The sequence below is a fragment of the Thauera sp. AutoDN2 genome, assembly GCF_051280715.1.
Lineage (GTDB): Bacteria > Pseudomonadota > Gammaproteobacteria > Burkholderiales > Rhodocyclaceae > Thauera.
The window spans coordinates 1-52,788 of the sequence record NZ_JBNCAR010000027.1; the positions used below are offsets into that span (position 1 = coordinate 1).

General features: G+C 63.1%; 50 protein-coding genes. 15 read left to right on the forward strand and 35 right to left on the reverse strand.

Features of this window, described 5'->3' with window-relative positions; genetic code table 11:
- Positions 1–191 precede the first annotated feature (191 nt).
- The gene (locus ACPT9U_RS13435) at positions 192–1,355 is read left to right on the forward strand and encodes a UbiH/UbiF family hydroxylase (RefSeq protein WP_435751311.1); all 1,164 of its coding nucleotides are present in this window, start codon (positions 192–194) and stop codon (positions 1,353–1,355) included.
- A 50-nt stretch (positions 1,356–1,405) separates the two neighbouring features.
- A complete protein-coding gene (locus tag ACPT9U_RS13440; RefSeq protein ID WP_435751335.1) occupies positions 1,406–2,110 on the forward strand; it encodes a DsbC family protein in 705 nt (234 codons plus the stop codon).
- Positions 2,111–2,184: 74 nt separating this feature from the next.
- On the opposite strand, the gene mltA is transcribed toward ACPT9U_RS13440, so the two are convergent.
- The gene (gene mltA, locus ACPT9U_RS13445) at positions 2,185–3,210 is read right to left on the reverse strand and encodes a murein transglycosylase A (protein ID WP_435751336.1); all 1,026 of its coding nucleotides are present in this window, start codon (positions 3,208–3,210) and stop codon (positions 2,185–2,187) included.
- A 367-nt stretch (positions 3,211–3,577) separates the two neighbouring features.
- On the opposite strand from mltA, the gene ACPT9U_RS13450 reads away from it, so the two are divergent.
- Both ACPT9U_RS13450 and ACPT9U_RS13455 read left to right on the forward strand, forming a co-directional pair.
- Complete coding sequence (locus ACPT9U_RS13450) at positions 3,578–4,450, forward strand: ATP-binding protein (protein ID WP_435751312.1); 873 nt, start codon at positions 3,578–3,580, stop codon at positions 4,448–4,450.
- A complete protein-coding gene (locus tag ACPT9U_RS13455; protein WP_435751313.1) occupies positions 4,450–5,430 on the forward strand; it encodes a Nudix family hydrolase in 981 nt (326 codons plus the stop codon). The genes ACPT9U_RS13450 and ACPT9U_RS13455 overlap by 1 nt, the downstream gene beginning before the upstream one ends.
- 13 nt (positions 5,431–5,443) lie before the next feature.
- On the opposite strand, the gene ACPT9U_RS13460 is transcribed toward ACPT9U_RS13455, so the two are convergent.
- From ACPT9U_RS13460 to ACPT9U_RS13515, 12 genes are all read right to left on the reverse strand, one after another.
- On the reverse strand, positions 5,444–5,665 hold the full coding sequence (locus ACPT9U_RS13460; protein WP_418365454.1) for a DNA gyrase inhibitor YacG: 222 nt from the start codon (positions 5,663–5,665) through the stop codon (positions 5,444–5,446).
- 7 nt (positions 5,666–5,672) lie between these two features.
- On the reverse strand, positions 5,673–6,428 hold the full coding sequence (gene zapD / locus ACPT9U_RS13465) for a cell division protein ZapD (RefSeq protein WP_418365453.1): 756 nt from the start codon (positions 6,426–6,428) through the stop codon (positions 5,673–5,675).
- Positions 6,429–6,524: 96 nt separating this feature from the next.
- Positions 6,525–7,142: a dephospho-CoA kinase gene (gene coaE, locus ACPT9U_RS13470; protein WP_435751314.1), complete on the reverse strand. Its 618-nt coding sequence runs from the start codon at positions 7,140–7,142 to the stop codon at positions 6,525–6,527.
- A gap of 10 nt (positions 7,143–7,152) precedes the next feature.
- Entirely contained in the window at positions 7,153–8,088 is a 936-nt protein-coding gene (locus ACPT9U_RS13475; protein ID WP_418365451.1) for an SPOR domain-containing protein, read from the reverse strand.
- A gap of 60 nt (positions 8,089–8,148) precedes the next feature.
- Positions 8,149–9,513, reverse strand: coding sequence for a TrpB-like pyridoxal phosphate-dependent enzyme (locus tag ACPT9U_RS13480; protein WP_418365450.1), 1,365 nt, complete (start codon positions 9,511–9,513; stop codon positions 8,149–8,151).
- Between the two features lie 23 nt (positions 9,514–9,536).
- Complete coding sequence (locus tag ACPT9U_RS13485) at positions 9,537–10,289, reverse strand: type III pantothenate kinase (RefSeq protein ID WP_418365449.1); 753 nt, start codon at positions 10,287–10,289, stop codon at positions 9,537–9,539.
- Positions 10,286–11,050 (reverse strand): biotin--[acetyl-CoA-carboxylase] ligase, encoded by a 765-nt coding sequence (locus ACPT9U_RS13490; protein WP_418365448.1) that lies wholly within the window; start codon positions 11,048–11,050, stop codon positions 10,286–10,288. Before ACPT9U_RS13490 ends, ACPT9U_RS13485 begins: the two co-directional genes overlap by 4 nt.
- Positions 11,051–11,235: 185 nt before the next feature.
- Positions 11,236–12,654: a nitrogen regulation protein NR(I) gene (gene ntrC, locus ACPT9U_RS13495; protein ID WP_418365447.1), complete on the reverse strand. Its 1,419-nt coding sequence runs from the start codon at positions 12,652–12,654 to the stop codon at positions 11,236–11,238.
- Between the two features lie 66 nt (positions 12,655–12,720).
- Complete coding sequence (gene glnL / locus ACPT9U_RS13500; protein WP_418365446.1) at positions 12,721–13,788, reverse strand: nitrogen regulation protein NR(II); 1,068 nt, start codon at positions 13,786–13,788, stop codon at positions 12,721–12,723.
- A 54-nt stretch (positions 13,789–13,842) separates the two neighbouring features.
- Entirely contained in the window at positions 13,843–14,337 is a 495-nt protein-coding gene (locus ACPT9U_RS13505) for a DUF4124 domain-containing protein (RefSeq protein WP_435751315.1), read from the reverse strand.
- Between the two features lie 137 nt (positions 14,338–14,474).
- The gene (gene glnA, locus ACPT9U_RS13510) at positions 14,475–15,884 is read right to left on the reverse strand and encodes a type I glutamate--ammonia ligase (RefSeq protein ID WP_418365444.1); all 1,410 of its coding nucleotides are present in this window, start codon (positions 15,882–15,884) and stop codon (positions 14,475–14,477) included.
- A 227-nt stretch (positions 15,885–16,111) separates the two neighbouring features.
- Positions 16,112–17,311, reverse strand: a complete 1,200-nt coding sequence (locus ACPT9U_RS13515) for a cation diffusion facilitator family transporter (RefSeq protein WP_435751316.1) — start codon at positions 17,309–17,311, stop codon at positions 16,112–16,114.
- A 60-nt stretch (positions 17,312–17,371) separates the two neighbouring features.
- Here ACPT9U_RS13515 and ACPT9U_RS13520 point away from each other — a divergent pair, with 60 nt between their 5' ends.
- The 4 genes from ACPT9U_RS13520 to clsB all read left to right on the forward strand — a co-directional run bounded on the left by ACPT9U_RS13520 (position 17,372) and on the right by clsB (position 20,966).
- Entirely contained in the window at positions 17,372–17,824 is a 453-nt protein-coding gene (locus tag ACPT9U_RS13520; RefSeq protein ID WP_435751317.1) for a rhodanese-like domain-containing protein, read from the forward strand.
- A gap of 112 nt (positions 17,825–17,936) precedes the next feature.
- A complete protein-coding gene (nadA, locus tag ACPT9U_RS13525) occupies positions 17,937–19,037 on the forward strand; it encodes a quinolinate synthase NadA (RefSeq protein WP_418365441.1) in 1,101 nt (366 codons plus the stop codon).
- Positions 19,038–19,062: 25 nt separating this feature from the next.
- Positions 19,063–19,812, forward strand: a complete 750-nt coding sequence (locus ACPT9U_RS13530; RefSeq protein ID WP_418365440.1) for an endonuclease/exonuclease/phosphatase family protein — start codon at positions 19,063–19,065, stop codon at positions 19,810–19,812.
- Positions 19,812–20,966 (forward strand): cardiolipin synthase ClsB, encoded by a 1,155-nt coding sequence (gene clsB, locus ACPT9U_RS13535; protein ID WP_418365439.1) that lies wholly within the window; start codon positions 19,812–19,814, stop codon positions 20,964–20,966. The genes ACPT9U_RS13530 and clsB overlap by 1 nt, the downstream gene beginning before the upstream one ends.
- 33 nt (positions 20,967–20,999) lie before the next feature.
- On the opposite strand, the gene ACPT9U_RS13540 is transcribed toward clsB, so the two are convergent.
- Complete coding sequence (locus tag ACPT9U_RS13540; protein ID WP_418365438.1) at positions 21,000–21,425, reverse strand: CoA-binding protein; 426 nt, start codon at positions 21,423–21,425, stop codon at positions 21,000–21,002.
- 9 nt (positions 21,426–21,434) lie between these two features.
- The gene (gene gluQRS / locus ACPT9U_RS13545; protein WP_435751318.1) at positions 21,435–22,367 is read right to left on the reverse strand and encodes a tRNA glutamyl-Q(34) synthetase GluQRS; all 933 of its coding nucleotides are present in this window, start codon (positions 22,365–22,367) and stop codon (positions 21,435–21,437) included.
- Positions 22,368–22,521: 154 nt separating this feature from the next.
- Between gluQRS and ACPT9U_RS13550 the strand changes: the two genes are divergently transcribed.
- Positions 22,522–23,430 carry a DMT family transporter gene (locus ACPT9U_RS13550; protein WP_435751319.1) on the forward strand — a complete coding sequence of 303 codons (909 nt, stop codon included), beginning with the start codon at positions 22,522–22,524 and terminating at the stop codon, positions 23,428–23,430.
- 54 nt (positions 23,431–23,484) lie between these two features.
- On the opposite strand, the gene ACPT9U_RS13555 is transcribed toward ACPT9U_RS13550, so the two are convergent.
- From ACPT9U_RS13555 to ACPT9U_RS13575, 5 genes are all read right to left on the reverse strand, one after another.
- Positions 23,485–24,420: a mechanosensitive ion channel family protein gene (locus ACPT9U_RS13555; protein ID WP_435751320.1), complete on the reverse strand. Its 936-nt coding sequence runs from the start codon at positions 24,418–24,420 to the stop codon at positions 23,485–23,487.
- Positions 24,421–24,664: 244 nt separating this feature from the next.
- Positions 24,665–25,537, reverse strand: coding sequence for a hypothetical protein (locus ACPT9U_RS13560; protein ID WP_418365434.1), 873 nt, complete (start codon positions 25,535–25,537; stop codon positions 24,665–24,667).
- Between the two features lie 671 nt (positions 25,538–26,208).
- On the reverse strand, positions 26,209–27,432 hold the full coding sequence (locus ACPT9U_RS13565; protein ID WP_435751321.1) for a type II toxin-antitoxin system HipA family toxin: 1,224 nt from the start codon (positions 27,430–27,432) through the stop codon (positions 26,209–26,211).
- Entirely contained in the window at positions 27,429–27,740 is a 312-nt protein-coding gene (locus tag ACPT9U_RS13570) for a helix-turn-helix domain-containing protein (protein ID WP_017936956.1), read from the reverse strand. Before ACPT9U_RS13570 ends, ACPT9U_RS13565 begins: the two co-directional genes overlap by 4 nt.
- A 144-nt stretch (positions 27,741–27,884) precedes the next feature.
- Positions 27,885–28,124: a helix-turn-helix domain-containing protein gene (locus ACPT9U_RS13575; RefSeq protein WP_031298413.1), complete on the reverse strand. Its 240-nt coding sequence runs from the start codon at positions 28,122–28,124 to the stop codon at positions 27,885–27,887.
- A 144-nt stretch (positions 28,125–28,268) separates the two neighbouring features.
- Here ACPT9U_RS13575 and ACPT9U_RS13580 point away from each other — a divergent pair, with 144 nt between their 5' ends.
- From ACPT9U_RS13580 to ACPT9U_RS13600, 5 genes are read left to right on the forward strand one after another with little or no spacing between them, the layout of a single operon-like run.
- Positions 28,269–28,925: a hypothetical protein gene (locus ACPT9U_RS13580; RefSeq protein ID WP_435751322.1), complete on the forward strand. Its 657-nt coding sequence runs from the start codon at positions 28,269–28,271 to the stop codon at positions 28,923–28,925.
- Positions 28,926–28,942: 17 nt separating this feature from the next.
- On the forward strand, positions 28,943–29,587 hold the full coding sequence (locus ACPT9U_RS13585) for a hypothetical protein (protein WP_279645041.1): 645 nt from the start codon (positions 28,943–28,945) through the stop codon (positions 29,585–29,587).
- Positions 29,584–30,000: a hypothetical protein gene (locus ACPT9U_RS13590; protein ID WP_435751324.1), complete on the forward strand. Its 417-nt coding sequence runs from the start codon at positions 29,584–29,586 to the stop codon at positions 29,998–30,000. Before ACPT9U_RS13585 ends, ACPT9U_RS13590 begins: the two co-directional genes overlap by 4 nt.
- A complete protein-coding gene (locus tag ACPT9U_RS13595; protein WP_200632286.1) occupies positions 29,997–30,473 on the forward strand; it encodes a putative molybdenum carrier protein in 477 nt (158 codons plus the stop codon). The genes ACPT9U_RS13590 and ACPT9U_RS13595 overlap by 4 nt, the downstream gene beginning before the upstream one ends.
- Positions 30,460–30,729 (forward strand): hypothetical protein, encoded by a 270-nt coding sequence (locus ACPT9U_RS13600; protein WP_079384645.1) that lies wholly within the window; start codon positions 30,460–30,462, stop codon positions 30,727–30,729. Before ACPT9U_RS13595 ends, ACPT9U_RS13600 begins: the two co-directional genes overlap by 14 nt.
- 6 nt (positions 30,730–30,735) lie before the next feature.
- On the opposite strand, the gene ACPT9U_RS13605 is transcribed toward ACPT9U_RS13600, so the two are convergent.
- Positions 30,736–32,310, reverse strand: a complete 1,575-nt coding sequence (locus ACPT9U_RS13605; protein ID WP_435751326.1) for an AAA family ATPase — start codon at positions 32,308–32,310, stop codon at positions 30,736–30,738.
- 129 nt (positions 32,311–32,439) lie between these two features.
- On the opposite strand from ACPT9U_RS13605, the gene ACPT9U_RS13610 reads away from it, so the two are divergent.
- Positions 32,440–33,150, forward strand: a complete 711-nt coding sequence (locus ACPT9U_RS13610) for a hypothetical protein (RefSeq protein WP_435751327.1) — start codon at positions 32,440–32,442, stop codon at positions 33,148–33,150.
- Here the strand turns inward: ACPT9U_RS13610 and ACPT9U_RS13615 are convergent.
- The 14 genes from ACPT9U_RS13615 to ACPT9U_RS13680 all read right to left on the reverse strand — a co-directional run bounded on the left by ACPT9U_RS13615 (position 33,136) and on the right by ACPT9U_RS13680 (position 52,594).
- Positions 33,136–33,999 carry a DUF7281 domain-containing protein gene (locus tag ACPT9U_RS13615; protein WP_200632283.1) on the reverse strand — a complete coding sequence of 288 codons (864 nt, stop codon included), beginning with the start codon at positions 33,997–33,999 and terminating at the stop codon, positions 33,136–33,138. The two genes, ACPT9U_RS13610 and ACPT9U_RS13615, sit on opposite strands and share 15 nt — an antisense overlap.
- A 2-nt stretch (positions 34,000–34,001) precedes the next feature.
- Entirely contained in the window at positions 34,002–36,755 is a 2,754-nt protein-coding gene (locus ACPT9U_RS13620; RefSeq protein WP_435751328.1) for a hypothetical protein, read from the reverse strand.
- The gene (locus tag ACPT9U_RS13625) at positions 36,755–37,369 is read right to left on the reverse strand and encodes a condensin complex protein MksE (RefSeq protein WP_435751329.1); all 615 of its coding nucleotides are present in this window, start codon (positions 37,367–37,369) and stop codon (positions 36,755–36,757) included. Before ACPT9U_RS13625 ends, ACPT9U_RS13620 begins: the two co-directional genes overlap by 1 nt.
- On the reverse strand, positions 37,366–38,625 hold the full coding sequence (locus tag ACPT9U_RS13630; protein ID WP_021250004.1) for a hypothetical protein: 1,260 nt from the start codon (positions 38,623–38,625) through the stop codon (positions 37,366–37,368). Before ACPT9U_RS13630 ends, ACPT9U_RS13625 begins: the two co-directional genes overlap by 4 nt.
- Before the next feature lie 413 nt (positions 38,626–39,038).
- Positions 39,039–40,751, reverse strand: a complete 1,713-nt coding sequence (locus ACPT9U_RS13635) for a GmrSD restriction endonuclease domain-containing protein (protein ID WP_011806699.1) — start codon at positions 40,749–40,751, stop codon at positions 39,039–39,041.
- Positions 40,752–40,774: 23 nt separating this feature from the next.
- On the reverse strand, positions 40,775–42,043 hold the full coding sequence (locus ACPT9U_RS13640) for an ATP-binding protein (protein WP_435751330.1): 1,269 nt from the start codon (positions 42,041–42,043) through the stop codon (positions 40,775–40,777).
- 1 nt (position 42,044) lies between these two features.
- A complete protein-coding gene (locus tag ACPT9U_RS13645) occupies positions 42,045–44,891 on the reverse strand; it encodes a TrlF family AAA-like ATPase (protein WP_435751331.1) in 2,847 nt (948 codons plus the stop codon).
- Positions 44,892–44,913: 22 nt separating this feature from the next.
- Positions 44,914–45,630, reverse strand: a complete 717-nt coding sequence (locus ACPT9U_RS13650) for a hypothetical protein (RefSeq protein WP_086248004.1) — start codon at positions 45,628–45,630, stop codon at positions 44,914–44,916.
- A 2-nt stretch (positions 45,631–45,632) separates the two neighbouring features.
- On the reverse strand, positions 45,633–47,564 hold the full coding sequence (locus ACPT9U_RS13655; protein WP_279643218.1) for an N-6 DNA methylase: 1,932 nt from the start codon (positions 47,562–47,564) through the stop codon (positions 45,633–45,635).
- A 45-nt stretch (positions 47,565–47,609) separates the two neighbouring features.
- Positions 47,610–50,156: a DEAD/DEAH box helicase family protein gene (locus ACPT9U_RS13660; RefSeq protein ID WP_435751332.1), complete on the reverse strand. Its 2,547-nt coding sequence runs from the start codon at positions 50,154–50,156 to the stop codon at positions 47,610–47,612.
- A 2-nt stretch (positions 50,157–50,158) separates the two neighbouring features.
- The gene (locus tag ACPT9U_RS13665) at positions 50,159–50,347 is read right to left on the reverse strand and encodes a hypothetical protein (RefSeq protein ID WP_086248007.1); all 189 of its coding nucleotides are present in this window, start codon (positions 50,345–50,347) and stop codon (positions 50,159–50,161) included.
- Between the two features lie 66 nt (positions 50,348–50,413).
- On the reverse strand, positions 50,414–51,475 hold the full coding sequence (locus ACPT9U_RS13670; RefSeq protein WP_435751333.1) for a hypothetical protein: 1,062 nt from the start codon (positions 51,473–51,475) through the stop codon (positions 50,414–50,416).
- Entirely contained in the window at positions 51,459–52,376 is a 918-nt protein-coding gene (locus ACPT9U_RS13675; RefSeq protein WP_086248009.1) for a hypothetical protein, read from the reverse strand. Before ACPT9U_RS13675 ends, ACPT9U_RS13670 begins: the two co-directional genes overlap by 17 nt.
- On the reverse strand, positions 52,373–52,594 hold the full coding sequence (locus ACPT9U_RS13680) for a helix-turn-helix transcriptional regulator (protein ID WP_086248010.1): 222 nt from the start codon (positions 52,592–52,594) through the stop codon (positions 52,373–52,375). Before ACPT9U_RS13680 ends, ACPT9U_RS13675 begins: the two co-directional genes overlap by 4 nt.
- Positions 52,595–52,788: the final 194 nt, after the last annotated feature.

Here is a 52,788-nt window from a genome sequence, read left to right on the forward strand (position 1 = left end):
AGTGAGGTCCGCCCTCGTGAAAGTAGGTCATCGTCAGACTAACCCAACTACACAACGCCCTGATGAAAATTAAATCATCAGGGCGTTCGTGCGTCTACACGGCGCCAACTGCAGCTGACGTCTCGGTAGCGGTGTGACGCGCCCAGAACCATCAGGCACAATCCGGGGCTTGAGAGATTTCGGAGATCACGATGAAGTTCGATCTCATCATCGTCGGTGGTGGCCTTGCGGGTGCTGCGCTTGCCGTCGCGCTTCGGCGAAGCGCGTTGAGAATCGCACTCGTGGAGCATGCAGCCCCGAAGCGCAGTGACGGGTGGGATACGCGGATCTATGCGTACAGTCCTGCAAGTGCGGCTTTTCTGGAATCGCTCGGTGTCTGGGAGCATCTCGATAGAAGTCGTCTTTGTCCCGTGGCCGAGATGCTTATCGAGGGCGACGCAGGTGGGAAGCTGAACTTTTCGGCCTACGAGAGCGGCTTGGCGCAGCTTGCATGGATTGCTGAATCCAGTCTCGTGCATGTGGAACTGTGGGAGAGCGTGAAGCGTCAACACAACGTGACGCTGTTCTGCCCTGGTGCACCTGATGCCATGGAAAGGCACGACGGTGGTGTTTCGCTCGTGCTCCAGGATGGAGGACGCCTGTCTGCAAGGCTGGTGGTAGGGGCGGATGGAAGGGACTCTTGGGTACGCCGGCAGGCAGGTATACGGGCATCTGTCACGCCATATCACGAGAAGGGTGTGGTCGCGAATTTGCATTGTGAGCGCTCGCACCATGGCACCGCATTCCAATGGTTTCGCGAGGACGGCGTGCTGGCGTGGCTACCGCTTGCAGGGGACGCGGTGTCCATCGTCTGGTCTGCACCGGATGAGATCGCCGATGCGCTCCTCGCGCTGGACGACGCTGCGTTCTGCGCGCATGTGGCCGAAGCGGGCGCGCATCGGCTTGGGGCGTTCTCGCTGCTTGCGCCGCGCGCGGCGTTTCCTTTGCGGCTGATGCGGGTGGCCGAAACGGTGCAGACTCGGGTTGCGCTCATCGGTGATGCTGCACACGCGATTCATCCGCTTTCGGGGCATGGCATCAATCTCGGCTTCCAGGATGCAAGGGTGCTTGCCGAAGAGCTGGCGGGGCTCGCCTCCTGGGAGGACCCGGGCGATCTGAGGGTCCTGCGCCGCTATGCGCGTCGTCGGGCGGAGGAGCCCTTCTTGTTGCAGTACGCCACGCACGGCCTGAATCGCCTCTTTGGAACCCGGGATCCCGTCCTTTCTCTACTGCGCAATGCTGGGCTGAACCTCACGACCCGCTTGCCGGTCTTAAAGGACGTGCTTGTCCGTTACGCTGCGAACGGTCGCCTTTGAATGCATTGGAGAATCAGATGAATCGAACAATGGGTACGTTCACACGTACCATGGCCACGCCCCTTGCCTTTGCCTGCACCGTTCTCGTTACGGGCACAGTCCAAGCGAGTGAGGACGATGTCCGGAAGCAGATGGAGGCCTTCATCGGTGCGCCTGCGGTCGAATCAGTGACGAAAACTGGATACGGCGGCCTGTATGAGGTGGTGCTGAAGAACGGGCAGCTGGTGTACACGGATGCCACGAACAGCTTCATCCTTGATGGAAGCATTATTGAAACTTCGTCGCGACAGAACATCACCCAGGCTCGACTCAATGAGCTCTCCGCGATCGACTTCTCTTCGCTCCCGCTCGATCAGGCCGTGAAACTTGTCAGAGGTAAGGGGACGCGGGTCATCGCGACTTTTGAGGACCCGAACTGTGGATACTGCAAGCGTCTGGGTAAGGAGCTTGCCGAGATGGACGATGTGACGGTGTACACCTTTCTCTACCCCATCCTGAGTGAAGACTCGGCGAAGAAATCCGACAACATCTGGTGCGCCAATGATGCCGCACAGGCGTGGACGGATTGGGTGGTCAGCGGCAAGGTGCCGACTGACGCGAAGTGCGATACCAGTGCGATCGCGCGCAATATCGAGCTTGGCCAGAGCTTGCGCGTCACGGGAACGCCGACCATCTTCCTCGCCGATGGCACGCGTATCGGCGGCTACATGCCGCGTGTGCAACTGGAGCAGGCGATCGAGGACGCCGAGCGCTGAGCCGGGAGCTTCCCGGGCGGCGTGTAGCCGCTCGAGAAATCGGTTTCGCATGCAAGCACCAACGGGGGCTGCGTTCAGCGCAGGGCGGGAGGCGTCATGCCGTTGGGCAGGATCGCCCACATCTGCCCTTGCTGGCGCATGCGTCCGGCTTCTCGTCCAGCCTCAGCGCCGAAGCCCCAGAAGAAGTCTGCCCGCACCGTTCCCTTGATCGCGCCGCCGGTGTCCTGGGCAAGCACGAGACGGTTGAGCGGTCGGCTGCTGTTCGGGAAGCTCGTCGAGAGGAACACGGGCGCGCCAAGCGGGACGAAGCGGGGATCGACCGCGATGCTACGCCCTTCCGTTAGCGGGACACCGAGCGCTCCGATGGGGCCCTCATTCGAACTCGGCAGCTCGCGGAAGAAGACGTAGCTCGGGTTTGCGTGCAGCAGTTCCTTGAGCCGTTGCGGGTTGTCCTGCGCCCAACGCTTGATGCCGTCCATGGACGCCCTGTCGAGGGTGAGCTCGCCCTGCGCCACCAGCCAGCGACCGATGGATTGGTAAGGGTGTCCGTTCTGGTCTGCATAGCCAACCCGAACCATGCTGCCATCTGGCAGGCGTACCCGCCCGGAGCCCTGGACCTGAAGGAAGAACAGATCGATCGGGTCATCCGCCCAGAGCAGCACGGGTGCAGGAAGCTGCCCGCCGCGGTCGTCGATCTGCTGGCGGCTCCAGTACGGTACCACCTTGTTACCGACGATGCGCCCCCGCAAGCGTAGATGCTTTAGCTCCGGATGCACGTCGCCGAGTTCCACGGTCAGCATGTCGGCCGGCACGCCGTGAATCGGCCAGCGGCTGCGGGTGTTGCGCTGGCGGCTGCCCTGGATCAGCGGTTCGTAATAGCCCGTCACCAGTCCCTCTGTGCTGCTGTCCGGGTTGACGAGTTGCCAGGGGGTGAAGCGGCTCTCGAAGAACTGCCGTACGATCGCTTCGGTCGGCCTGTCACCGATCCGTTCGGCGGCGTCGCACGTGGCTTGCCAAGCGGGCTGGCGCGCCAAGGTGGAGCACGAAGTGCGCAAGGCTGGCCAAGCCGACGCCGGGTCATCGAGCCGCCACCCCGGTATATCGGCCCAACTGACCGCGCGCAAGGGGCGCGTGGAGGGTGCCGCTGGCGCTGCGGGGCCAGGACCTGCGCATGGGGGGCAGGCTTGGCACGGCGCCGGCGGTGGGCAGGTGCTGCCTGCGGCCGATTCCTGTGGGGCCGGTGCATGGCTACAGGCGCCCAGCAACATCGCGACCAGGGCGGGTGTAACGATTTGACGGGCACGGGTGTTCAGGCGGCGTTGCGCAGCGTCCTTGAGGAGCGCGGGCCTGCGGAGGTGCATGGGTGATATCCTGAGCATTCGCTTGAATTGTTGGCGTGGCTGCGAGTATACCGGGCACGGGCCCGGTGCCGATGGCCCTGCGCACTGACCACCTTCGACACTCCTGATGACGACTGAACTCGCCGATCTGCTCCGCCGCGCCGAGCGTGTGCTCGAGCGCCTGGAAACTCTCTTGCCCGGTCCGGCAAGCGCGCCCGACTGGGACGCGGCCCGCGCTTTTCGCTGGCAGCGCCGCCGTGGGCACGCGATGCTGCACGCGGTGAAATCTCCGCACGGCATCCGGCTTGCGGACATCCAGGACGTAGACGAGCAAAAGGAACGCGTCGACCGTAACACCCGCCAATTCCTTGCCGGGCGGCGGGCGAACAACGTTCTCCTGACGGGCGCCCGTGGCACGGGAAAATCTTCCCTGGTCAAGGCCTTGCTGAACGAATATGCGGAGCGTGGGCTGCGTCTGATCGAGGTTGACAAGGGCGATCTGATGGATCTCCCCGAGATTGTCGAACTCCTCGAGGGGCGCCCTGAGCGCTTCATTCTGTTCTGCGACGATCTCTCATTCGAGGAGGGAGAGGACGCCTACAAGGCGCTCAAAAGCGTGCTCGATGGATCGGTTTCGGCGATGTCCGACAACGTGCTGATCTACGCGACCTCCAACCGGCGCCATCTCATGCCTGAATACCATGATGAGAACCTCCAGGCACGGCACGTGGATGGGGAACTGCACCCAGGCGAGGCGGTGGAGGAGAAGATCTCGCTTTCGGAGCGCTTCGGCCTCTGGGTTTCCTTCTACCCGTTCAGCCAGGATGAATACCTGGACATCGTCGCCCACTGGCTGGGTAGCTTCGGCGTTGCTCCGGCCGAGATCGAAGCCGCACGCCAGGAGGCCCTGCAGTGGGCACTGATGCGCGGATCGCGCTCCGGGCGCGTGGCCTGGCAGTTTGCGCGTGACCACGCCGGGCGCCTCCAAGAGGCAGTGTGATGGTACGCAAACGGGTCGATGTCGCCGCTGGCGTTCTGTTGCGTCCGGACGGGCGCTATCTGCTTGGCCAGCGCGGAGCGGACACCGTGTATGCCGGCTATTGGGAATTCCCGGGTGGAAAGGTCGAAGCCGGCGAGAGCGTCGCGGAGGCTTTGTGCAGGGAACTGCAGGAGGAACTTGGCATTCGCGTGACGAAGCTGCGGCCATGGCTACGGCGCGAGCACCTATACGAACATGCCCATGTACGTCTGCATTTTTTCGAGGTCGCTGCATGGGAGGGCGAACTCGTGGAGCATGTTCACGCCGCGCTTGCCTGGGTCTTGCCCGAGGAAGCCGCGTGCGAGCCCATGCTTCCAGCGAACGGTCCGATCCTGAAGGCGTTACGTCTGCCGCGCACGATGGGCATCACCCACGCTGCTGAGATCGGTGCTGATGCGCAGCTCGATGCGCTGGAACGTGCGCTTGCAGGGGGGCTGCGCTTGGTGCAAGTGCGCGAAGGCGGCTTGTCTGGCGCAGTGCGTGCGCGTTTTGCGCGTGCAGCGCTTGCACGCGTGCGCAAGCATGGGGGGGTGCTGCTGCTCAATGCCGACGCGTGCCTGGCGCGCGAAATCGGTGCTGACGGGCTGCATTTGCCGGCTGCGGATCTTCTTCAGGCTGAGGCCCGGCCGGACTTCGAGTGGGTAGGCGCCTCCTGCCATACGCGTGCGGAGCTCGAGCATGCGGCGGCGCTTGGGCTCGACTACGCGCTGCTGGGGCCGGTGCTCCCCACACGTAGTCACCCGGGGCGTGCCGGACTGGGTTGGCCTGCCTTTGCCGAGCAGGTGGCGGGTTTGCCGATACCGGTATTCGCGCTGGGTGGCCTGCGGCCCGATGACATGGAGACGGCCCGCGATGCTGGCGCCCACGGCATCGCCGCGATCCGCGGGCTGTGGCATGGGGGGCAGTCGGATGCCGTGGTTCCGGTGAAAGCGGTGGGCTAGGCGGGCTGTGCTTTCAGCGCTTGCGTCCCTCCCCGAGGCCCGGAGGCTGGAAGTCGATGTCGTCCAGCGGGGCGTCGGGCGGAGAGGTGGGTACGCGATAGGCTTCGGACGCCCAGGCGCCGAGATCGATCTGGCGACAGCGTGCGGAACAGAAGGGGCGATGCCGGCTCTCCGGCGTCCAAGGTACCGCCTTCCCGCAGGTCGGACAGTTGACGGTGCGGACGCGCTCGGTCATTGCGTGTTCACAGCGAGCAAAAGGTCAGCTCGAAGGCCACGTCGCGCTCGGCCAAGCGGGGGCGAGCGACCGTTTCCGGGAGCATGAAGCGTACGTTCAGCGCATACTTGTTGGCGCTGATTTCGGGGACGACCGTTTCTGCCCGGGCGAGCCGAACACGTACCATCTGCGCCGTGCGCCCCGCCATGGTGAGCTGGAACGCTCCGCCGCGGGCGAGTTGCGGCTCGGGACGACCGCTGCTGCGTAGCAGCCGCAGTACGATTTCGATGCCGTCACGAATCGGCGACATTGGATGAATCCACACCTCCATGTCGCGGCGGCGGACCTCCGGATCTCGATTGAGCCAGAAGTGGTAGGAGGGCAGGTCGAACTGGCAGACACCGCCGGGAATAGCGGCCCGGCTGCGGATGCTCATCAACCATTCGTTCTCACGCAGGTACTGGCCGATCTTTCCGGCCATTGCGAGCAGGCTGCTTGATGCCTGCTCGATCTCGTAGAGCGCGCCGGAGAGCGCTTCCTCGGAGATCTCGGGGTTGTTGCGGAAGGACATCAGGATCTGGCGCTGACGCTCGAGTTCCTGGACCAGGTCGACCTTGAGGTCCGCCCGGCCCGCCACTTCCAGTGTCTCGAAGATCGTGAGCAGTGCGACGTGGTGATCCTGCGGGGTGTCGCCGGCCGTGAAGTGTGCGATCTTCACGAACAGATCCTCCAGACGCAACAGCGTGCGGATGCGCTCGTTGAGAGGATATTCGTAGCTGATCACCGCAATCTTTCCGCCTGTCTTGCGCCCTTTTCAATCGCGACGATGATAGCACAGGCCCTGTATCACGCAGCCGGGGGCGGTCGCGGCCGCCGGCGTTCAGCGGGCTGCCGCGGCCGCCAGATAAAGGGCATGCAGGCGCTCGACCTGTGCCTGCAAGACCTCCAGCGAGGTGGAGTTGTCGATGACATCGTTTGCGGCGGCGAGGCGCTCGGCCCGACTGGCCTGGGCGGACAGGATGGCGTCGATTTGCGCGTCGGGGAGTCCGCTACGGCGCTTCACGCGCGCACGCTGGAGGGCTTCCGGGCAGTCAACGACGCAGATGCGGTCGCACCGCTCGCGGTAGGTCTTCGACTCGATCAGCAGAGGAACGGCAAGAATCACGTAAGGCCCGGGGGCCTCCAGGCAGCGCTTTGTGCTCTGTTCTCCGATCATCGGATGCAGGATGGATTCGAGGCGGCGGCGAGCTTCCGGTTGCGTGAAGACCAGTGCACGCATCGCTGCGCGGTCGAGGCTTCCGTCTGCGGCGATGAGTGCATCGCCGAAGCACTGGCGTATGGATTCGATTGCGCCGCCGTCCGGTGCGGTGAGTGCGTGCGCGATGAGGTCGGTATCGACCACCGTGGCGCCAAGCTTGGCGAAATGATCGCTCGCAGCGCTCTTTCCGCTGCCGATGCCGCCGGTAAGGCCGACGATGTAGGGGGGGGTGGGATGCATGCGTTGGACGTCAGCGTGGGGAGCAGGGCTGGCGTTTTGCGGTCAGGCCACGCGCGGCGGACTCGACGACACGCAATTGGTCTTCCAGGACCCTCGCCTCGATACGATGATTTGTTCGCATGCGGGCTTCGATGCCAGCCCCCTGAACGCCGCGCGCACGCAACTGGTCGAGCAGGACGCGTGCACGGGCCTCCGTCTTGAACAGGCCCAGCGAGATTGCGTATTGGGCGGGGCCGGCTTCCTGCACGATGAAGGTATCGGTCACGCCCTGCAGATTAAGCTCCACCTCCCGTCGTTCGGCTGCGCTGCGGCTGCCCTGGGGCGGAATACGTACCCACCACGACTCGGGTGCATCGCTGCGCGTGCGTGTTGCAGTGAGGCCGATGCGGCGCAGGCGTTGGGCGAGCAACTCGGCCTCCTCGCCGGATAGGCCGACCCAGGCCTGGCATGTGGCCTGCGCGGGCATGGCGGGTGGGCTTCCGAGCGAGGGCGCGGCAGTCGTGATGTCCCCTTCCGCCAGATCGCTTTCGGGGTCCTCGGCATCTGTCCCTGCGGTCTGTTCCGACGCCTGCGTGCCATTCGTCGCCGACATGCCGACGGTAGCCTGTGTTTCGTCGACCGCCGACGGCGCGGAGGTCGTGCTGGGCGCCGCATCGTTCTCGCCCTCTGGGCCCGTTTCTGGCGCGACGGGTGGCATCTCGGGCTCGGCGATGGTGGCTGTGGTTCCGTCCTCGGATGCATCTGCGCCGGGCAGGGCGGGGATTGCGCTCACCAGTGCGGCTTGGGGCCCGCTGTCGCCGCTCAGGCGGATGCGCTCCGGGTGCAACTGCCCGGAGATGCGATGGGGTTCGCCGAGTTGCCCAGCCTCGCCCAGCCAGCCACGCACGATGGCGTAGGCCAGCAGGTTGAGCATCAGCAGCAGGATGATCAGGAAGCGCAGGGTCATGCCGATAGCTTAGACGAGCGTCGGCCCGGGGGGAACCCGGGCGGCGCAGTCGACCCGTGCTCAGCCGAGCTTGGGGAGGTGTGCGAGCGAGCGCGCCACCGCATCGGCCGGGTAGTCGTAGTCTTCGAGCTGGCCGGTGAAGTAACGCTCGTAGGAGCTCATGTCGAAGTGACCGTGGCCGGTCAGGTTGAACAGGATGGTCTTGCATTCGCCGGTGGCCTTGCAGGCGAGCGCCTCGTCGATGGCGGCGCGGATCGCGTGGCAGGACTCCGGCGCCGGGATGATGCCCTCGGCGCGGGCGAACTGCACGCCGGCCTCGAAGGTCGCCAGTTGCGACACCGCGCTCGCCTCGATCAGGCCGGCATGGAGCAGGTTGGACACGAGCGGTGAGTCGCCGTGGTAGCGCAGGCCGCCGGCATGGATGCCGGGCGGCATGAAGTCGTGTCCGAGGGTGTACATCTTCATAAGTGGCGTGAAGCCCGAGGCGTCGCCATAGTCATAGGCGTAGGTGCCCTTGGTCAGGGTGGGGCAGGACGAGGGTTCGACCGCGACGCAGCGCAGTGCTTCGGCGCGCTTGTCCCCCGCGGCCTTATCGGCTAGGAAGGGGAAGGCGATGCCGGCAAAGCTCGAACCACCGCCGCAGGGGCCGATCACCACGTCGGGGTAGAGGCCGACCTTGTCGAGCTGCTTCTTCGCCTCCAGGCCGATGATGCTCTGGTGCAGCACGACGTGGTTGAGCACGGAGCCCAGGGTGTAGTTGGTGTCGGCGCGGCCGGCGGCCTCTTCCACCGCTTCGGAGATCGCGATGCCGAGCGAGCCGGGGTTGTCCGGGTTCTCGGCGAGCAGGCGGCGGCCGGTCTCGGTGTGCGGTGAGGGGCTGGCGAAGACCTCGCCACCCCAGGTCTGCATCATCAGCCGGCGGTAGGGCTTCTGGTCGTAGCTGACCTTGACCATGTAGATGCGCACCTCCAGCCCGAACATCTGCCCGGCGAAGGCGATCGACGAGCCCCACTGGCCGGCTCCGGTCTCTGTGGTCAGGCGGGTGATGCCGGCCTGCTTGTTGTAGAAGGCCTGCGGCACCGCGGAGTTGGGTTTGTGCGAGCCTGCGGGCGAAACGCCCTCGTACTTGAAGAAGATCTTCGCGGGCGTGCCCAGAGCCTGCTCCAGGCGCACCGCGCGCACCAGGGGGCTGGGGCGCCAGAGGCGGTAGATCTCACGCACCTGCTCGGGAATCGCGATCCAGCGCTCGGTGCTCATCTCCTGCTCGAGGATCGCGGGCGGGAAGATGGCGCCCATCTGCTCGGCGGTGGCGGGCTTCCCGTCTGGCCCCAATGGCGGCGCGAGCGGCGTGGGCAGGTCTGCAGCGATGTTGTACCAGTGGGTGGGGATGTCGGCGGCGTCGAGCAGGATGCGGGTGGCTTCCATCGTGGTTCTCCCTTGTGTGCGTTTCAGTTCGTTATGGGTGAGGTTTCCCGTGATGCGTCGGTTGCGGCAACGCCCAGTCCGGCGAGGACCAGGTTGTCGATGCGGCGCAGCGGAATTTCGATCAGGTGGGCAAAGCTGTCTGCTGCTCCACCGCCGAGCAGGCAGATCGCACCCGGTTCTGCCTCGATCTGGCGGAACATACGGCATATGGCGCCGGCCTGGGCCTGAATGCAACCGGAATGGATTGCGTCGACCGTGCGGCGGGGCTGCGGGGTGAAGCGGCCGTCTGCGAGCGGCAGTTGTGCGGTGCCACGCGCCAGGGACTGCTGCATCAGCGTCACGCCGGGCAGGATCAGACCGCCCAGGAAGACGCCGTCGGCGGTGAGCAGATCCACCGTGGTGGCGGTGCCGGCCATGACGACCAGGCAGGGGCCGCCCTGAAGGTAGCGGGCGCCGATGAGTGCAGCCCAGCGGTCGGCGCCGAGTTGGGCGGGTTCGTCGTAAAGATTGGTCAGGCCCGCGCAGTGATGGCTCGATAGCAGCCAGTCCACAGCGAGCCCCCCGCAGGCGTCAGCGATCTGTGTGGCGACTGCCGCCCCCGCGACGTTGCAGCCGAAGACGCGTGCAAGGTCGGGGTTCGCAGCGCGGATCTGGCCGAGCGCCTGCACCTCGCCATGCCCGATCGCCCCTTCCATGAGCGCTTCGAGCGGCTGCACGGCGCGCACCACGCGCCATTTGATGCGCGTATTTCCGGCGTCGACGAGCAGGAGCTTCATGCACCAGCTCCATCGCCGGGCCGCAGGGAAACATCGCCCGCAAGCACGCGCTGCAGCCCTGCCTCGGTGCGCAGCAACAGCGCCCCGTCCTCATCCACGCCCGCGCAGATCCCGTAGAGGGCGCTGTCTTCACCGCGGATGCAGACAGGCAGGTCGGTGAAGGCATGGCGCTGTTGCCAGGCGCCGCGCAGCGCCGGAAAGCCTGCGCTGGCATAGATCCTGAACAGCCCGTGGAGCTCGGTCAGGATTGCGGCCAGAACGATCGTCGCCGCGGGCAGCTCATGCTCGAGGGTGCGTGAGAGATCGGTTACGCCGCTTTGCCCCGGGACCGAGATGCCGGTGGGTAGGTGCAGGTTGAGCCCGATGCCGATCACCGCTGCCGGTGGGCGACCGCGCGCGGGCAGCAGTTCGACGAGAATGCCTGCGAGCTTCTCGCCGTGTACGAGCACGTCGTTGGGCCATTTGAGCTGGATGCCCTGGGCACCGAGCCCCTCGAGCGCGCGCGCCAGTGCGAGGCCCGCCACCAAAGAAAGTCCGGCGGGGGCCGGTGCGCCGGGCATGAAGCGCCATAGCACCGAAAACGTCAGACTGGAACCTGGCCATGACAGCCACGCCCGCCCGCGCCGACCTCGACCCGCGGTCTGCCGGTTCGCGACGAGCACATGCACCCGGCCATCGTCGGCGGGCGGGGCCGCGGTGAGCGTGCCATTGGTGGAAGCGCACTCGTCCACCCAAATGATGGAGAAGTCGCCTGCGAGCATGCCCAGCCTCGCCTGCACCGCGGCGACCGCATCGGCTCCGACCGCGGGCTGGGGGTGTGCACATGGGGGGGAAGCTGCTGGCGGTGGAACTTGAGGTGGCACGGGCTCGTCGAATGCGGGAGGAAAAGACGCATTATCCGCGATCAGGGCCGCGCGGACGAGCAGGGCGCAGCCCCACGTGGGGCTCAGCTCTCGGTGTGGTTGCCGGGCGCGTCTTCGTCCATGCCAAGCTCGTGGATCTTGCGGCTGATGGTGTTGCGACCGATGCCGAGCAGTTGTGCCGCCTCGATGCGCCTTCCGCCTGTGGCTGCAAGCGCGCGCCGGATCAGGGCTCGCTCAAAGTCACGCGTGAGGCGGTCGAATACTTCGCCGGGGTGGGTCGCGATCAGGCGGTCGGCCTCGGAGGACAGCCCTTCGATCCAGCTCGTGGGCGCTTCGCGTCCAGGCTGGTCGCGCATCTCGGGCGGCAGATCGGCGACCTCGACGATCTGGGCTGGCGCCATCACCGTCAGCCAGTGGCACAGGTTTTCCAGCTGGCGTACGTTGCCCGGGAAGGGTTGGCCCTGAAGGTAATCGAGCGCGGCGTCGGAGATACGCTTGCGTTCCACGCCGAGATCTTGCGCACTCTTCTGCAGGAAGTGGCGTACCAGTAGCGGGATGTCCTCGCGCCGTTCGCGGAGCGGCGGCAGGCGCAGGCGGATGACGTTGAGGCGGTGGAAAAGATCCTCGCGGAACAGGCCTTGGCGCACGCGTTCTTCCAGGTCCTGATGGGTGGCGGCAATCACGCGAACGTTTGCGCGGATTGGCTGCTGGCCGCCGACGCGGTAGAAGTGGCCGTCGGAGAGCACGCGCAGCAGCCGTGTCTGCAGCTCGGCCGGCATATCGCCGATCTCATCCAGGAACAGGGTTCCGCCATCGGCTTGCTCGAAGCGTCCGCGGCGCTGGGTCGCGGCCCCGGTGAAGGCGCCACGCTCATGGCCGAAAAGCTCGGATTCAAGCAGGTCGCGCGGGATGGCCGCGGTGTTGATGGCGATGAAGGGGGCGTCACGGCGCGGGCTGTGGCGGTGCAGTGCGCGGGCCACGAGCTCCTTTCCCGACCCGGACTCACCGTTGATCAGCACTGTGGCGTGGGAGTGGGCGAGGCGGCCGATCGCGCGGAACACCTCCTGCATCGCCGGCGCCTGGCCGAGGATTTCGGGCGCGAGGGAGGTTTCCTCGCTCGCACCATGCTGGTGCGCAGTCTGCTCGAGCGCACGGCGCACCAGTGCTACCGCCTGGTCTACGTCGAAGGGCTTGGGCAGGTACTCGAAGGCGCCGCCCTGGAAGGCCGCCACCGCGCTGTCCAGGTCCGAATAGGCCGTCATGATGATGACCGGCAGGTGAGGGTGGTGCTCCTTGACCTTGCGCAGCAGGTCCAGCCCTGTTTCGCCCGGCATGCGGATGTCGGACAGCAGTGCGGCTGGGGCTTGCGGGGTACGCTCGAGTTCTGCGAGTGCGTCGCCTGCGGAGCTGAAACTGGCGTGGTCGATGCCCTCCCTGCCGAGTGCCTTTTCCAGCACCCAGCGGATGGAGCGGTCGTCGTCGATGATCCAGACGGTGTTCATGGTCTATGCACCTTTTTGGTGCGTGCCGGCGCTTCGGTCTCCCGCGGGGGCGGGGCACGAAGGCGCTCAGGCGCGCTCGGTAATCGGCAGCAGGATCGTGAAGCAGGTGCGCCCGGGGCGGCTGTCGACCTCGATCATGCCCTGATGTTGCTCGATGAAACTTTGCGCGAGCGACAGCCCTAGCCCGCTACCGCCCTCGCGCCCGGAGACCAGCGGATAGAAGATCCGGTCGCGGATCTCCGCGGGGATGCCGGGGCCGTTGTCGATCACTTGCAATTCCAGTGCCAGCCGGTACCGGCGCTTGGCGAGTGTCACCTGGCGTGCAACCCGGGTGCGCAACCTGATCTCGCCACTGCCACCGAGCGCCTGGGCTGCGTTGCGCACGATGTTCAGCACGGCCTGGATGAGCTGTTCGCGGTCGGCGGTGAGCTCGGGCAGGCTGAGGTCGTAGTCGCGGCGGATGTCGAGGGCGGGAAACTCCGCGAGGATCAACCTGCGCACCCGCTCGAGCACGTCATGAATGTTGAGCGCCGCCGGCCGCATCATGCAGTGTGAGCTCAGCAGCCGGTTCATCAGGTCCTGCAGGCGGTCCGCTTCGGCGATGATGACGTCGGTGAACTCGCGCAGCTGCGGGTCGTCAAGCTCGTGCTGCAGCAACTGTGCCGAGCCGCGGATGCCGCCCAGCGGGTTCTTGATCTCGTGCGCGAGGTTGCGGATCAGCTCTCGGTTGGCCTGCTGCTGCTGGAGCAGCTGTTCTTCCCGTGCGACCCTCAGCTGTGCGTCGATGGGGCGGAACTCCAGCAGCAAACGTGCGCCCGCCGCCTCGATGGGTGTGACCGTGCAGTCCAGGCGGATCGGGCTGGCTTCCCTGCAGGTTACCGTGAGGTCCTGCCCGGTGTAGCTCCAGTTCGTGCGCAGTGCGTTCTCGAGTGCCGCGCTCAGCCCTGCGGGCTTCCCGAGCAGACGCTCGAGAGGCTGGCCGAGCAGCTTGCGCTGGCTGATGGCGAAGAGATTTTCTGCGCCCGGATTGATATAGCGGATCGCCAACTGCCCATCCACCAGGATGACGGCAGAGGACAGCAACTCGAGTCCGGCAAATGGGGCTGCGGCGGTGTGGCTGGGAGGGGTTGGCATGGGCGCGTCCGAGGGATTCTTTCAATCAGAAGCAAGATACGCGCCAGATGTGGATCATCGCAGACCCGAGATCTCCCGGCGCAGGGCCTCGATGTTGCGTTTGTGGAGCTCGACCTTGTCCTTGAAGGGCTGCAGGCGATCGAGCACCTTTTGGTAGTTGCGCTCGTCGCCCGTTCGGATTGACTCCTGTTCGGCGAGCGCCTGCTCGGCTTCGGCGAGGGACTTTTCCTCGTGCTCGAGCTCGCCCTCGAGAACCTTGCGGCGTGCGTCGTCACGGTTGCGCTGATCGTCGGGGCTTACGCGCGGAAAACTTCCGGGTGTCGCCGCCGCAGGCGTGCCCTTTGGCGTGCTCGCTGCCGGGCTGCGCGGGGGCGCGGGGATGGTCGACACCGCCTGGTCTGACTCGAGGCGTACACAGCCGCGTCCGAGCGAGCGGTCGTTGGTGTAGGTCACTCGTCCGTCGGGGTCGGTGCACTTGTAGATGTCGGCCCATGCAGACGGGGCGAGGCCGGCAAGCAGGATCAGGGGAAGGAGTTTCGATGGATGCATGCACGTGTCCTGGGGGCCGCTTCCGTGGCGAATGCACGATCGTGCTCCCTTGTCCTTGCGGAATGAAGCCTGATTAGACTCCAGAAAAAAAGGACGGGCAATGCCCGTCCTTTCCTGATTGCGCAGTAATCCCTGGATTACAGGCTGTAGTACATGTCGAATTCCACCGGGTGAGTGGTGATGCGCATGCGGTCGACCTCTTCCTGCTTGAGTGCGATGTAGGCGTCGATGAAGTCGTTGGAGAACACGCCGCCACGGGTCAGGAATTCGCGATCCTTGTCGAGATACTCCAGCGCCTGCTCGAGGCTGGTGCACACGGTCGGGATCAGCGCATCCTCTTCCGGCGGCAGGTCGTACAGGTTCTTGTCGGCCGGGTCGCCCGGGTGGATCTTGTTCTGGATGCCGTCCAGGCCCGCCATCATCAGCGCAGCGAAGCACAGGTAGGGGTTGGCCAGGGGATCCGGGAAGCGCGCTTCGATGCGGCGCCCCTTCGGGTTGGCAGTGTAGGGGATGCGGATCGAGGCCGAGCGGTTGCGTGCCGAGTAGGCCAGCTTGGTCGGGGCCTCATAGTGCGGCACCAGGCGCTTGTACGAGTTGGTGCCCGGGTTGGTGATGGCGTTGAGCGCACGGGCGTGCTTGATGATGCCGCCGATGTAATACAGGGCCATCTCGGACAGGCCGGCGTAGCCGTTACCTGCGAACAGGTTCTGGCCGTCCTTCCAGATCGACTGGTGCACGTGCATGCCGGAGCCGTTGTCGCCAACGATGGGCTTGGGCATGAAGGTGGCGGTCTTGCCGTACTGGTGGGCGACGTTGTGCACGATGTACTTGAGTACCTGGGTCCAGTCGGCGCGCTTGGTCAGCGTGCTGAACTTGGTGCCGATCTCGCACTGGCCGGCGTTGGCCACCTCGTGGTGATGCACCTCGACCGGCACGCCGCAGGCCTCGAGCGCCAGGCACATGGCGGCGCGCACATCGTTCAGGCTGTCGACCGGCGGGACCGGGAAGTAGCCGCCCTTGACGCGCGGACGGTGGCCGGTGTTGCCGCCTTCGAACTTGTCGGCGGTGGACCAGGCGGCCTCTTCCGAGATGATCTTGCTGTACACGCCCGACATGTCCACCGACCACTCGACCGAGTCGAAGATGAAGAACTCGGGTTCCGGGCCGAAGAAAGCGGTGTCGCCGATGCCCGTGCTCTTCAGGTAGGCCTCGGCGCGCTTGGCGATCGAGCGCGGGTCGCGATCGTAGCCTTTGCCGTCGGACGGCTCGATGACGTCGCAGGTGATGACCAGGGTGGTCTCGTCGAAGAAGGGGTCGATGTAAGCGGAGGAGGGCTCCGGCATCAGCACCATGTCGGAGGCCTGAATGCCCTTCCAGCCGGCGATCGACGAGCCGTCGAAGGGATGGCCGTGCTCGAAGTGCTCTTCTTCGAAAGCGGACACGGGCAGGCCGACGTGCTGCTCCTTGCCACGGGTATCGGTAAAGCGCAGGTCCACGAAGCGCACTTCGTTTTCCTGGATCAGCTTCATGACGTCTTGGGCGTTCATTTTCACTCCTGGTGAGATGAGGCGATGCGGGTGTTGAGCGGGTGGAGCAGCGGCCGCAAGAGGTCGAGGTCGTTGCACCGGATGTCTGTGCAAGGCACTAAGCAGTAAGCGTGCCAAGTTTCGCAGATGCGCGAATCATTGTGCCATAAGGGGCTATGCCCGAAAGCGGTGCCTGAGTCCGCCTGATTCTGCACCCAGGTGGTGCGGTGCGGGGTTGGCATGCACCGTCATGGTGCAAGGGTGTGGAATACCCGGATGCTCCGAAAGCGGGGGTAGGCCCTGAGCCAGTGTGCGATGCGCTGTTGCAGTGCGTCGAGTTCCAGGCCGGCGGGGGCCGAAGACAGGAAGAGTTCAACCTCGACGCGCTGGCCGAGGTAGTGGATCTGCACGCGCGAGGGCGGGGGCAAGTCCGCGCCGAGCAGTGTGCGCATGCTGGCGACGATCTCTGCACGTTCGGGTAGTGGGCCCGGCGGCACGACCTGCAGGTCGCCGTCGTCTTCCGGGTCGATGTGAACCAGCACGTCACGCACCTCGGGGTGTGCAGTGCGAACGCGCATGTAAACCGCGTCGGAGATGCGGTGCCCCTCGGATACCGTGATGCGTGGATCGACCTGCACATGGGCATCGCAAAGCACGCGGTCGGCCATGCGCCGGGTGCGCATGTCGTGCAGCCCGATGACGCCCGGCGTGTCCTCGATCGTCTTGCGCAGACGCTGGAGTTCCTCCTCGGGGAGTCCCGTGTCGATCAGCTCGCCGACCGCCTTCCAGGCCAGCTTCAGCCCCATGTGCAGGATCAGGAAACCGACCACTGCCGCCGCGAGCGGCTCCAGAAAGGGGTAGCCCGCCAGGCTGCCGCCGATGCCCGCCGCCACCACCAGTGAGGAGGCAGCGTCCGAGCGCGCGTGCCAGGCGTTGGCCTCGAGTACGGGCGCGCGCAGGCGGCGTGCGGCCGAGAGCGTGAATCGGAACAGCCCCTCTTTGGCGAACAGGGTGATCAGCGCCATGATCAGTGCAGCCGGATGCAGCTCCGGCAATGCGTCCATGTGCTGCAGGCGCACGCCCGAACTCCACAGGAAGCCGATGCCCACCCCCGCGAGCACCGCGCCCAGCACGAGGGTGGTCGCGGTCTCGATGCGACCGTGGCCGTAGGGATGGTCCGTGTCGGCGGGGTCGGCGCCCTTGCGCCCTGCCACCAGCACGAGCAGGTCGGTGACCAGGTCGGACAGCGTGTGCGCCGCGTCTGCCACCAGGCTGAAGGCATTGGCGAACAGGCCGATGATGACCTGCCCCACGGCCAGGGCCGCGTTGGTGATGATGGCGACCAGGGTGGTGCGCTGGATGCCTTTTCCGCGCGCGCCGTCATCATGCTGGAGTTCGCGGGCTGTGGCGGTGCCGGAGGGTCTTTGGGGGGCGTGTGAGGGGTGCATGGGGGTGGCGCGGCGGACGCGCTATACTTCGGCCGACCTACATTTTAGACGGATGTTCGCATGGGAACCCTGTCGGACTTGTTGTCCCTTGCGCACGCACGTGCGGAAAACCTGGGGCTGGCGTACCCGGGCGCGCTGACGCCCGCTGAAACCTGGCAGGTGATGCAGCTCGCCCCCGGCGCGAAGCTGGTGGATGTGCGCACGCGCGCCGAACTCGATTGGGTCGGCCGGGTGCCGGGTGCGGTGGAGATCGAGTGGAAGTCCTATCCCTCGATGCAGGAAAATCCCAACTTCCTGGCCCAGCTCAAGCATCAGGTCGATCCCGAGGCGCTGGTGCTGTTCATCTGCCGCTCCGGCGTGCGCTCGGATTCGGCTGCGCGCCTCGCCACCTCGGCGGGCTATGCCAACTGCTACAACGTCCTCGAAGGCTTCGAGGGCGACAAGGACGCCAACAACCAGCGCAACCGCACTGGTGGCTGGCGCCATGCCGGCCTGCCCTGGTATCAGGGCTGAGCTGCAACAACTCCTTACCCGGCCCCGCGCGGCCCGGCCGAACCCGCCGCCGCGTGCAGGGTCCGACGCCCGTAACCCCGGGATTGTCCCGACCGGATCCGGATACCAGAACATGCAAGTCTCCACCATCAGCTTCGACCGCTTCAACGTGCTCGCCGACGACGAGGCGCAGGCGCGGATCCGCGCCGCGCGCGCGCGCCTCGGAGATCGCGCGGTGCTGCTCTGCCATCACTACCAGCGTGCCGATGTATACCAGCACGCCGACCTTACCGGCGACTCGCTCAAGCTTGCGCGCCTCGCGTCGCAGACGGACGCCGAGTTCATCGTGTTCTGCGGTGTGCACTTCATGGCCGAGGTCGCCGACATCCTGTCCAAGCCCAGCCAGATCGCCATCCTTCCCGATCTCGCCGCCGGCTGTTCGATGGCCGACATGGCAAGTCTGGCCAAGGTCGAGCGCTGCTGGCGCGAACTGGCCGAGGTGCTCGACAAGCCCGATGAGCTGATCACTCCGGTCACCTACATCAACTCCGCGGCCGACCTCAAGGCCTTCTGCGGTGAGCACGGCGGCATCGTGTGCACCTCGACCAACGCACCGACCATCCTCGACTGGGCGTTCGCCAAGCGCGAGAAGGTGCTGTTCTTCCCCGACCAGCACCTCGGGCGCTGGACCGGTTTCAAGAAGGGCATTCCGCTCGACGAGATGGTGGTGTGGGACCCCGACCTCGAGTACGGCGGGCTCACCCCAGAGCAGATCCGCAAGGCGAAGATCCTGCTGTGGAAGGGGCACTGCTCGGTGCACCAGATGTTCCAGCCGGTACACATCGACCGCTGGCGCGAGAAGCACCCGCACGGCTTCGTGATCTCACACCCGGAGAGCATGCTCGAGGTGTGCCAGAAATCCGATTACGTCGGCTCCACCGAGTTCATCCTCAACACCATCACCAACGCGCCGCATGACACCGAGTGGCTGGTGGGCACCGAGCTCAACCTTGTCAGCCGCCTCGCGGACGAGATGAAACCGCAGGGCAAGCTCGTCGAGTTCATGGCGCCCAACGTGTGCATGTGCTCGACCATGCAGCGTATAGACCCGCAGCATCTGGCGTGGACGCTGGAAAACCTCGCCGAGGGCAAGGTGGTCAATCAGATCAAGGTGCCCGAGCACGAGGCCGAACTCGCCCGGATTGCGCTCGACCGCATGCTTGCGGTTTCCTGATCCATAGCCACGGGGTCCGGCTGCGATGACGCTCAGGATCTGCAGCTACAACATCCACAAGGGCTTCTCGCAGTTCAACCGCCGCATGGTGGTGCATGAGCTGCGTGACCGCCTGCGCAGCCTGGACGCCGATCTTGTGTTCCTGCAGGAGGTGCAGGGCCTGCATCTGGGGCACCCGGCACGCCATCCGGACTGGCCACTCGAGCCACAGCACGAGTTTCTTGCACAGGAGGCCTGGCACCAGACGGCCTATGGTGGTAACGCCGTCTACGACCATGGCCACCATGGCAATGCGATCCTGAGCCGGCACCTGATCCTGAGCTCCGCCAATCAGGACGTCTCCGACCACCGCTTCGAACGCCGCGGGCTGCTGCACTGCGAGGTCCAGTTGCCCGAGTTTGGCGGGCCGGTGCATTGCGTGTGCGTGCATCTGGGCCTGATGGCGGGCAGCCGGCGGCGACAGATGGCGGCGCTGGCTGAGCGCATGGAGCAGCTTGCGCCGGGCGACACGCCGCTGATCATCGCAGGCGACTTCAATGACTGGCGCAATCACGCGGACGAGTTGCTCGGGCGGCGACTCGGCCTGGCGGAGGCCTTCGGTGGCGGGCGCGGGCGGCCGGCGCGCAGTTTCCCGAGCGCATTGCCCTTCTTCCGCCTCGATCGCATTTATGTGCGTGGTTTCCGGGTGCGGCAGGCACAAGTGCATTACGGCGCACCGTGGGCACAGATCTCCGATCACGCCGCACTGACCGCCGATCTGGAGCCGATCGTCTGATGCAGTTTCTCGCCGGCAACGCCGTCGCGCTGCTGGAGAACGGCGAGCAGTATTTTCCTGCGGTGGAGGCAGCGATCGACCGGGCCGAACGCGAGATCTTCCTGCAGAGCTATATCTTCGAGGACGATGGCACCGGGCAGCGCATCGCCGACGCGCTGGCGCGTGCCGCCGGTCGTGGTGTGGCGGTGCGGGTGATGATCGATGGCTTTGGTGGCCGCAGCTTCGTTGCCCGCCTCCTTCCGCGCCTGCGCAGCGCGGGGGTGCAGGTGCTGATCTACCGCCGTGAGCTCAGGCCGCTGTCGCTGCGCCGTCATCGCCTGCGCCGTATGCATCGGAAGATCGTCACCATCGATGGGCGCGAGGCCTTCGTCGGTGGCATCAATGTGGTGGACGACTTCGATGCGGGTGCGCTTTCGCACCCGCGCTACGACTATGCAGTGCATGTCGAAGGACCCCTGCTCGAGCCGATCGTGGCTTCAGCGCAGCGCTTGTGGCGGCTGGTGGCCTGGGCGAGCTTCCGTCGACGTGACTCCCAGCCGCTGCTCGCGCCGCCGCAGACCGAACGGGTCGGGGGCATTCGCGCTGCTTTCGTGGTGCGTGACAACCTCCGCCATCGCCACGCGATCGAGGATGCCTACCTAGATGCGATCGCCAAGGCGCGTGAGGAAATCCTCATCGCCAATGCCTATTTCTTTCCGGGGCGGCGCTTCCGCCAGGCGCTCACGGAGGCGGCTGCGCGCGGCGTGCAGGTGACCCTGCTGCTGCAGGGGTTGTCGGACCATCCGCTGCAGGGTTATGCCACGCGTGCCTTGTACCCGGCCTTGCTCGCGCGTGGCATCCGCCTGTTCGAATACCACCGCAGCTACCTGCACGCCAAGGTTGCGGTGGTCGATCGCACCTGGTCGACGGTGGGGTCGAGCAACATCGATGCCTTCAGCCTGCTGCTCGCACGGGAGGCGAACGTGGTGATCGACGATGCGCGCTTCGCGTGCGAGCTGCGGGCAAGCCTGGAGCGGGCAATCTGTTCCGGCGCCCGCGAACTGCGCGCCTCGGACTGGCAGCGTCTGCCCCTGTTCCGCCGCGGTCTCAGCTGGCTGGCCTACCAGCTCGTGCGCATGGCCATCGGTGTGGCGGGCTACGGGGGCCTCCACTGAATCCTGCACGCGGATGGGCGCCACCCGCTTCACTCAGCGTCCGATCAGGCGCGCGTGCTCTATTTTGGTGCATAGATCGACGACGACCTGGAGTCCCGCTTCGGCCGCCCTCTGTGCCGCTTCGGGGGCGATCACGCCGAGCTGCATCCATACGCAGCCTGCGCCCACCGCGATGGCCTCGTCGACCACCGGCAGCACGTCCGAGGGCTTGCGAAATACGTCCACGACGTCGATCTTCACCGGCACGTCGCGCAGGCTCGGATAGCACTTCTCGCCGAGTACTTCCGCATATGCAGGATTTACCGGAATGATCTTGTAGCCGGCCTTCTGCAGGTAGTGCGCGACTTCGTGACTGGGGCGATCGTGCTTGGCCGAGATTCCGACGATCGCGATTGTGCGGCTACCCTGCAGCAGCTTGCGGATCGCTTCCGGTTGCGCGCTGATGTCGTTCGGGTGCATTGGGTTACCTCATGAAAAGCCGGCTGCGACCGCCTGGCGGCGGCGCGGGACGGCGGTGATGGACCAGTTTGCACACGCCCACTGCCAGATCTCGGCAAGGGGTGCGCGAGCGAGTGTGGAGGGGGGATTCTGGCCGAGAAATTCGAGGGCGGCCAGCAGCGCGGTGCCGGGTGGGAACGCGTCCACCGCACGCGCGAGGGTCTGCTTGGAGAGCTTTTCGCCCGCAGCATTGGTTGCCAGAGGCAGGTGGGCGTAGTGCGGGGGCGGCATGCCGAGCAGCCCGAGCAGGTGGATCTGGCGAGCGGTGGCGTCGAGCAGATCGGCTCCGCGCACCACGTGGGTGATGCCCGCATCGACATCGTCCACGACCACCGCGAGTTGGTAAGCGAACAGCCCGTCGGCACGCAGTACGACGTAGTCGCCGGCGTCGGCGGCGAGGTCGATCTCCTGTTCGCCCTGGATGCGATCGACGAAGCGGACCCGCCCCTCCGCGCGCAGGCGCCACGCCCGTCCCTCACGCCCGGGGGGAAGGCCACTACGGCAGGTGCCCGGATAGCGTCGCGAGCCATCGCGGGCCAGCGGCTGCCCGGCCAGCTCGCGGCGTGTGCAGGCGCAGGGATACGCGTGGCCCGCTGCCTTCAGTCGCTCCAGGGTGGCTTCGTAGGCGCTGGTTCGCTGGCTCTGCCAGACGATCTCGCCGTCCCATGCAAAGCCGAAGCGCTCGAGCGTATGCAGGATGCCCGCTGCAGCACCCGCCACCGTGCGTGGAGTGTCCACATCCTCGATCCGCAGCAGCCATTTCCCATCGTGGGCGTGGGCGTCGAGAAAGCTGCCCACCGCGGCGATCAGTGATCCGAAGTGCAGCGCGCCGCTGGGCGAGGGCGCAAAGCGGCCGATGTAAGGCGCGCCGGGCTGGGCAGGCGGAAAACCGGCGAATGTCATGAGCGGGATCTTAGCATCGTGGCACACCGCCGCCGCCGAGGGGGATGCGATATGCTGCGCAGCCGCCCTCTACGGCACACGCGCGGATGAGGGGCTGGGTGCAGTGACCGGATGAAACCGGTCTGGCGCTTGATCGAAACAGCACAGGAAGCAGATGAGTACAGCTTCGTCCCGGGCATCGCAGCCCGCGCACCATCGCTTTGAGGCAGATCTCGTCCTGATACTGACGGGCCTGATCGCTGCCGCGGGCTGGATTTTCTCGAAGGAGGCGCTCGTCGGTTTGCCGCCGCTGCTTTTCATCGGTCTGCGCTTCGCAATTGCCGGGCTGGTTCTGGGTGCCTTTTCCGTGCCACAACTGCGCACCCTCGATGCGCATGGCCTGCGTAGTGGCCTGCTGGTGGGGGCGTTGTTTGCTGCGGGCATGGTGCTCTGGATCCTTGGCCTCTCGCATGCGCGCCATCTGGGCGAGGCGGCCTTCATCTCCAGTCTGGGAATCGTCGCGGTGCCCGTACTGGCGCGCGTGTTCTTCGGCGACCGCCCGCCGGCGAGCACCTGGTTCGCGCTGCCGCCGGCGCTGGCGGGCTTCGCCTGCCTCTCGCTCGATGGTGGTTTTCGCGTCGAGCCCGGGCAGTGGTTCTTCCTCGCCGCGGCGATGGTGTTCGCGCTCCTGTTCAACGTCAATTCGCACATCGTGCGCAAGGTGCCGGTACGGGCGCTGAGCACGGTTCAGATGCTCGTGGTCGGCGTACTGGTGCTGCCGCCTGCGCTGATGCTGGAGCAATGGCCCTCGCAATGGACGCTGCCGATGCTGGGCTGGCTGCTCGCCAGCGCGGTCGTCGCCACCACGTTGCGCTTCATGCTCCAGTTGCGCGGGCAGAGTCTCACCACACCCAGCCATGCGGCGCTGATCCTGATGCTGGAGCCGGTGTGGACCGCGATCGCTGCGGCCTGGTGGTATGCCGAAATCATGAGTGCTCTGCAGTTGCTTGGCTGTGGGCTGATCTTCCTCGCGCTGGTGGCGAGCCGCTGGGTGTGGATTCGCGGCCTGCTCGGCGGGCGCTGAGATTTCCCCGGAGGCGTCTGTTTGCCTCGCCGTTGATCGTGCAATGGAGGACGCTCAGGCTGCGTCCTCCCGCAGGGCGCCCTCGTGTGCGCAAGGTGGCGCAACGGGGGCGCTGGCAAACGGGATGTCGCGCGCACGCAGGGCGAGATCGATCAGGCTGAAGACCTCGTCGCGGCACAGGGGCTCATGATCGAGTTGCGGGACCCAGTATTTGACTCGGTAGCTGATTCCCTGCGGGCCGTATCGCACCACCTGCACCTCGGCCGGCCGCTCTTCCACGATGCTCCGTGCTCCAGCGAGGGCGGCGCAGATCAGCGCCTTGGCCTCGGCCACCGGCAGATCCACCGGCAAGGTGAGATCGGCGTGGTCACGGAACTCTTTGCGCGGGGCACTGAAGTTGGTGATGCGCTGCCGTGAGATCTGGCTGTTGGGCAGGATCATGTACGTGCTGTCGCGCGTGACCAGCCGTGTCGTACGCCAGCCGATTTCCTGGACTCTTCCCTGGCCGAGGGTTTCGATACGCACCCAGTCTCCCATACGAAAAGGTGCCTCGATGCCGAGTGCAATGCCCGAGAGCGTGTCGGCCACCACATTGCGGATCGCGAAGCCCAGGACTGCCAGAACCAGCCCTGAGCCGGTCAGAATGCCCGACAGGTCCCGGTTGAAGAACAGCGATAGGGCGACCAGCGTTGCGAATGCGAAGAGGAATACCCGAAGGAGGTCGAGCAGGACCTTGGGCACGGGGCGCTGTCCCTTTCTGCGCTGGGACAGGCGGAGGCTGATCAGGATCTGGGCCAGCTGCGCGGCGGCGAAGATCGTCAGTGCGATCAACGTGTTGCGCACGGGCTCCAGCCAAGCCTGTAGCGAATGCTCGGCAGGAAGGTGCTGGATCAGCGGTTCGGCGCACGCAGCTGCCAGCAACAGCAGGGTGACGCGGGTGGACGCGCGCAGCCAGGACGTGCGCGGTGCGGACGGATCGGGAGATTTCACCTCATCGTGCCTCAGGTCCAGAGCCCCTGCTCCCGCGCGGAGAAGGCAGAAGACCGTGTGTGTGAAGCCGGCCCATGGCCCAAACCCTGGCGAGGAGCACCCTGCGGGTCCCCGGGCCAACTGCGCCGGGGGCGGCAACGGCTGAGCCGAGGTTGTGCAGGCTCTTGCCCGGGTAGGCGGAGGCACACTTCGCGTGTGGTGAGCGTGCGTGGCGGTGGGCGGTTACGTTCATTTCGTCTTCTCCTCAGCACACCGCCGGGCCGGCCCACCAGCCGCTCATCAGAGCTTCGGGTTTCTCTGGGGCGCTGACGCGGGCGCTGCTCTCCCAGGCCTCCACCTGCACGTCGAGGCCTGCGAAGACACCGTAGCCGGCGCCAGCGCGGATGGCCTCGCCTGCGCTCAGGCTTTCCCCGGCACGGATCGCCCCTGCGGCGCCGATTACTCCGCCGGCCTTGATGCCCCAGCCCGCCTCCAGGTGCAGGCCGACCTGGATCGAACCGCCTGCTGCAATGCCTTGGCCGGCACGCAGGCTGTTCGCCACTTGAATGTCACCGCCGGCTTGCAGGCCCTTGGCGCAACGTACGCCTTCATCCACCTGCACGCCGAGGCCGACGAAGGCATTGCCCGCGATACGCACGCGCCCGGTGCAGTGCAGGTCCCAGCCGGTGCGAAGCTCGCCGTCGCAGCGTAGGTCGCCCGTGCAGTCCACACCCCAGCCTGCGCGCAGATCGCCTCCCACGCGCAGCCCGTCTTCGGCGCGGATGCTGCCCTCGATGCGCAAGTCTGCGCCGATGTGAATTCCGCCACCTGCGCGCAGGCCGCCGCCGGCATGCAGCGAGCGCCCGACGCGCACGACACCTCCCGCATCCACGCTGCCGCGTACCTCCAGCGTCCCGGCGAAGACGATCGCATCGGCCTCGATCGTGTCGAGCACGCGCACCTCGTCGGTGGGTCCGAACTGCTCCAGCAGCCAGCAGGCATCGCCCACCCGACCGGCTGCCACCATCTCGTCGAGCATGTTCTGGTAGTTTCCGCCGTCGCCAAACTGGCGGACGAACCAACGGAATCCGTCGGTGCAGGGGCGCTTCGCCCTGACGAAACTGCGTGTGAGAACCATTGCATCACCCTCGTGCATTACGTGGCCGCGCCATGGCGCGGTGTCCTGGAGTGCAGCCGACGGGATGTCGATGAGCGGGGGGCCGAATGGACCGGTGCCGAACCGCGGATGCGGTCTTGAGGGGCGGGAGGCTGGACAGGAAGCCCGCAGCGGCTGCACGTTGAACGGGCGGCGCGGTGCGCGCGTCCCGGGCAAGTGCCGTGCGGGGGTGGGGCTTAGCCCCTTCGCTGGCCCCGCACGGCTTCAGAAAGCACGGCGGGAGACCCTGTGACCTTGAATGCGAGCTGGGTCGCGAGATCGCGCAGCGGTGACATCATGCTGCGCGCACGCACACGACCACCCGCGCGCAGTGGTGCGCGGCAACGGGCGAAGCGATGGTGGGCAGGCGTGGTCATGCGGCAGGCGATCGATGGGTAAAGCGGCATTGTAGGCCAGAACGGGGGCCGTGTCGCTTGCCGCCGGGGCGGCCGTGAAACCGGCCCCGGGCTTTGGGTGGATGCGCTGTACGTGAGGGGCTGGTGCTCAGACGTTGAACAGCGATTGTGACTGCAAGTCATTGAATGAACAGTTAACCATGCTGCTCCATTAAAAAACATACTCATGTTTGTACTCAAGAAACTCAGCATTGAGTATGTTCAACCGTGATCTGGCGCCGTTGCGCCGGCTCGGATTCAGCTTTCCAGGCGCCGGCGACAGGCATCAATGGTGGATTTGATCTGTTGCGCCAGCATCTGCCTGATCGGCGCACGCTCCAACCGCTCACCCAATGAGCTTGCCTGCAGCAACATCCGTTCGATGACCTCTTCCGCCCGTTTCCTTGGGACGCCACCTTCCTCCGCCAGACGCAATAAATGCCGGCGTTCGATGGCAGCACCTTCGCCGCAAACGTCCAGGTGATGCTGGCCCATCGGGCCTTCGCTGAAGGTCAGGTCGAATGCCGGAGCCAGACGCCAGCGCCGGTCAGGCCCGAGACGCCACGCGAAATTCTTGGGATGGTCGTCACGGTTGTGGAAAAGCACATTGAAGACGGCTCGTGCGTAGGCTTTCTCCACTTCGCGCTCGTCGCGCGTCAGGAAACGGGTAGCCCGCAGGAAGGCGGTATAGTCGGTGGCACCGGGCAGGCGAAAATCCACTTGCAACAATCCAGCCAGACTGTGCACCGGGACGCGTTGCTCTCCCTCCCGGTCGAAGCGCGCGACGCCGAAGGCGGCCAGTTCGGGGCCAAGGTCGAACCAACGACTTTCGGGCACATCCAGTCCGCAATCCCGAGCCAACTCGGCATAGAGCTGCTCGATGACGCAAACCTCTTTGTGTTCGTTCTGCGCCGGGAACTTGACCAGCCAGGGACTGCCGGGCGCATCCGGACGGGTGCTGACTTGCCCGGTCATTGCGTCGTACTGCACCAAGGCCTTGGGCCTGGCCCCTTGCGGTGAGCCGCCGGTGAGCGCGAGCTCGCGCAGGGCTGCCCCCGCCTCGCCCGCGAGCGCGAGACGGCTTTGCTCGGCCAGCGCCAGCAAGGACCAGTCGGGCTCGTGGGCGCCGGCGTCGCTTGCCGGAACGAAGCGCAACGCGCCCATCGCGCGCTCACCAATGAAGGCCAGGCGGTCCAGTGGCCCGGGATGGCGCAAGCCGTGTTGACGGAACAGGCGATCCATCAGCAGCAAACCCCAGCCGTCAGGCAGACTGTCGGCTATTAGGCCCGGAAGGCGATGCAAATGGGTCGGAAAACCACCGTAGGCATCCGCACGCAGCTTGAGGTGCAAGGGCGACAGTTCCAAGCCCTGAGACAGAGCTTCGGGAGAATATTCGAAGAGCAGGGATTGACCGTCATCGGCCAGGCGTCCCAACGGCCAGTCTTCTCCCCAGCCGCAATAATGCACGGTAAGCAGCTTCATGATGTTCTCTTACGCGGCGCACGCTGGCGGCGGCTGACAAGGTCCACCTGCTCCATCTGGGCGATGGATTGCCGTTTGAGCACGAAGAGATCGTCCAGCGCCTCCAGCAAGCCAAGTGCCTGCGCGACACGGACCAGCGTTTCCAACGAGCACTGACCGTCGCTTTCGAGTTTGCGCAACGCCCCCAAGGACAGTCCGGCCATTTGCGCCAGTTCACGCTGCGTAAGCGATTGGGCAAGCCGCTGCTCGCGCAGACGAACACCCAGCGCGTGCAGGATCTCAGCGGGAGTCGAGAGATGAAAAGTCACTTTTATGACCCTTAACGCGTAAAAAATTGCGTAAGTACCATTTTAGTGGACTTTACTTATTCTTGAAAGCAGATGGCTGCGATAGCTGCCGCGAGCGACTAGGCAGTGACCATCGTAACGTTACGATACCGTAGCGCTACGATGTTACGGTGCAGGCTCCTGTCCAGCCGCCGGCGCCTCCAGCAGTACTGAAGGCTCCACCCCCAGCGCCTCGGCCAGCTTGAAGATGTTGAGCACTGCGATGTTGCGCTGACCACGCTCAACCCCCCCCAGATAGCTGCGTGCCAAGCCACTTTCCAGTGCTAGGCGTTCTTGCGACCACCCTCTGGTCTTTCTGATTTCTATCAGCTTCAGGCCGAAGCGTAGTCGGGGATCAAGGGCCATATTTCTCTCTTCTTTAAAGAGAAATGACTCTATGAGTACCCCCTCTATAGGGCTACGCCCGATAAGTACCCGCACTATAAGTGACAATTGAATGCAGGCGCCATAAAATGGCCTCTATGAGTAAAAAAATGGGGGAAATGACGTATGGCAAGCGTCTGGAAGACTGCGGGGGTGGGAGCGGCGGCGGGGCTGGCAGTTCCGGTGGCTGGGCTTTCAGGTCTTGCTGCCGCTGGTCTTACGCTGGTTCTTGTACTGGCGATGGTCGGCGTGGGGCCTGCGCGCCTGTCACAGACATCGCTTTGGGGGCTGTTGACCAGTGAGCTGATGCTCTATCTGCTGATTTCGCTGGCGATCTTCATGCTGTCCTTCCGCTTTCTGGCGCGCTTGCAGGCCCGCTGTCAGGCACTTGTAGCCAAGCTCAACGCTCAGCAGGGGCTGTCATTCGATGCTGGACATCTCTTGGGCTACCCCGCGCCGGCCTTTCTAGTGTTTGACCGGCAGCATCGCAAACTGGCTGTCTGCTCAATCGTGGATGAAGCCTGGCGTATCCACGACTTCTCCTGGCTGCTTGGGTGGCGGATGACCTGGCGCGAGGTCGAAAGCATGGAGATGAACGGCGGTAGCCGTCAGGTCAACGCCAGCGGCATGAGCGTGCCGACCTTCGAGCGCACGGTACGCGCGAAAGACTTCGCCATCGAGCTGCAAACCGCCGACCCGCAACGACCGCAGCTCAGCTTTCCCATGAGCCGCCGGGCGGCGGAAACCTGGTGTGCTCGGCTCAATGCCCTCTTCAACGGATAACCTCGCGAGGAACTGCGATGAAACACTACCGGAGCTTGCTGCTTCTGCCTTTTGTATTGACGGGCTGCGCCACAACCGACATGCAGGGGGCGCTGGATTCACTGAGCGGACTGGGACAATCCATTGGGACCAGTATGTCGCAAGCGGCTACGCCCGCAAGCGCGGCAAACCGCAACAGCCTGCTGGGCACTCCACTGCATAACGCCTTGCGCCAGAATCTTTCTACCGACGGTCGCGCCCCGGAGTGGCCCAAGGTGGTGATCAGCAATCTGCAAATTCCGGCGGATCAGATGACCCTGACCCGTAGCCTCACGCTCAAAGCCAGCGATTGCATTCACTTTGACGCAGTGCTCTGGCACGACGCCAAGCGCTCCGAGCGCTTCAGCAATCTGTCGCTTTGCGCGCCGGAGCTGCCGAAACAGTCAAACAACTTCGTACTGACCTGGAAGAGCTTTTCCATCTCCGGCAAAACCACCGGTCAGGTTCGTAGCGATGGACCGATCCCACCGTACAGCAAGCTGCCCAGCGACCCGGCGATGGAGCGCTGGCTGATGAATCAGTTCGGCCTTTACTATGTCGGCTCGTTGCTGACGCTGGTCGGCTATGACCCCAACTTCACGGTCGATGACCGCCGCTTCTGGATCAGGAATATCAAGGGATGAACGCACTGCTGCTGGCCGCTATGCCGGTGGTGCTGATGGATGGCACTGCCCCAGACCCCGACTACTGGTTGCGGATCGAGCCAGCCATCGCTGTCGCAGTGGAATGCCGTCAAGCCTTGCCGTTGCACGTACTGGACGGCATTGCGCCCAATGCTCCCGGCAGTTGGTCGCTGACACCGGCACGCAGCTTCACGGCATTCGGCCTGCCGGTGAAGCGGATCGAGCTGTTCATCGACCCGGATGGCGAGCTGGGTGCAAGCTATACAGCAGTGATTGAAAAGCGCAGCCTGGAACAGGTGCGCAAGCAACTGAAGCTTGCCAGCCAGCGCGGGCGCATCGGCCAGCTGTCGGCAGATCAGCCCGGCGCAGAGGTTCAAGTGAGCTGCACGGTCGCAGCAATGGGGCAAGGGTGAGCATCCAGCGCATCCTCTCCGGCGGCCAGACCGGCGTAGACCGGGCGGCGCTGGATTTCGCCATTGCCCGGCAGATTCCGCACGGCGGCTGGTGCCCGGCAGGCCGACGGGCCGCTGATGGCGTACTGGATGCTCGCTACCAGTTGCTAGAAACCGAATCCAGCGGCTACCGCCAGCGCACCAAACGCAATGTGCTGGACGCTGATGCCACACTGATCCTTTACCGGGGCAGGCTCGAAGGCGGCAGCCTGCTCACTCGCGATCTGGCGGCGGGACACGGCAAGCCGCTGCTGCTGTGCGATTTGCATGCCCCTACAGAAGAGCTGTTGGCGGCATGGCAAGGCTGGTTGCTTAGCCATCCCGTCGCTATTCTCAACATTGCTGGCCCGAGTGAAGCACGCAACCCCGGTATTTACCTGCAGGCGAGCGCGCTACTGGAGCTTTTCTGGAGTACGGAACATGAACCGATCTGATGCCCGTTGCGCGACACCTTATATTTACTCGGGTGAGTTGCAGATCCGTCCCGAAGTGGATGCCGCGCTGGCTGCGCTGAAAGACAAACCCTACACCGCCATCCCCAGCTGGAAAAACGACGGAACCTGGGAGCTGTGGACGGTGGAAGGCGACGGCGAAACCCAGCCCTGCATTATCAGCGGCCCATCGACAACCTATGCCAGTGAGGCCGATGCGCTGGCTGCCGGTGCGGCCTGGTTATCTAGACAGCGCTGAGCAACCTCAATTCCATCCCTCGCTGACAAAGCCAACGCAACGGCGGCTGATCTCGACCAGCGGCCTGATGTCTTGCACCTGGACGACTCCTCGGTCATCACGAGCCGCTGCGCCCAAGGCCCGCTGCAGAACCAGACGCACACTGCGCGGCGGCAAGGCTTGCAGACGGGACAGGACATCATCATCCAGCCTCTCGGCAAAGGCGTTGCCCCAGCTCGACTCGTCGCGGAGTCGGTTGTAAATCGACTGCGCAATGCTTCTGACCTGCTCCGGCCTGGGCGGTTGAATGTGCAACACCGTCAACCGTGAGCGTAGCGGCCCCGGAATGGCATCCAGCTCATTCGCGGTCGCCATCCAATTCACATGACTGGCGTCGATGGCAAAGTCGCGGATCGACAGGTCGATGAAATCCCGCGCACTGCGCGGTTCCAGCAAGGTATAGAGCGCCGCCAGCGGATCGTATTGCGGTCGCCCGTTGCTGGCCTTATCCAGCTCATCGAGCACCACCACCGGGTTGGCCAGTGGCTGGTAGGCCAGCAGCTCGAAGAGCTGGCCTGGCTCGGAGTTGCTCCAGAACGATTCGGAACCGGCGAGCGGCGAACTTGATTGCGTACTTGCCATGTCGAAGACCCGAAACGGTAGCACGAGCTGATCGGCCAGCCAGCGTGCCGCCTCGGTTTTGCCGATGCCCGCCGGGCCGACCAGCAACACGGCAGGCCAGGACACGCGGCTATCGCCCAGGCTGGACAGGGCAAAGTGGTCACGTAGCAGCTCGGCCAGTTCATGGAAGTTTGGAAAGGCCTGCGCGAACTCATCCAGAAGGGCTTTCCAGTCCGGGGGCAGAAGGCCCAGTTGGCGGCTACCATGGCCCGCCCGCTTGATCCGCTCCGCCATCGCCTGCGCGCGCTTGAACTTGTCATCGCCTTTCGGTCGGTGGCGATCCACGAACGCCTCCAGCCCGGCTTCATCGACAAAGACGATGCTCGGTAAGGGCATTGATTTAGCGGTTTCTGTCGGCTGCTCCTGAACCTGCTCCGGTTTGGCCTCACTTGGGACGGGCTCATCTTCAACCGCTATGGCGGCGCGTACATCTTCGGTCGTCACCTTGCCCAGATCGAGCACCACCTGCTGTACACCCTGTTCGACGATGAGCTGGCGGCTGCGGCGCACTTCTTCGGCAAACAATCCTTGGATGCCGTCATGTTGCGGGCAGCGTTTCGGACGGATGCCGTCCCCGACAACCTGTACACCGCAAACGGGGCATTTTTGCAGCGAAAGGTGCTTGGTCTGGGCAATCAGATCGAACACGGCTGCTGCACGTTCGCTGTGGCGTCGCGGCGGCTGGTAATGAATGGCCAGGCGATCCCGGTTGCAACTCACCGACAGTGAGCCCTTGCGTGCGACCACTGTGGGCGGCAGCAGGCATTCCACCTGGGCAAACAGATGTGCCACCACGGCCAAATGCCCCGGCGCGGGTTCGACGATTTGCCGGACAAGCCAGGGATGCTGCTCCTTGAGCGCAGTAATGGCAGCTTCGTATTCCCGCAGGCGCAACGGACGGGCTTGCTTTGGCTTATGCATGATGGCCTCCGAAGTGTTGTAACTATAATTTACTATAACAACGCTTTGCGCGAATCGCCAAGCCCCGCGCGCTCGCCTTGTCGGCCAATAAGTCTTATAGTGATTTACAGTGAATTCACAGAGCCCGACATGCCAAGCCTTACCAACGAACAATTGCCCGCCTTTGCCGCTGCCTTGATACGACTGCGCGGGGAAACGCTGGGGCGGATCGCTGAAGCCACCGGTATCCGCACTGCCAACCTCTCGGTCTGGCTACGTGGCAAAGAGCAGGTGATCTCCGCCAAACGACTAGTCGGCCTGTTGCACCACCTCGGTGTGGAAGGCGGGCGCCTGCGTAGCGACGTGTTGCACCAGTGGCAGGATCGTGGGGCACTGGATGACAGCAAGCTCGTGCTAGGCAAGCTGCTGGCCGACAAGCAGTCGGTGTGGTTGTTTCAGGATGAGCAGCCGGGGCTTATCAAGACCCGCTTTCTGTTGGCTGGCGATGTGCTGATCCGCATGGAGATAGAGCCGGGCGTCGATCAAGCCCTTGATTTGGCGACAGTCGTCAGGGTGGATCGTGTCATCAGCACCCCTACAGCATTGGCCGGGGTACCAATCGACTCGTTGGCATCTGCGCGCAACGTCCTCTTGGCCCTGGCGGAGCAGACCGCATCGGACGTGGGTGACGAAGAGCTGCTGGAAGGGCTGATGTTCCGTCTGACCGAAACATTAGGCAGTAATGTCACTTCAGCGCAGGGCTGGCAACAACTGGAGCAGGCGCTGAGGCGGTCCCTAGAGGCTGGCCTGGCCCCAGGTGACATTGCGAGCTTACTCAAAGGGCACCTACAGAACAGATAGCCAGACCGCTTCTTGTTCGAGCGCCAGTCCGGATAGGCGCATTTGTGCGGTTAACGGGCTCAGATAGTCGGGCAACTGGGCAACGGCACTGGCGAAGTCCCGAAACGTATCCTGCCATAGCCGCTGGCTGCCATAACGTGCCAGCTTGCTTTGCCAGTCGGGCATCAGCCAGCATTCGCAAGTGTCGCCAAGCTGTGCAAAGAGTCGCGCGAAATTGGCCAGCCCCACACCGTCATAGTCCGGGAACAGTACGACTCGGCTTGCACGCGGGCGCTCCCCCAGCCAAGCGAGAAGCCGGCCATCAAGCTGTCCGCCGTAGTACAGCAGGGTGGCTTGCGTTCCTACTGGCAGCCAATCCGTGCGGTCAAACAGCGCCTGGTTCTCCACCAGCCAGAGCGGCTGCCCGCTTTGCCAGGTGTCGCCAGTTTCAATGCGCAGGCTGGTAGCCCCGAAGTGGTGCGTGAGCTGGCTGAGTGGCAGCTCGCTCCCGTGTTCGCCTTGCCGCCAAAGCACCTTTTCGCCAACGGCCTTGAGCAAGGGGTAGTAGCACTCATGCTGATGATTGCGCGCTTTGCTGTCGCGCGCGTGGGCGATGTGTTGCGCCCGCAGCGGCAGGTCGTCCGTGGCCAGCATCCCGACTTGGGGGGAGAGTGCGCTCAGATGGATATCGAATAGTCGCGGATCGCTGACACGGTAAACATCACCGCGCCCCTGACGCTGGCAGATTACCGCTCCTGTCTGCCGGGCAAAGCGATCCAGAGCGCTGCGCTGAGCGGCGGTGAAATAGCTGGCCGGCAGGGCTTGTTGGCCATGCAGTTTGAGCAAGGCTGCGCGCAGGGTTCGATCCATGCTCAGGCGTCCAGCGGTTCGATGATCTGCCAGCTATGACGGCTGATCTGGTTGCTGCCGTTGCGCGTGTGAATCGGCACGCAGTAGCGCACGGTGGTCAGCGGCGCGGGTGAGGCAAAAATCAGCGAGAAGCCGAACTCCGCCGCCGTGTCGATCAGGCTGCGCTGATTGCGGGCGTCCAGGGCCAGTGCCTCGTCTAGGTAGCAGATGCCCTGGATGGGGCGACGCTGATCCTGCATCAGATGCAGCATCGCCAGCCCCGTCACCAGTTTGGCCATCAGCACGGTGCCATTGGAGGCGGCACTGTCGAGGTCATCGAAGGCTTCCGGCTCGCGGTCTGCCTTGCCGACCCAGAAGCGCAGGCGAAACAGGTCGGCCACGCGCAGGCCGTGGCGGGCATTGCCCTCTTCGATCAGCAGGGTCTTGGCGCGATTGAGCTGCTCGTCGTCAAGGACGCTCTGCTGGTTGAACAGCTCGAAGGTTTCGCCGCTGTCCACAGTGGCGGCGGTACTGATCAGCAGTTCGATGGCTTCGACCAGAATGGTTTCGTCTTCGGGTTCGATCTTGAACACTGCCAGATCGGAAAGTTGCCGGCCGCTGATCTTGCGGTTGAACTCGCGCATCCGGCGCTTGAAAGCAAACAGGCCGTCGCGCAGTTCGCGCAGGCAGGCGGCCACATTCACCACAGCCGAGCGTACTTTCTTTTCCAGGGCTTCGGCTTCCTGCGGCAGGTGATGGGCGAATTCAACGAGACGAACAATCTCGCTTTCCGGTTCGCCGACAAACTGATACTTGGTCAATCCACCGCTATGGATTTCACCCAGCAGATGGCGGATCTGCTCATCCAGCTCCAGCAACTGGCGGCAGTCGACCTGATAGGTCTGCAGTCGCTCGGCCAGTTGCTCCAGCGCGAACTCTGGCTGGGCCAACCAGGGGCTGTGCGGCAGATCGGCCAGCCAGGTGAAGGGGCCTTCGTGGTCGATGCGCTGATGACGGCGTTGCTCGATCTGCCGGTGTTGCTGCTGCAAGGCCGCCAAATCCTGTTGCCGCTGTTGGCGCTGCTGATCCAATGCGCGATGCCGTTCGGCCGACTGCGCCAGACTGGCGCCGAGTTCGGCAAGCTTTTTCGCCAGTGTCTGCAGGCGCTCCTCGCGCTCGGCCTCGCTTTGACGCAAGTCCTGCATGTGCGCGTAGTCCCGCAACTCGGCATCCAGTTCGGCCAGTTGCTGCTCCAGCGATTGGCGTTGCTGTTTGACGTTTTCCAGAGCCAGGGCGGTGGCCAGTTGTTCTTGCAGCTGAGCCTGCTGTTGCTGCAGCTCCTGCTGCAATTCGCCCAGTTCCGCCAGAGTGCGTTGCTGATACTGCGCGGGCAGGGCTTCCAGCCGCAGTTGCAGGCCAGGCAAGTTGAGTTGCCGGGCATCAGCATCGGCCAAGGCTGCAATCAGCGCCTTGCCATCGAGATGGAAGTCTTCGCTGCCCAAAGTCAGTACCGGCTTGGCCAGCATCTTGTTCAGCGCACTGAGTTGTTCCGCAGATACGACACCGGCCAGTTGCTGATAGAGGTTCTGCCCCTGGGTGCGCAACTCCTGAGCCAGCTGCGCGGATTCCCGTTCGATCCGGGCCAGCTCGCGCTCGATGGCCGCAGGCGTGCGGCTCTGGGCTTGGCCGATCCGTACCACCAGCGCATCCCGTTGTTCCTGCAGCTCGCGGCGGCGCGCCTCCAACAGGGCGCGTTCAGGGATCAAGGCAAAACGCTGCTGCAACGCGCGCAACTGTTCGCTTTGCTGGCGGAGCTGCTGTTGTTCCAACTCGCACTCTTTCTTCTCGCCAGCCGACTGCATATCCTGTTCGCGCAGGCGCTGCAGCTCGGTATCGCACTGCGCCAACTCATGCTGCAAGGTTTGCTGGCGGGTCTCGTAATGCTGTTGCCACTGGTCCAGTGCTGCGTCGATCAAGGGACGCCAGCACAGCAATTTGCCGCGCAACACCAGGCGGGCCTCCTGCTTCTGTTCCAGTTCGCCAAGGGTGGCTTGCAGCCGCACAGCGGCCAGGTACTGGCTGCGTTCGGCGTTGAGGTCGGCAAACGCCTTGTCCCATTCCGCCTTGAAGTCGATGCTGGCATCCGGCAGGTCACGCCGGAAAATCTGCAACAGATAGTCCTTTACCTCGCTGGAGCGCAGTTTGTCCAGGCGCAGCGTGCGGGTCAGCACCCGCTGAAAAACGCTGGCATCGCTGGCGTGCTCCAGGCGGAAAACGCAGAAATCCTGCTGACTGGCGAGCTTGCGGCTGCGCCCGCCATAGACCATGTCGGCAAATTCGCTGCTGCTGTAGCTGAACACCCGGCGCCCAAAGCTGGCCAGATGGCTGGCCAGTTGCGGTTGTGCCACCAAGGTGCCATCCGGCAGGCAGAACTCCTCGACCTTCAGCGGCCCGGCATAGGCGAAATACTCGTACTCGAAGCTTACCCCTTTGCCCACGCAACCCAGCACGACGGTGCCGGACTCCGGCAGCGACACCTCCAGCAGCACATAGGCGCTGTTGTTGGGGAAATAGAAGCGCCGGCTCTTGTCTACGTCATGCGCGCCGAAATCCATGCGGCGGCGGTCGATGATCAGCAGAAACTGCAGGGCATTGATCAGGCTGGTCTTGCCGGTATTGTTGGGCGCCACCAGAGAAACCGCGCCATCGAGCGGCAGCTCGGCACGCGAGTAGCCGGCGCTGCCCAGCAGGACCAGACGTTGGAAGCCATACTGCATCAGGTGTTCTCCTCGTCGTCTGGTGCATCCGCAGCCCAGTCTTCCTCCGTCGGCGCGTTCGTTTCGTCGCCATCGGTCTTGGCCGTCAACGCCAGGCTTTCGAAATGATCGAGGTAACGGCATACAGCGGGCAGCAGTCGCCAGCCTGCTGGCTCTGCCATGGCAAAGCCGAGGTTGCAGGCGCGGCCCATCAGCTCCACCAGGGCGTCGGGGTTGAGGCCCTCGGCATCCAGCAGGTCTTGCTGTTGCTTGTAGACCTCGGCCAGCCAGGCGCTGTCGATCAGCCAATCGGTAAAGCGCTGCAGGGCCTTGCCGGCGTTGGCCTGGGCATCGAAGATCACCATGAACAGCAAGGCCAGCTGGCGGCTGATTTTGCCGATGTTGCTGTTGGCGTCACTGTTGTGAAACCAGGCAAAGCCCCTGGCATCCAGGCGCAGTTCGAACCCCAGCGCGGCAAACAAACCGACATAGCTGGCCTCGTGCTGTTCCAGCTCCGCCCACAGCGCGGGCTCGGCCATTCGATTCAGGTGTTTGCCGGAGAGAAACAAGCGGAACAGCTCGGCCAATGCCGGCATCTGTGATAGCGCGGCTGCCAGAGCGTGTGGGATCGTCATTGCGGGATACTCACGCGGTGAGGGTGATGCAGGACGCGAATCGTCTGCAACGTGGTTTTTTCAGGCTGGCTGGCTGCCTCGAACTGCCAGCCGGGCTCATGTTGCAGGTCATGGAACAGGCGCAGCAGTGTGGCATCCTGCAGGTGGGCGTAATGGCTGTGCAGCCAATCGAGCAGATTTTCCACGGGCAGGCTGCGGGCCAGATGCGCACGAATAGCGGCTTCGTCCACCTGCTCCAGCAACGGAACGTCATCGCCGGGTTCATCCTGCGGAAAGGCCACCGCCTGCGGCTGGTATTGGCGTGCGGCAGCCATGACCGCCCGTACCTCATCGCCCAATTGCAATTTGAAACCGCGCTCATTGCGCCAGACGGGGAGTGCGGTCTCATCCGCCGGGTGCGACAGTGCGCGACGCAGGCCGCGTTTGCGCACCTGCCCCAACAGCAAGCTGATGGCACTGGTAAGTACGTTGTGCTGACGCAGTTCTTCGCGCAAGGGCAGCAGTGTATCGGCGCACTGTTGCGCAACCAGCCGCCCAAAGCGCCGCAGCTCCTTGGCCTGGTGCGCCACCTGACGCAACTGCAGGCGATGCGAGTAGAGCGCACCCTGTACCGACAATTGCTCTAGGCTCAAGTCGAGCGCACGCTCCGCTTCTTCCAGATAGCGATAGAAGGTGCCCTGCGAGCCGCTGTCCATCATCTGGTTCATCGGCTCCACATAATGATCGTAGGCTTCCAGCACCTCGCGGTAGCGCTGGCTGATCGGCATGCTGCTGTCGGCGCTTTTGGCGTTTTCCGCCAGTTCAAAGAGCGCGTGCCGGTCCTGATCGAGCTGCAGGCTGATCTGGCGGAAGAGTTCTGCCAGCTTGTTGGCGGCTCCGCGCACGCGATCCATGTCGGCCCCGAGCATCCCTTCATTGAGTGCTTCGGTGGCTTCACGGATGGCCGCAACACGCGCCTGCAGTACGGCAGCCAGGCCCAGCTCATGTTCACGGGTGAGGCCGCGCACGAACTCCAGCACATAGGCATTGAGCTGCAGATCGCTGCTGCGCGGCAAGGTTTGCAGGATGTCCGCATTGACCAAGGCACGTAGCACCGCGCCCTGCGTTTCGGCATCCCGTTGCCCGGATACCTTGGCAATGCCGTTCAACACCTGATCGCTGGTCAGCACGGCAAACTCGCGCGACAGCCGCACCAAAAGCTCCACGGTGTCCCAATGGGTGTAAAGCGCGTAGACCAGCGAGCGAGGGTTGGCCATGTCAGTTCAGTCTCCCACCACCGAGCAGGCATGCCCTGTGCGGCATGCTCTCACCCGCCAGCCGCACAGGGCGGCAACCCGGCGCATGGCCGCAGCGGGGTTTCATAAGGTGCAGGCTGGACGCATCGACCATTCGTTGTCCCCACGCCGCCGCGCCCGATTTCTGGCGAAATCGAGCCCAGCGGCCACATTCTTTGTGCTCTCGCGAGCCAGCACAAAGAATGTGCTCATCGCGCCGGGGACAAGCGACTCTCGGCCTGCGTCCCACCCGGAATGTGTCAGGCATGGTGGCAACACTGTGTGCACAAAGTGGCGTCAATGTGGTGAACAGCGTGGCAACATTGTGTTGAACATGGCGGCAGCATTGTGGCGACATGTGGGTCATAGTGTGGCAACACGGTGGCACTGACAGCTCAAGCGGTCGCATGGATGAAAGCATTCAGTGCCGCCGCGATGCGTTTGCGGCGCTCTTGCAAGAACGCCTTGTAGTGATCCAGTGCCAGCAGTTCCTCCTCCACCGGGATGCACTGTGATGCGAATGGTGTTTCACCGTGCTGCGCCACCAGCGGCAACAGGTAGGTCACAGGCGCTTTGTCGCTGATCGCACGATTGGTTTTGCCGCCGATGAAAGCCAGGTTGGCGATGTCGTCGGCCTCGCGAGGGGTGTAGCTGCCGCGCAGCAATGCCTTGGGGAAAATGTGATGAAACTGCAAGCGGTGCTGACTGCCCGAGTGGTCCAGAGCAATGGCAAGGTGGCTGCGCCAATCCTTGGCGCCTGCCGCACGAAATGCCAGGAACATGGTCTTGAACAGCGCACTGCGCTGGTTGCGCCCCTCCAGCTCTTCCGGCGTGATGTCAAGACGGCCGAACTGCAGACGCAGCCGGTCGATCAGTTCATTGACGCCGCCGCCATTGCGGATGGTCGCCAAATCCTGATCCAGAATGGTCTCGCTGGAACCCCGCGAGAAACGGCCTTTGGCATTGGCGGCCAAGGCCCAGTAGCGCAACTGCTGCGCCTCTTCCGTGCTGAGGGCATAGTCGCGGCGGTGTCCAAAGTAGGCCAGTACCACCAGTAAGAAGGGCGATGACAGCAAGGCAGGGCTGTCGATACCCAGATTGCTGCGTGCGAAATTGAGGGCAAATTCCATCCCCTCGCAGGCTTCTTTCCACGCTTGCTGCAGTACGTCCAGGGTCAGGCTGCCGACGGTCAGAAAACGGGATTGCCCGGTGGCAAAGGCCATCAAATTCTTCAGGTGCAAACCCAGATCCAGCTCGAAACCGTTCTGGGCGCAAGCATTCTGGAAGTCCAGGAAGGTCTGCAGCGAGTGCCGCCATTTGGCCGTGATCTGCGCCAGAGCCAGATCGGAGCTGCGCAGCTTGGCACCCAGCGAGTTGACCCGCACGAAGATTTCCGTGACCTCGTCGTAGGACAGTGTTCGCTCCAGCACGTCCATGCGATACACGTACTTGCGAATGCCACGTAGCCGGGCTAGGCGCTGGCTGTATTTCTCGTAACGCGGATCATCAAAGCCACTGATGCCCGCACGTTTGAGGAAAGGCGCATCGCTGTCGGTCTTGAAGACTTCGGATACCTTCACCCACTGCGGCAACTGCTCCAGCTTCCGGGTCGCCACCACGAAGGTCATTTTGTTGAAGCGCGTCAGCAGTTCGTCCTCGCTGGCGTCGGCCTCGTCGCCGCCCAGTTCGCCTTCCTCATCGACCTCGGCGTCATCGCCGTTCTCATCCACTTCGGTCACGACGGCCAGTTGGTCGGGATGCTCCAGATTAAAGAGCAAATCGATGGGCCGACGGCGACCGCGCACCGACACCGGCTCGCCACGAATGACGGCAGACAACGAGGTCAGACGCTGTTGTCCATCGAGCAACAGGCGGGTGCTCTGATAAGGGTTATTGCTTTGGCTGACGGCAAAGCTTTGCAGGGGCACGGCCTCATCGGTTTCCCACAGCAGAATCGCCCCCGAGGGATAGCCCCGATACAGAGAGTCGAGCAAGTCGCGCACGCGCGTGGAGCGCCAGACATACTGCCGCTGCATTTCCGGCAAGCGCAGCTCACCGCGCTCGATCATCGAGACCAGTTCTTCAACGCTGGCTTCAGCCTTGGCCATGGTGCTTCCTTATCCTCTCAATCTCACTCAACTGCTGCGGGAGGCTCGGCAGCAGGGATGATCAACAACAGCTCGGAGTCATCCACTAGCCTGTAAACCGGCCGCTTGCCGGACAGCCGTTCACTTTGATCCAGAATGATCTGAACCCCTTCACCACGCTTGTCCATCATGGCGCTGCGGCCTGTGATCGCTTTGTCCGCCTCGGGCACGGAACATTTGGCCAGCAGGCTGGTGATGGCTTCGTTTCGCGCGGCCTGGCGGTAGGGAAGGCTCTCCACCGTCATGGTGTTGGGGATGGCGCCTGGCGAATACAGCTCCAGCCGGTCCGCAAACATCCGCAGGCGGATTTTGGCGCCATGGATCGAGTAATCCCGGTGTGCAACGGCATTGACCAGGGCCTCGAAGACGGCGGTCATGTCGTACTGCGGCAGATCGTGCCTGCCCTCATCCTTGGTGGCATAGACCTGCATGTTCTTGCGGACGAAGTGGCAAGCCGCCAGCACCTGGGCATCCAGCGGCCCGGTGATGTCCTGGGCGTCGAGCTGATAGGCCGTGTCGCCTTGCGGCAGCACCTCGGTGCCACGGTAGGCCACCGCCTGAATGAAGGCATTCGGCAACCAGCGGCGAGGATCAGCACTGGCCATCAGTACGCCGGCGATGGTCGGCCGAAGTGCGCCGTCGGCATCGGTGCGCGCCATGGCCAGTTTGTCTAGAAGCACTTCGCGCGTATCTTGCACGCGAGGACTGGCAAAACGTTGCCAGAGGTCATCTGTAAGGTCGTCGAGTGTGGCGCCAGGCACCGGCTGCTCGTCGAAGCGGATGATGCGCGCCTGGCTGCGTTGCTGGAACAAACGCGCCAGATAGTCCGGAGCCATTTCACGCTTGGCGCTGCCCACGCGGTGCAAATAGCCGCCGGGGCTTTTATGCACGAACAGGCTGCTTGCGATATCGACTTTCAATACTGGCAAGGGCTCGCCTGACGTGCTGGGCAGGCTCAGACGCTCGATCACCGGCGCGAGCGGCGGGGTGATGCTGTCCAGGCAAATCTGCCGGACGAAATCCTCCACCAGGTCCAAGCGCTCCAGCGGGATACCGAGCACTTCACGGGTGTCGTCCACGCCGAGCACGCACACACCACCCCGGCTGTTGGCGAAAGCGGCCAGCTCATCGGCCAGCGAATCTTTATGGGGGGCTGACACCTTTTGACCGGCAAAGCGGACTTCCTTCAACTCCAGATAGGAGTCCTCTCCCAGGCGAATCTTGTCGATCAAGTCCGCGATGTTGTCGAACATGTCAAACCTCTCTTCCCAGGCGTTGGTAACGCCGTTCGAACGCTTCTTCGCCGCCTTCCATCACTTGGCAGACTTCGCGGCGCATGGCCTGATCCTGCAACGAGCCGGTTTGCTTCACATGGCACTGGTGGTTGAAGTCCAGTACGTGGATCAACTCTGCATCGCCATTGACCACGATGTTGGGGTTGTGGGTCACGATGATGAGCTGACGGCGCAGTTTGTTGCTGCGGATCTGCTGCACGACCAGTCCGTAGATCAGGTGGTTATCCAGGTCATCTTCTGGCTGGTCGAGCACCAGTGGCTCGTTGCCGTGCGCCAGCAGGAAGGCCAGCATGGCCGCCGCGCGCTGCCCGGCGGACGCCTGGCCGATGGATTGAAAGTCCCGCCCGTCACCTTTGCGGCTGTACTCCACCTGCAAACCATCTTCGGGGAACCAGCACAGGATGTGGTCGATGAATTCCGGGCGCTTGTCGGCTTCCGCTTTCAGGAATTTATTGAACCAGCCGCCAAACTCCGCCTGCCCGCGACCGGCTTGCGACAGGCGTTTCTTCTGCGTCAATAGCGCCTGCTCGAAGGCCGCCGTATCCCATACGCCCGGCTGCTCGACCAGATCAACCGTGCCCAGCAGATCGGCCACGAGCCCTTTGGGGGATGCCCCCTCTTGCTCCTGATACAGGTCGTCCACGTACTTGCCTTCTGCGGCCCCAAGCACCTCCCGCAAGGAGCGCTCGATGCCCTGCGCGTCCCGGCTGTAAGGGATCAGTTCGATGCGCACAAAGGGATTGCCTTGCAGCGTTGCCTGCAGAAATGCGCTCCGTTGGGCGCTGATGGCGCGGCGGGCGGATTGCACCTGTTCCAGCAACGACTTGGCCTTCTCGCGCAACTCGGTGTGCTGCTTCTGCAAGGCTTCCAGCTTCTTCAGCTCGACTTCCAGGCGCTGCTTTTCTTGCACCAGACGACCGTACTCGCTGGGGTCGCTGACGCCTTGTTGCTGCAAGTCGGCTTTGAGCTGCTCGTAAGCCATCTTGGCCGCGTCGATCCGCGCAAACCAGGGCGAAGCCTCCAGTTCACCTCTCAGGGCTTGCCCTCGCTCCTTCAGCACGTTTGCCGCGCGCTCGACGTCCTGCTGCGCCTTGGCGATGGCGGCGTGCAGCGCCTGGACAATGCTCAGTGCTGGACCGTCTTCGGCGGTATCGAATAAGCCTTCCGGCAAGTCTTCCGCCAACAGATCGTCGGCAAGCGCTTTCAAGCGGGTTGCCAGTTCGGCGGAGGCGTCGAACTGGCGTTCCAGCTCGCGGCTTTGCCGGTTGGTGCGCTGATAGTTTTTCAGCAGAGCGGCATGATCGGCGCCCTCGAAGCGGGCCAGCTTGCGCTGAATATCTTGCAGGGCCAGCGTCAACGCTTCACGCCCTTGCAGCTTGCCATCCAGCTCGCGCATTTGCGCCCGTGCGGCCAGGAAGGCACGCTTAGCTTCCTCGAAAGCGGCCTGCTGCGATTGCGTGCCCGCCGCATCGTCAATCACCTTGAGCAGCGCCTGCTGGCTGTCACCGGCCAGCGCGGCGATCTGCCCCTGGCTGAACAAGCGCACCGGAAAGCGTTGCTCGGTGACGGCCTGACTGGCCGAAGGCTTGAAACTGCCCGTAGCGGCGTCCCATTCCTCCACCGCGTGGCCCTGGCCGTCCTGCCGCCAGATCAGGCGATAGGGCATGCCATCGCGCTGCACTTGCACGCAGAGGCTTGTTTCCGCCCGTAGTCCGCCTTCGTCATTGCGGCTCCTGGCAACCTGATTGAAACGCTTGAAGGTCTGCCCGGCTTCCGAGCTGAGCGACAGCTCCTTCTCACGGCGATAGGCCAGACGCAAGGCATGCACCACGGTCGATTTGCCGGTCCCACGACCGCCGATCAGAGCATTGAAGTAGGGGTTGAGCGGCAAGCTGGCAGACGTTCTGCCACGCCCCATGTAACGTGCGTCGCGGATTTCAATCGATTCGATGAAATGCTCGGGCGTATTGAACGGCGCAAAGCCGTTGCTCTCATCACTGCGCTTGACCGACACCTCCTGCCCATCGAGCAATGCAAGGCGCAAGCCCTCCAGACTAGGCCGGGCCATCTTGATCCAGGTGTAGCGCGAACCGGGAACAGCCGTACCTTGGAAGCTGTGGCAATCGCTGCCCGCCACGCTGGCAAATCGCAGTTTCAGTTCATCCAGAATCATGGGCACGGGGCTGGAGGAGGCAGTCCACTCCAGCGCCAGGATGCCGGGTTCCTGCAAGACCGCCTTAACCGTGTTGGCATCCATCACGCATTTTCGCGTACCAGGCTCGACCTGTAGCAGCCCCTTGTCGCCTTCGACGTGTGCCGGAATGGCCAGGCCGCCCGCCGCCAGAATGCGCTCCACCACTTGGGCGGCGCCGATGCGGGTGACGCCATCGCTGTCGCCGCGCGTGCCTTGGTAGTCCACCCTTGCCAGCAGATCGCTGATGGTCTGACTGGTGGCGGACGGGTCGAAGATTGCGAGCAGATGAAAGCCGCCTTGCACCGAGATTTCTACCCCTGGGAACAGGTGTAGCTCACGGAACCCGTCAGGTGGCGTGCCGGCGTCGGCCTCGCGCTTCATCTGCGCATAGGCCGCCTTGAGCGAGTCGATCCACTCGCCGGTGTTGTGATCGGTAACGGCTACGCAGTCGATCCCGGCGGCCATGTACTTGAGCAGCCATTTTTGCGGTGTCAGCTCAACGGGCGTGCCGATGGCGGCCTGCCATGCCCCGGTGTCCTTGGAGGCCGGCGTGTGGGTATGGAAATCGAACTTCCACCAGCGGGCGCCGGGGTAAGGCCAGGGTTGGCTCATGTTCTTCTCCTGATTGCGGCCATCATTCCTCCGCCTTGGTTTGAAGCACCTGCATCAGCGCCTGAACTTCGCCCCGGAACGGGCTGGCGTCGAATTCGCTCAGGTCACAGGCAAGACAGGCCTCGATGTCCTTGCGCGACAGGTAGTGCTTGTGCAGGAAGTTCATCTCCACATGAACTTCACTGTCAGCGATCTCGCGCTCGTCCGGGTTGGCGCTGTCGCGCAAGAACTGCAACAGACAAGCACGCAGCACGCTCGACATATGAGCCTGAATGCCCCGGATCTGCTGCATGACTTCTTCGATGCGCTGGTCTGCCGTTGCCTGATCGCTGAAGAAAATGTTGCCGTTCGGGTGGGCGATCTCATTGCGCTGATCCACCAGCTTCTGAAACTTGCCGATGTGCTGGTTCTCGCAGCCGGCCAAGCGCAGGAATTTGAAGATGCTGCGCTCATTGACTTCGCTGAAGGTAAAGGGCGAGCTGGCGGTCAGCAGCTCCTTTTCCTTTTGCTGGAACAGCACCGCATGGGTGAAGGCTTCCGGCTTGGCCTGCTTGATCTGCCACACCGAGAAATACACGTAGCTCATGTAGAGCATATGGAAAGCAAGGATGGCGAACTGATACTTGCCCGCCACATAGTTGCTCTCGAAGGCTTCCCAGACAAAGCGGATGTATTCACCTTCGCCTGCCGATGGATAGGCCAGCGGCAGGTAATCGTGGATTTCTAGCGCGGCATCCATGTTCAGCCCACCCAGATTTTATTAATGGACAATTTAATGTCTTGTTCTCGCTCAGAGATTTCCTGTTTTAACTCTTCAATGCGTCGTTGATGCCCTTCAATATCCAAAACGATCTGACGTTGAGCATCGATGGGCGGTATTGGAATTTCGATACTTGAAAGTGCACTCTTAGAAAACTCCTTGAAGGTGCCACCAGTTGCCAGTGCCTCCAGCCTCGGCGTTAGAAATTTCATCATGTATGCCACGAATTCAGGCAGAACACGGCTGTGATCCTGAATCACGATGTTCTTGAAGCCTTGATTGGTGGCTGTTGGAATTCGCGCAATTGCGACTCGACCAATCGTGGCACGGCTGGAAACTAGTACTGTGCCGACCGGCAACAGCTTGGCTGATGAGTTTTTTAATCCTTCTTCGCTGATAGTGCGCTCGGTGCAAGTAAGCTGAGTGATGAAGTCTGATTGCGGAAGATCTACGAGCGTTGCCCACGGCACTCCACCGCCCCAATAAGTCGGTTCATCTGATTTTGGTGTGCCGCCGCTTTCGATTCGAAATAGTGTTTGATCCCCAAGAGACACCATCGGCCAGTGCTTTGATTGGTCCCCCTCCAGCCGATATCGATCACCACTGAAACTCCAGTCGGCGCTTTCTGCGATCTGTGCTCTGCTCACGCAGTGCGCCAGCTCGTTTCCTTCGAAGGCATCAGGAGCAGCGAAGAAGCTTTTCAACTTCTTCTCAGCAAGAGGTAAATCGTTCTGCTCGATAGGGCGACGCTGTGCACCCAATGCGAAGCCATCGTTGCCGACCTTCACAAACAACACCTTGTCGGTCTGCTTGGCCAGTCGTTTGTCCAGAATCAGGATGGAGGTCTTGACGCCGCTGTAGGGCTGGAACACGCCAGCCGGCAACGAGACGACCGCCACCAGCGAGTTCTGTACCAGCAGCTTGCGCAGTGCCTTGTAAGCGGTGCCGCTCTGGAAAATGATGCCTTCCGGCACGATGATGCCGGCCCGGCCGTTGGGGCTCAGGTGCTCATGGATGTAATCGACGAACAGCACTTCCGAGCGCGTGGCTTGAATGGAAAAACGCTTGTGCGGTTTTATGCCGCCCTTCGGTGACATAAATGGCGGATTGGCGAGGATCACATCCGCGTGTTCATTCCACTTATCTTCGCTGGTGAGCGTGTCGTATTCGTCCACGTGCGGGTCACTGAAGCCATGCAGGTAGAGGTTCACCAGCGACAGACGCACCATGTCCGGTGAAATGTCATAACCATGGATGTTGGCAGCCAGCTTGTTGCGCTCGTCCGGTGTCAGCTTGTCGCCCGGCTTGTGCGCTTTGTTCTGGTCCAGGATGTATTTCCAGGCCGAGATCAGAAAGCCTGCCGTACCGCAGGCGGGGTCGAGGATGCGCTCGTGCTTCTGCGGGTTGATGACCCGGACGATAAAATCAATGATGTGTCGCGGCGTACGGAACTGGCCCGCATCGCCCTGGCTGCCCAGCACCGACAGCAGGTATTCGAAAGCGTCGCCCAGTCGCTCCGAATGATCGTAGGAGAAGCCATCTATCTCCTTCAAAAATGCCTTTAGCGTTTCCGGATCGCGGTAAGGCAGGTAGGCGTTCTTGAAGATGTCGCGGAACAACGCCGGCAGGTGCGTGTTCTCGGTCATCTTGCCAATGGCCTCGGAATAAAGGTTCAGCGTGTCCTGCCCCCCCATGCTGGGCGCCAGCAGTTTGCTCCAGCTGTATTTCTCGAAGCCATTGACGAAGAAACTGCGCTTGCCGCCGAACTCCTCGGATTGGGCGTCCATGTCGTCCATGAACTTGTAGATCAACGCGATGGTGATCTGCTCGACCTGACTCTTGGGGTCAGGCACCTTGCCGACAAGAATGTCGCGGCAGGAGTCGATTCGGCGTTTAGTGTCGGTATCCAGCATGGTGTTGTTCTTCTCGTTCGGCCACCTACGGCAGCCTTGAATGACTTACATGAATTGGTTGAGCGGAACGTAGTCTTTGACGTACTCCGGGATGCCGTCGCGCCACTCGGGCGGCACGGCGCGCAGGTCGCCCACGCCAAAGGCCGGGTTTACGTTCAGCTCGCTGAAGCGTTTGTCGTCGATGATGGCGCGCAGGGCTGCGTCAGTGGCATACGCCTTGAAGAAGTACTTCATCGCCAGCACAGCGATGCCCTGGTCTTCGGCCAGCTTGCTCTGGTTGGCGAGCAGGAACTCCTGGAATTCATCCTCCAGCAGCTCATCCTTGCTCTTGAAGTACGGGATCAGGCCGAAAATCTTCTGCAGGATTTCCTTCAGGCTCAGCCGTCGATCCACCCCGGCGGCACGGCGCAGCTTCTCCAGGTTGAAGTACTCGTTGGGTTTGTCGAACAGCTGGCTGGTCACGTAGTCAATGGCCTGCTCCCACTGCTCGTTTTCAACCTGCTGCTGCAGCATCGGGTCGGCTTTGACCTGATCCTCGAATTTCTCGAAGAACATCCGGTCGATCTTCATGCCTTCGTAGCCGATCTGTTGCTCAGCCACGTGGTGCATGGCATCGGTGCCTGCGTGCTCGTATATGCCAGCAGGCGGCGGCGGCTCACCACCCTGTCCATCACCCTCAGCACTTCGGTTAGGGAGCTTCAGAACCTCGTCGTAGTCGAACTTTTCTTCGAAGTACTCGCAATTGGCGAAGAAGTCGAAGAATTTGAAGCGGGCCTTCTCAGGCTCGTTGATCAGCGGCTTCAGTTCATCATCGAACAACTGCTCAAGGAAGTTGTGCTTGCGCGTGCCGCGTCCTTTGATCTGCACGAAATCGGACGGCGAGTACACCGGGCGCATCAATGCCAGGTTCAAGATGTCCGGGCAGTCGTACCCGGTGGTCATCATGCCCACTGTCACGCACACGCGCGCCTTGCTGGTCTTGTACAGGGCATTGAAGTTGGCCGAACCCAGCAGGTTGTTGTTGGTGAAGTTGATGGTGTATTGCTGGGCATCGGATACGCTGGAGGTAACTTGTACCGCAAAGTCGGACTGGTATTTGCCGGGCCACAGCACATCAGCAAGCTCGTTCAGGATTTGCGTGAGCTTGGCGGCATGGTTCTGGCTGACGGCGAATACCAGGCCCTTGCCAAACTCGCCGGTCACTGGATCACGCAGACCGTTCTTGATGAAGGTCTGGCAAAAAAGCTCATTGGTCGCCTTGGAGAAAAACTTCTTCTCGAAGTCCTTGGAGACAAAGCTCTGTTCTTGCTGGCCGTCTTCACCGACGGGGGCCATCACGGCATAGCCCTGCTCGGATAGCAGCTTGGTGGTGATGTCGGTTCGTGCATCAACCACCACAGGGTTGATCAGGAAGCCATCCTTGACGCCATCCAGCAGCGAATAACGGAAGGTCGGTTGTCCGGATTCGCAACCGAAGGTGCGGTAGGTGTCCAACAGCAGGCGGCGCTCCTGCTCGCGCGGGTCGCGGGTGGTAGGCTTGCTCGCGTCAAAGCTCTTGAGATAGTCGCGCGGCGTTGCGGTTAAGCCTAGCTTGTAGCCGACAAAATACTCGAAGACGGCTCGGGCATTGCCGCCAATAGAGCGGTGGGCTTCGTCCGAGATGACCAAGTCGAAGTCGGTGGGCGAGAACAGGCGCTTGTACTTGTTGTTGAACAGCAGCGACTGCACCGTGGTGACCACGACCTCGGCTTTGCGCCAATCGTCACGGCGTTCTTTGTAGATGACTGTAGCGTAGTCGTTCTTCAGATAGTCCTTGAACGCCTTTGCTGCTTGATCCTCCAGCTCTAGTCGATCCACCAGGAACAGTACGCGGCGGGCGTTGCCCGTGCGAAGAAACAGCTTGATGACGGCAGCAGAGGTCAGGGTCTTGCCGGTGCCGGTCGCCATTTCGAACAGGAAGCGTGTCGAGCCTTCAGCCACTGCGTCCTGGATGGCATTGAGCGCCTTCTTCTGGTAGTCCCGTAGGAAGCGCAGCTTGTTCTTGGCGATGAAAGCTGGGCGCTCGTCCGCATTGAGCCAACCCGCTTCCCTCTCGTAGCCCGGCAGCTGAGTCTGGACGATGTAGTCGCGTCCGACGGCTTCGGTAATCAGGCGCCTCTGGTCAGGTTCGAACTTCCGGTAGCTCTTGAGAGAGTCCGGAGTCGGGAACGCGGTGATGATGTGCGGGTTGCCCTGCTGTAAATCCCAGAAGTAGTGCAGATTGCCGTTCGAGAGGATCACGAAGCGGCAGTCGAGTGACTTTGCGTATTTACGCGCCTGCTCCTTGCCGACCAGCGGGTTCTTGTCTTCGGATTTGGCTTCCAGTACCACCAGCGGGAAGCTCTTTTCGTCCAGCAGCAGAAAATCGACGAAGCCATTCTTAGTCGCTTCGAAGTTCTCGCCCAGGTCATTGATCTGGGCCTGACTGAGCTTGACGTTGGGCTCCAGGGCTACGTTGGCCTTGCCCTTGGCCTCATCGAAGAAGCGCCAGCCAGCAGATTCCAACAGTTTGTTGATTTTGACGCGCGCTTGCGCCTCCTTGGCATTCGCCATCCTCAGCCCCCTCCCTTTACTGACTCACCTTGAGGGTCTGGTTTCAGGCCATGCGTGCGGGCGTACTCCAGCACCAGGATTTCGATCATCGAAGCCACCGAGCGGCGCTCGCGCTCAGCCGCCAAGCGCAAAAGCTGCTTGATCTCAGCGGAGGTGCGGATGGATAGGGTTTCGTCCTTCAGGCGTGACATGGCAGCGTCTCGTCAGTAATGTCGCGCAAATGTACTGCATTTTGCTCCACCTCGCCATGATTCTCGTCAGGGCGTAGATTCCGTGCTTGAGGCTGCTCGATAACACGGCACCTTAGCGGCGGTCGGCTTTACAGGGCGCTCAGCCTCGATGACGATGGGTTGCAGTGCATGCCGGCTGCTGGCCTGATTGGCTTGCCCGTAGTGTCGCCGTGTCTTGGCGCTGGCATGTCCCAGCCCCTGGCTGACTGAGTCCGCAGCCGCGTGTCGTTTCAGGTCGGCCGCCCATTGGTGGCGCAGGCAGTAAGCCGTGACAGTGTGTTTGTGCTTCGGCCAGAGGCTACGTGCCAGCCGACGGACTTCGACGGTGAAGTTGACTGGGCTGTCAATGCAAACGAGCAATTCCCGCCGCCCCGCTAGCCGGATGCGCAGAGCCTCCAGCAATGGATGGGGATCGTGTGCGCCATAGGCGATCAAGCGGTGCGGCTGACCTTGATGCGCCTTGACCTTGGCGCCATCGATCTCGAATCTGATCTCGCCCATGCCGCTGCGCGGATTGTCCACCCGGCGAATGAGCACGCCGCGCCGCAGTTCTTCCGGGCGGCAGCCGGTCAGCGCGGCGACCAGAATTGCATCGGCATACTTGCCTTTTGCAGCGCGCTGATACAGTTGCTCGCGCCAGTCTCCGGGGAGGCCGCGCAGGGCTTGCCGCTTGCTGGCACGCTTACGGCGCTCACCGGCAGAGCCGCTTTGTCGGGCTGTCTCGAACTCGCGCAGAAATGCACGCTGTTGTTGCAATTGGGCCTGGATGGCCATTACTTGCAACCTGTCCGCAGGCCGAGCAGAGAGCGCGGAATGCAGGCTTTTCAGCTGCTCGACAAGATCGGCGTACAGGCAGTAGCGAAACGCTGCGACGCGTTTGTAGAAGGTTGTCGGACGCTGGGTGGCCGTCATGACTTCGGCCACACCACCTTCGGCGTAGCGAGCACGCTGTAGCAGCGTGCGGCCAAGCTGGCGATAGTCTTGCCTGGTCTTGCTGCTCAAGCTGGCAAATTCATCGACAGGAAGCATGGCTTGCATCTCGCGCCGGCAACTCTCAATGAGCGCAACCATCTCATCCGCGTCGATCATTGCTTCCGGCCCTGTCGAGCATCGCTTTCAAATCGGCGATGGCCTTTATGCGTTCAGCCTTTGTCTTTTGACGCTCGGCTTCTGACTGTTGTACAGGAGCGCGCGACTGCGCTGCCTCCATCGCCTCCTGTCGGTTCTTTCGCCAGCGGGCGATATTCGGCGCGAACTCAGGGATGAATTCCCCCGCGACAGCGCTATTCATCACGGCCAGCAACCATGAGCGGACGGAGCGGATGCCCACATGCTTGCCACTGCCGGCCGCCGATAGCACGCCAGCCAATTCGTCAGCGGCAAGTTGTATTTGTTCTGCCGTGAGCGAGGGCCCGAAGCGGCGGGTTACGTCGCTTATGACGCGCAGGTAGGGCAGAAGAGAAGGGTGCGACAAGTCCAAGGGCGCGGAAGCCTCTCCCGTTTTCGGAGAGTTATCCACAGCCCCTGTCTGTAGTAGTGGTTTTATATTTTTTACTACTACTTCTTCCTTGTATTCACCTACACATATATCACCGCCCTCACCGGCGACGGATGTGCCGTCCACGGTTTCTCCGTCGCCGGCCAAGCAGGCCATGGATGTCTGTGACACTTTTTGTGAAACGGGAGTCAACACGGACTCCCATCGCCAAAGCCCTTCCTCGTCCTGGAATTTCCTCCGTGCCAGGTAGCCGGCATCTTCAAGCTCGCGCAGGATGCGGCGGCAAAGGTCTCGCCCAAGATGGCCTTTCGCTCGCGACTGATCGTGCAGCACGCGCGGCAGTGCGACAGCGCGCAACTGCCAGTTACGGCCTAGCGAGAGCAAGTGGCAAGCCACGCCTCGGGCTTCATAGCTCAACCGGGAGTCGCGTAACAGGCTGCAAGGCAGAGACCACCAGTATTCGGCGGAGTCGTCAACGCGGATGCGGCTCATGACTTCGCCCTCTGGTGAGCCAGACAAACGGCGTGCTCACGCTCCGCCGCCTGGGTCTCAAGCCACGCGTCGATCTCGTGGGCAAAAAAGCCAATCGAACGGCCGCCAGGGCCTAGCCGAACTGGCTTCGGAAAATCTTCAGTCTGGCAAAGTCGCCAGAGGGTTGTCCGGCTGACCTGGATCTTCGTGCAGACATCCTGCGTCTTGATGATTTGCATGCTGTTCCTCTTAACGTGTTGAAACACGAAGGGATCATGCAAAAGATCTGGTTATGAAGTCAGGGAGCACGGTTGTCACCTGCACTCCCTATTCTTGCAGATTCCATTCTTCATGATCAAGCAGTCCAACGACATGATCTCGCTGATTGATGGTCATGATCAGCGGCTTTGAGGGGTGCGCTTGGGTTCGCTGA

What these genes read in the sequence shown, in the direction of transcription:
- coaE (WP_435751314.1), bottom strand. Translation starts at nt 7,142, where the DNA reads ATGCATCCCACCCCCCCCTACATCGTCGGCCTTACCGGCGGCATCGGC.
- ACPT9U_RS13540 (WP_418365438.1), bottom strand. Translation starts at nt 21,425, where the DNA reads ATGCACCCGAACGACATCAGCGCGCAACCGGAAGCGATCCGCAAGCTG.
- ACPT9U_RS13450 (WP_435751312.1), top strand. Translation starts at nt 3,578, where the DNA reads ATGACGACTGAACTCGCCGATCTGCTCCGCCGCGCCGAGCGTGTGCTC.
- ACPT9U_RS13490 (WP_418365448.1), bottom strand. Translation starts at nt 11,050, where the DNA reads ATGCTCGCAGGCGACTTCTCCATCATTTGGGTGGACGAGTGCGCTTCC.
- ACPT9U_RS13550 (WP_435751319.1), top strand. Translation starts at nt 22,522, where the DNA reads ATGAGTACAGCTTCGTCCCGGGCATCGCAGCCCGCGCACCATCGCTTT.
- ACPT9U_RS13505 (WP_435751315.1), bottom strand. Translation starts at nt 14,337, where the DNA reads ATGCATCCATCGAAACTCCTTCCCCTGATCCTGCTTGCCGGCCTCGCC.
- ntrC (WP_418365447.1), bottom strand. Translation starts at nt 12,654, where the DNA reads ATGAACACCGTCTGGATCATCGACGACGACCGCTCCATCCGCTGGGTG.
- ACPT9U_RS13475 (WP_418365451.1), bottom strand. Translation starts at nt 8,088, where the DNA reads ATGACCCTGCGCTTCCTGATCATCCTGCTGCTGATGCTCAACCTGCTG.
- ACPT9U_RS13645 (WP_435751331.1), bottom strand. Translation starts at nt 44,891, where the DNA reads ATGAGCCAACCCTGGCCTTACCCCGGCGCCCGCTGGTGGAAGTTCGAT.
- ACPT9U_RS13620 (WP_435751328.1), bottom strand. Translation starts at nt 36,755, where the DNA reads ATGCAGTATGGCTTCCAACGTCTGGTCCTGCTGGGCAGCGCCGGCTAC.
- ACPT9U_RS13590 (WP_435751324.1), top strand. Translation starts at nt 29,584, where the DNA reads ATGAACGCACTGCTGCTGGCCGCTATGCCGGTGGTGCTGATGGATGGC.
- gluQRS (WP_435751318.1), bottom strand. Translation starts at nt 22,367, where the DNA reads ATGACATTCGCCGGTTTTCCGCCTGCCCAGCCCGGCGCGCCTTACATC.
- ACPT9U_RS13455 (WP_435751313.1), top strand. Translation starts at nt 4,450, where the DNA reads ATGGTACGCAAACGGGTCGATGTCGCCGCTGGCGTTCTGTTGCGTCCG.
- ACPT9U_RS13560 (WP_418365434.1), bottom strand. Translation starts at nt 25,537, where the DNA reads ATGGTTCTCACACGCAGTTTCGTCAGGGCGAAGCGCCCCTGCACCGAC.
- glnA (WP_418365444.1), bottom strand. Translation starts at nt 15,884, where the DNA reads ATGAACGCCCAAGACGTCATGAAGCTGATCCAGGAAAACGAAGTGCGC.
- ACPT9U_RS13640 (WP_435751330.1), bottom strand. Translation starts at nt 42,043, where the DNA reads ATGTTCGACAACATCGCGGACTTGATCGACAAGATTCGCCTGGGAGAG.
- ACPT9U_RS13660 (WP_435751332.1), bottom strand. Translation starts at nt 50,156, where the DNA reads ATGGCGAATGCCAAGGAGGCGCAAGCGCGCGTCAAAATCAACAAACTG.
- ACPT9U_RS13680 (WP_086248010.1), bottom strand. Translation starts at nt 52,594, where the DNA reads ATGCAAATCATCAAGACGCAGGATGTCTGCACGAAGATCCAGGTCAGC.
- ACPT9U_RS13665 (WP_086248007.1), bottom strand. Translation starts at nt 50,347, where the DNA reads ATGTCACGCCTGAAGGACGAAACCCTATCCATCCGCACCTCCGCTGAG.
- ACPT9U_RS13600 (WP_079384645.1), top strand. Translation starts at nt 30,460, where the DNA reads ATGAACCGATCTGATGCCCGTTGCGCGACACCTTATATTTACTCGGGT.
- ACPT9U_RS13580 (WP_435751322.1), top strand. Translation starts at nt 28,269, where the DNA reads ATGGCAAGCGTCTGGAAGACTGCGGGGGTGGGAGCGGCGGCGGGGCTG.
- ACPT9U_RS13650 (WP_086248004.1), bottom strand. Translation starts at nt 45,630, where the DNA reads ATGGATGCCGCGCTAGAAATCCACGATTACCTGCCGCTGGCCTATCCA.
- ACPT9U_RS13655 (WP_279643218.1), bottom strand. Translation starts at nt 47,564, where the DNA reads ATGCTGGATACCGACACTAAACGCCGAATCGACTCCTGCCGCGACATT.
- ACPT9U_RS13480 (WP_418365450.1), bottom strand. Translation starts at nt 9,513, where the DNA reads ATGGAAGCCACCCGCATCCTGCTCGACGCCGCCGACATCCCCACCCAC.
- ACPT9U_RS13610 (WP_435751327.1), top strand. Translation starts at nt 32,440, where the DNA reads ATGCCAAGCCTTACCAACGAACAATTGCCCGCCTTTGCCGCTGCCTTG.
- ACPT9U_RS13630 (WP_021250004.1), bottom strand. Translation starts at nt 38,625, where the DNA reads ATGGCCAACCCTCGCTCGCTGGTCTACGCGCTTTACACCCATTGGGAC.
- ACPT9U_RS13625 (WP_435751329.1), bottom strand. Translation starts at nt 37,369, where the DNA reads ATGACGATCCCACACGCTCTGGCAGCCGCGCTATCACAGATGCCGGCA.
- glnL (WP_418365446.1), bottom strand. Translation starts at nt 13,788, where the DNA reads ATGCCAACCCCTCCCAGCCACACCGCCGCAGCCCCATTTGCCGGACTC.
- clsB (WP_418365439.1), top strand. Translation starts at nt 19,812, where the DNA reads ATGCAGTTTCTCGCCGGCAACGCCGTCGCGCTGCTGGAGAACGGCGAG.
- ACPT9U_RS13485 (WP_418365449.1), bottom strand. Translation starts at nt 10,289, where the DNA reads ATGAAGCTCCTGCTCGTCGACGCCGGAAATACGCGCATCAAATGGCGC.
- nadA (WP_418365441.1), top strand. Translation starts at nt 17,937, where the DNA reads ATGCAAGTCTCCACCATCAGCTTCGACCGCTTCAACGTGCTCGCCGAC.
- ACPT9U_RS13635 (WP_011806699.1), bottom strand. Translation starts at nt 40,751, where the DNA reads ATGGCCAAGGCTGAAGCCAGCGTTGAAGAACTGGTCTCGATGATCGAG.
- ACPT9U_RS13615 (WP_200632283.1), bottom strand. Translation starts at nt 33,999, where the DNA reads ATGGATCGAACCCTGCGCGCAGCCTTGCTCAAACTGCATGGCCAACAA.
- ACPT9U_RS13585 (WP_279645041.1), top strand. Translation starts at nt 28,943, where the DNA reads ATGAAACACTACCGGAGCTTGCTGCTTCTGCCTTTTGTATTGACGGGC.
- ACPT9U_RS13675 (WP_086248009.1), bottom strand. Translation starts at nt 52,376, where the DNA reads ATGAGCCGCATCCGCGTTGACGACTCCGCCGAATACTGGTGGTCTCTG.
- ACPT9U_RS13670 (WP_435751333.1), bottom strand. Translation starts at nt 51,475, where the DNA reads ATGATCGACGCGGATGAGATGGTTGCGCTCATTGAGAGTTGCCGGCGC.
- ACPT9U_RS13460 (WP_418365454.1), bottom strand. Translation starts at nt 5,665, where the DNA reads ATGACCGAGCGCGTCCGCACCGTCAACTGTCCGACCTGCGGGAAGGCG.
- ACPT9U_RS13520 (WP_435751317.1), top strand. Translation starts at nt 17,372, where the DNA reads ATGGGAACCCTGTCGGACTTGTTGTCCCTTGCGCACGCACGTGCGGAA.
- ACPT9U_RS13575 (WP_031298413.1), bottom strand. Translation starts at nt 28,124, where the DNA reads ATGGCCCTTGATCCCCGACTACGCTTCGGCCTGAAGCTGATAGAAATC.
- ACPT9U_RS13605 (WP_435751326.1), bottom strand. Translation starts at nt 32,310, where the DNA reads ATGCATAAGCCAAAGCAAGCCCGTCCGTTGCGCCTGCGGGAATACGAA.
- ACPT9U_RS13515 (WP_435751316.1), bottom strand. Translation starts at nt 17,311, where the DNA reads ATGCACCCCTCACACGCCCCCCAAAGACCCTCCGGCACCGCCACAGCC.
- ACPT9U_RS13435 (WP_435751311.1), top strand. Translation starts at nt 192, where the DNA reads ATGAAGTTCGATCTCATCATCGTCGGTGGTGGCCTTGCGGGTGCTGCG.
- ACPT9U_RS13530 (WP_418365440.1), top strand. Translation starts at nt 19,063, where the DNA reads ATGACGCTCAGGATCTGCAGCTACAACATCCACAAGGGCTTCTCGCAG.
- ACPT9U_RS13440 (WP_435751335.1), top strand. Translation starts at nt 1,406, where the DNA reads ATGGCCACGCCCCTTGCCTTTGCCTGCACCGTTCTCGTTACGGGCACA.
- ACPT9U_RS13565 (WP_435751321.1), bottom strand. Translation starts at nt 27,432, where the DNA reads ATGAAGCTGCTTACCGTGCATTATTGCGGCTGGGGAGAAGACTGGCCG.